40 protein-coding genes and 6 tRNA genes (1 of these 46 running past the window's edge) are annotated in these 57671 nt (G+C 46.3%); 33 read left to right on the forward strand and 13 right to left on the reverse strand.

Features of this window, described 5'->3' with window-relative positions:
- Positions 1–836: the 5' end (the start) of a pullulanase-type alpha-1,6-glucosidase gene (gene pulA, locus XPG1_RS10670; RefSeq protein WP_045959066.1), read on the reverse strand. Its footprint begins 1978 nt before the window's first position; the window shows 836 of its 2814 coding nt (coding positions 1–836); its start codon is at positions 834–836; the stop codon falls past the left edge of the window.
- A 429-nt stretch (positions 837–1265) separates the two neighbouring features.
- On the opposite strand from pulA, the gene XPG1_RS10675 reads away from it, so the two are divergent.
- The gene (locus XPG1_RS10675) at positions 1266–1694 is read left to right on the forward strand and encodes an EamA family transporter (RefSeq protein WP_045959067.1); all 429 of its coding nucleotides are present in this window, start codon (positions 1266–1268) and stop codon (positions 1692–1694) included.
- 119 nt (positions 1695–1813) lie between these two features.
- Here XPG1_RS10675 and pgm read toward each other — a convergent pair whose 3' ends face one another.
- Together pgm and seqA are read right to left on the reverse strand one after the other, a co-directional pair.
- Positions 1814–3454, reverse strand: coding sequence for a phosphoglucomutase (alpha-D-glucose-1,6-bisphosphate-dependent) (gene pgm, locus XPG1_RS10680; RefSeq protein WP_045959068.1), 1641 nt, complete (start codon positions 3452–3454; stop codon positions 1814–1816).
- Positions 3455–3568: 114 nt separating this feature from the next.
- Positions 3569–4102, reverse strand: a complete 534-nt coding sequence (gene seqA, locus XPG1_RS10685; RefSeq protein ID WP_045959069.1) for a replication initiation negative regulator SeqA — start codon at positions 4100–4102, stop codon at positions 3569–3571.
- Positions 4103–4372: 270 nt separating this feature from the next.
- Between seqA and ybfF the strand changes: the two genes are divergently transcribed.
- The 4 genes from ybfF (at position 4373) to XPG1_RS10705 (ending at position 7009) form a co-directional block, all read left to right on the forward strand.
- Positions 4373–5152: an esterase gene (gene ybfF / locus XPG1_RS10690; protein WP_045959070.1), complete on the forward strand. Its 780-nt coding sequence runs from the start codon at positions 4373–4375 to the stop codon at positions 5150–5152.
- A 191-nt stretch (positions 5153–5343) separates the two neighbouring features.
- On the forward strand, positions 5344–6081 hold the full coding sequence (locus XPG1_RS10695; protein WP_045959071.1) for a class I SAM-dependent methyltransferase: 738 nt from the start codon (positions 5344–5346) through the stop codon (positions 6079–6081).
- Positions 6082–6194: 113 nt separating this feature from the next.
- A complete protein-coding gene (locus XPG1_RS10700; protein WP_231852998.1) occupies positions 6195–6500 on the forward strand; it encodes a type II toxin-antitoxin system TacA family antitoxin in 306 nt (101 codons plus the stop codon).
- Complete coding sequence (locus tag XPG1_RS10705) at positions 6497–7009, forward strand: GNAT family N-acetyltransferase (RefSeq protein WP_045959072.1); 513 nt, start codon at positions 6497–6499, stop codon at positions 7007–7009. Before XPG1_RS10700 ends, XPG1_RS10705 begins: the two co-directional genes overlap by 4 nt.
- 68 nt (positions 7010–7077) lie before the next feature.
- Here the strand turns inward: XPG1_RS10705 and XPG1_RS10710 are convergent, their stop codons facing one another.
- The 4 genes from XPG1_RS10710 to rtxH all read right to left on the reverse strand — a co-directional run bounded on the left by XPG1_RS10710 (position 7078) and on the right by rtxH (position 22893).
- Entirely contained in the window at positions 7078–7905 is an 828-nt protein-coding gene (locus XPG1_RS10710; protein WP_045959073.1) for an inositol monophosphatase family protein, read from the reverse strand.
- Positions 7906–7991: 86 nt separating this feature from the next.
- Positions 7992–22004, reverse strand: a complete 14013-nt coding sequence (rtxA, locus tag XPG1_RS18975; protein ID WP_231852999.1) for an MARTX multifunctional-autoprocessing repeats-in-toxin holotoxin RtxA — start codon at positions 22002–22004, stop codon at positions 7992–7994.
- Positions 22005–22031: 27 nt separating this feature from the next.
- Entirely contained in the window at positions 22032–22493 is a 462-nt protein-coding gene (gene rtxC, locus XPG1_RS10725; RefSeq protein ID WP_045959074.1) for an RTX toxin-activating lysine-acyltransferase RtxC, read from the reverse strand.
- Positions 22494–22527: 34 nt separating this feature from the next.
- Positions 22528–22893 (reverse strand): protein RtxH, encoded by a 366-nt coding sequence (rtxH, locus tag XPG1_RS10730; RefSeq protein WP_045959075.1) that lies wholly within the window; start codon positions 22891–22893, stop codon positions 22528–22530.
- Positions 22894–23321: 428 nt separating this feature from the next.
- Here rtxH and XPG1_RS10735 point away from each other — a divergent pair, with 428 nt between their 5' ends.
- The 7 genes from XPG1_RS10735 to fur all read left to right on the forward strand — a co-directional run bounded on the left by XPG1_RS10735 (position 23322) and on the right by fur (position 31808).
- Complete coding sequence (locus XPG1_RS10735) at positions 23322–25397, forward strand: peptidase domain-containing ABC transporter (RefSeq protein WP_436286810.1); 2076 nt, start codon at positions 23322–23324, stop codon at positions 25395–25397.
- A complete protein-coding gene (locus tag XPG1_RS10740) occupies positions 25390–26745 on the forward strand; it encodes an HlyD family type I secretion periplasmic adaptor subunit (protein ID WP_045959077.1) in 1356 nt (451 codons plus the stop codon). The genes XPG1_RS10735 and XPG1_RS10740 overlap by 8 nt, the downstream gene beginning before the upstream one ends.
- Before the next feature lie 2 nt (positions 26746–26747).
- The gene (locus XPG1_RS10745; RefSeq protein ID WP_045959078.1) at positions 26748–28910 is read left to right on the forward strand and encodes a type I secretion system permease/ATPase; all 2163 of its coding nucleotides are present in this window, start codon (positions 26748–26750) and stop codon (positions 28908–28910) included.
- Positions 28911–29057: 147 nt separating this feature from the next.
- Positions 29058–30092 carry a GlxA family transcriptional regulator gene (locus tag XPG1_RS10750; RefSeq protein WP_045959079.1) on the forward strand — a complete coding sequence of 345 codons (1035 nt, stop codon included), beginning with the start codon at positions 29058–29060 and terminating at the stop codon, positions 30090–30092.
- A gap of 76 nt (positions 30093–30168) precedes the next feature.
- The gene (ybfE, locus tag XPG1_RS10755) at positions 30169–30459 is read left to right on the forward strand and encodes a LexA regulated protein (protein WP_045959080.1); all 291 of its coding nucleotides are present in this window, start codon (positions 30169–30171) and stop codon (positions 30457–30459) included.
- 175 nt (positions 30460–30634) lie between these two features.
- The gene (gene fldA / locus XPG1_RS10760) at positions 30635–31168 is read left to right on the forward strand and encodes a flavodoxin FldA (RefSeq protein ID WP_045959081.1); all 534 of its coding nucleotides are present in this window, start codon (positions 30635–30637) and stop codon (positions 31166–31168) included.
- A 187-nt stretch (positions 31169–31355) separates the two neighbouring features.
- Entirely contained in the window at positions 31356–31808 is a 453-nt protein-coding gene (gene fur, locus XPG1_RS10765) for a ferric iron uptake transcriptional regulator (protein WP_045959082.1), read from the forward strand.
- A gap of 181 nt (positions 31809–31989) precedes the next feature.
- Here fur and glnS read toward each other — a convergent pair whose 3' ends face one another.
- From glnS to XPG1_RS10785, 4 genes are all read right to left on the reverse strand, one after another.
- Positions 31990–33657, reverse strand: coding sequence for a glutamine--tRNA ligase (glnS, locus tag XPG1_RS10770; protein ID WP_045959083.1), 1668 nt, complete (start codon positions 33655–33657; stop codon positions 31990–31992).
- Between the two features lie 158 nt (positions 33658–33815).
- Positions 33816–34781, reverse strand: coding sequence for a pyridoxal-phosphate dependent enzyme (locus XPG1_RS10775; protein WP_366300557.1), 966 nt, complete (start codon positions 34779–34781; stop codon positions 33816–33818).
- A 27-nt stretch (positions 34782–34808) separates the two neighbouring features.
- The gene (locus tag XPG1_RS10780) at positions 34809–35534 is read right to left on the reverse strand and encodes a helix-turn-helix transcriptional regulator (protein ID WP_045959084.1); all 726 of its coding nucleotides are present in this window, start codon (positions 35532–35534) and stop codon (positions 34809–34811) included.
- A gap of 219 nt (positions 35535–35753) precedes the next feature.
- Positions 35754–36557 carry a helix-turn-helix transcriptional regulator gene (locus tag XPG1_RS10785; protein WP_231853000.1) on the reverse strand — a complete coding sequence of 268 codons (804 nt, stop codon included), beginning with the start codon at positions 36555–36557 and terminating at the stop codon, positions 35754–35756.
- 39 nt (positions 36558–36596) lie between these two features.
- Here XPG1_RS10785 and XPG1_RS10790 point away from each other — a divergent pair, with 39 nt between their 5' ends.
- Positions 36597–36989, forward strand: a complete 393-nt coding sequence (locus tag XPG1_RS10790; RefSeq protein WP_052708295.1) for a nuclear transport factor 2 family protein — start codon at positions 36597–36599, stop codon at positions 36987–36989.
- 347 nt (positions 36990–37336) lie between these two features.
- Here XPG1_RS10790 and XPG1_RS10795 read toward each other — a convergent pair whose 3' ends face one another.
- Positions 37337–38512 (reverse strand): RNA-guided endonuclease InsQ/TnpB family protein, encoded by a 1176-nt coding sequence (locus XPG1_RS10795; RefSeq protein WP_045959086.1) that lies wholly within the window; start codon positions 38510–38512, stop codon positions 37337–37339.
- 1011 nt (positions 38513–39523) lie between these two features.
- Here XPG1_RS10795 and XPG1_RS10800 point away from each other — a divergent pair.
- The 11 genes from XPG1_RS10800 to XPG1_RS10850 all read left to right on the forward strand — a co-directional run bounded on the left by XPG1_RS10800 (position 39524) and on the right by XPG1_RS10850 (position 46891).
- Positions 39524–40810: a glycosyltransferase gene (locus XPG1_RS10800; protein ID WP_045959087.1), complete on the forward strand. Its 1287-nt coding sequence runs from the start codon at positions 39524–39526 to the stop codon at positions 40808–40810.
- A gap of 199 nt (positions 40811–41009) precedes the next feature.
- Entirely contained in the window at positions 41010–42524 is a 1515-nt protein-coding gene (gene nagE, locus XPG1_RS10805) for an N-acetylglucosamine-specific PTS transporter subunit IIBC (RefSeq protein WP_045959088.1), read from the forward strand.
- Between the two features lie 315 nt (positions 42525–42839).
- Complete coding sequence (nagB, locus tag XPG1_RS10810) at positions 42840–43646, forward strand: glucosamine-6-phosphate deaminase (RefSeq protein WP_045959089.1); 807 nt, start codon at positions 42840–42842, stop codon at positions 43644–43646.
- A gap of 24 nt (positions 43647–43670) precedes the next feature.
- Positions 43671–44828, forward strand: a complete 1158-nt coding sequence (nagA, locus tag XPG1_RS10815) for an N-acetylglucosamine-6-phosphate deacetylase (RefSeq protein WP_045959090.1) — start codon at positions 43671–43673, stop codon at positions 44826–44828.
- Between the two features lie 12 nt (positions 44829–44840).
- Positions 44841–46064, forward strand: a complete 1224-nt coding sequence (gene nagC, locus XPG1_RS10820; RefSeq protein ID WP_045959091.1) for a DNA-binding transcriptional regulator NagC — start codon at positions 44841–44843, stop codon at positions 46062–46064.
- A 154-nt stretch (positions 46065–46218) separates the two neighbouring features.
- Positions 46219–46295, forward strand: a tRNA-Met gene (locus XPG1_RS10825).
- 5 nt (positions 46296–46300) lie between these two features.
- A tRNA-Leu gene (locus XPG1_RS10830) sits at positions 46301–46385 on the forward strand.
- 69 nt (positions 46386–46454) lie between these two features.
- Positions 46455–46529: transfer RNA gene (locus tag XPG1_RS10835), tRNA-Gln, on the forward strand.
- 81 nt (positions 46530–46610) lie between these two features.
- A tRNA-Gln gene (locus XPG1_RS10840) sits at positions 46611–46685 on the forward strand.
- A 40-nt stretch (positions 46686–46725) separates the two neighbouring features.
- Positions 46726–46802: transfer RNA gene (locus XPG1_RS10845), tRNA-Met, on the forward strand.
- A 14-nt stretch (positions 46803–46816) separates the two neighbouring features.
- Positions 46817–46891: transfer RNA gene (locus XPG1_RS10850), tRNA-Gln, on the forward strand.
- A 271-nt stretch (positions 46892–47162) separates the two neighbouring features.
- On the opposite strand, the gene ubiF is transcribed toward XPG1_RS10850, so the two are convergent.
- A complete protein-coding gene (ubiF, locus tag XPG1_RS10855) occupies positions 47163–48350 on the reverse strand; it encodes a 3-demethoxyubiquinol 3-hydroxylase (protein ID WP_045959092.1) in 1188 nt (395 codons plus the stop codon).
- 220 nt (positions 48351–48570) lie between these two features.
- Between ubiF and miaB the strand changes: the two genes are divergently transcribed.
- From miaB to XPG1_RS10900, 9 genes are all read left to right on the forward strand, one after another.
- Positions 48571–50001, forward strand: coding sequence for a tRNA (N6-isopentenyl adenosine(37)-C2)-methylthiotransferase MiaB (gene miaB, locus XPG1_RS10860; RefSeq protein WP_045959093.1), 1431 nt, complete (start codon positions 48571–48573; stop codon positions 49999–50001).
- Between the two features lie 93 nt (positions 50002–50094).
- A complete protein-coding gene (locus XPG1_RS10865) occupies positions 50095–51072 on the forward strand; it encodes a PhoH family protein (protein ID WP_231853089.1) in 978 nt (325 codons plus the stop codon).
- On the forward strand, positions 51069–51536 hold the full coding sequence (ybeY, locus tag XPG1_RS10870) for an rRNA maturation RNase YbeY (RefSeq protein ID WP_045959095.1): 468 nt from the start codon (positions 51069–51071) through the stop codon (positions 51534–51536). Before XPG1_RS10865 ends, ybeY begins: the two co-directional genes overlap by 4 nt.
- Positions 51537–51595: 59 nt before the next feature.
- Entirely contained in the window at positions 51596–52474 is an 879-nt protein-coding gene (corC, locus tag XPG1_RS10875) for a CNNM family magnesium/cobalt transport protein CorC (protein ID WP_045959096.1), read from the forward strand.
- A gap of 10 nt (positions 52475–52484) precedes the next feature.
- Positions 52485–54014 carry an apolipoprotein N-acyltransferase gene (gene lnt, locus XPG1_RS10880; protein ID WP_045959097.1) on the forward strand — a complete coding sequence of 510 codons (1530 nt, stop codon included), beginning with the start codon at positions 52485–52487 and terminating at the stop codon, positions 54012–54014.
- A 405-nt stretch (positions 54015–54419) separates the two neighbouring features.
- The gene (locus tag XPG1_RS10885) at positions 54420–55307 is read left to right on the forward strand and encodes a glutamate/aspartate ABC transporter substrate-binding protein (protein WP_157879479.1); all 888 of its coding nucleotides are present in this window, start codon (positions 54420–54422) and stop codon (positions 55305–55307) included.
- Positions 55308–55427: 120 nt separating this feature from the next.
- Positions 55428–56168, forward strand: coding sequence for an amino acid ABC transporter permease (locus XPG1_RS10890; RefSeq protein WP_045959099.1), 741 nt, complete (start codon positions 55428–55430; stop codon positions 56166–56168).
- A 2-nt stretch (positions 56169–56170) separates the two neighbouring features.
- Positions 56171–56845 (forward strand): glutamate/aspartate ABC transporter permease GltK, encoded by a 675-nt coding sequence (gene gltK / locus XPG1_RS10895; RefSeq protein ID WP_045959100.1) that lies wholly within the window; start codon positions 56171–56173, stop codon positions 56843–56845.
- Positions 56845–57570 (forward strand): amino acid ABC transporter ATP-binding protein, encoded by a 726-nt coding sequence (locus tag XPG1_RS10900; protein WP_045959101.1) that lies wholly within the window; start codon positions 56845–56847, stop codon positions 57568–57570. The genes gltK and XPG1_RS10900 overlap by 1 nt, the downstream gene beginning before the upstream one ends.
- Positions 57571–57671: the final 101 nt, after the last annotated feature.

Here is a 57671-nt window from a genome sequence, read left to right on the forward strand (position 1 = left end):
GTCATGCGCGCAATGTCCATCGGGGTATTTTGTGGATGTGGTGCCAACAGGTTATCCCAGTTATGTGGCTTTAATGCCTCATCATTCAGGTTAACGACCTGACTATATTCCGAATTCGTCGACAGGCTATGAGAGTAGGGATCGGTCACTTCGTAACGTTCTACCTGACGGGATTGAGGGTGGTAAACCTGTAAAGCATAGCGATAATAAGCACCGTTTAATTTCTTATCACCTTGCCATGACCAAGAGCCACTGGCTGCATCCCGTTGCATGGCGTGATTGGCGATAATCTGTTTATCCTGATCATAGATAACCAGACTCACCTTTTGGGCTGTCGGTGCCCACAACCTGAATATCACACCGGTACGATTTATCCGTGCGCCATATTCCCATTTCGCCGCCGCATCAGCGAAACGATCATCCAACACGCCTGCCGTTTGGACTTGCGTTGCCGCCAGAAATAAGCCGTGTTGATTAGTGGATACAACCACCAAATCGCCGGTCAGCAGTTGATCTATATCCACATTTTCTGGCAAACGGAAGGCTGGCCACGTTGCCAGATGAGGGAATTTTTTTGCGCTTTCCTGACTTAACGTCGTTGGCGTGAGTGTCAGATAGTTATCGGTAAGATGGCCACGGTTATTGATCTCTACCCTATTATTGGGGTTGTAATACAGCCGGACAATCGCTTTATTTTCACCACCTGACCATAATAACGTTTGGCTATCAACCCAATGTGCGGCGGCTTGAGAAATTTCGGGGACAGAATGAGCGGGATCAGTATGACAACGAGAGACCGGTTCACTGCCTGCTCGCTGCTTCAAACGTTGTGTCATCAGTTTCTCCTGCGTGTTGAACAAATAACACTGACTTTGTATAAGACTATTTGGTACAAAACGGCCTGTTGCACAGCTTGTCAGTAATAAAATCACTAGGCTATTGCATACAATAAGATAAAATTTTCGCCAAAAGACAGATTTCACAGTCAAACCTCTTCAATAGAAAGAGTACATTCACCATTTGCCGGGGATCTTTTTATTGAATTGATTAAACAGGGAATGAGATCTACTCACCTCCTCCTTGATTAATAAATATCAGGGGGGAGGGGAAAGGATGAGTGATTGCTGTAAGGGACGCATTTTTAGCGTTGAGATACGTCTCATAATAGACAGATAAAAAATATCCCGATAAAACATACTCAGATAACAAAATGAATTATGATTTACCACATTAGTCAAACACAGTAAAGATAGGGATAATTGAACATGAGTACCTGGCTGGTTTATGCCTTACTCTCTGCGCTGACAGCAGCGCTAGTGGCCATTTTTGGCAAAATTGGGTTGCAAAATCTGGATGCCAATACAGCCACGGCAATTCGGGCGGTCATCATGGCACTGTTTCTGGTAGGTGTTGTTGCTGTACAGGGAAAATTGAATCTGATCAGCGAAATTATGGCTAATCGCAAGGCGCTGTTATTTATCCTACTCAGTGGCATTGCCGGCGCCCTCTCCTGGTTATTCTATTTTCTGGCGATCAAACATGGCAATGTTTCCCAAGTGGCTCCGATCGATAAATTGAGTGTCGTCTTTGCGGTCATTCTGGCGGTCATTCTATTTGGTGAGAAAATTTCGCTACTGGCTTCCGCTGGCATTGTGCTCATTACCCTCGGCGCTTTGATGGTCGCTTTGGGATAACCCCATTTACCGTGATAAATCCCGCAACATCATCAATAGCGATCACCCACGTCACAAAAACCAAAAAGCCGTAACAATCGCTACGGCTTGTCTTTTTCTGGTCAGAAATGACGCATTCATCAACCTGCCGCGAAGACCTGATTGACGATCGCCTGAGCCTCTTGCTCAATTTTTTCTCGATGCTCTGCACCGAGGAAACTTTCACAATAGATTTTATAAGCCTCTTCCGTACCAGAAGGGCGGGCAGCAAACCAACCGTTATCACTCATCACTTTCAAGCCGCCAATGGACGCCCCGTTGCCCGATGCCGTTGTTAGACGAGCCGTTATCGGATCACCTGCCAATACATCGGCCTTCACCATTTCTGGCGACAACTTGGACAATAACGCTTTTTGCTGATGAGTCGCCGGCGCCTGAATACGACTGTAGCTCGGTGTACCAAATCTGGCAGCCAGTTTGTCGTAACGTTGCTGTGGGTTCTCTCCGGTGATAGCGGTCATTTCAGCCGCCAGCAAGCAAAGAATAATGCCATCTTTATCCGTTGACCACGGCGTGCCATCAAAACGCAGGAAAGAAGCCCCCGCACTTTCTTCTCCACCAAAACCCAGCTCACCTTGATATAACCCTTCCACAAACCATTTAAAACCGACGGGCACTTCCACCAATTGACGACCCAGATCGGCAACAACACGATCAATCATGGCGCTGGAAACCAGTGTTTTACCCACGGCTATTTTTTCCGACCATTGAGGACGATGACGGAACAGGTAATCCACTGCCGTGGCCAGATAGTGGTTAGGATTCATTAAACCCGTCGGGGTAATAATTCCGTGGCGGTCATAATCGGGATCATTGGCGAAAGCCAAATCAAATTTATCACGCAGCTCCAGTAACCCGGCCATAGCCCAACGAGATGAACAATCCATGCGGATCACTCCATCATGATCCAGCGTCATAAAACGGAATGTCTGATCGATTTTGTCATTCACCAATGTCAGATCAAGGTTGTAATATTCGCCAATCCGTTGCCAGTAAGCAATCCCGGAGCCACCGAGAGGATCGATGCCAATTTTTAAATTCGCTTTCTGGATAGCGGCCATATCGACGACTTCACCCAGCGTGGTGACATAAGGATCGACCAAATCCTGAGCATGCAGGTATTCACTTTTTAATGCCTGTTCATAAGGCTGTCGCTTGACCCCATTAAGATCATTCATCAGCAATTCATTGGCACGACGTTCAATAATGGCCGTCAAATCCGTATCGGCAGGCCCGCCATTGGGCGGATTATATTTAATTCCACCATCTTCGGGCGGATTATGCGAAGGGGTGATCACAATCCCATCTGCCCGGTTTTTTCCCTGACGGTTATGACATAAGATGGCATGAGAAATAACCGGAGTCGGTGTGAATCCGTTATTTTCCTGCACAATCACATCCACACCGTTCGCTGTCAACACTTCTAATACAGAGATGAATGCCGCTTCTGAAAGGGCATGGGTATCTTTACCCACATAGCATGGGCCAGTAATCCCGCTGTGCAAACGCACTTCTGCAATCGCCTGAGCAATCGCCAGAATATGTAATTCGTTAAAACTATTGCGTCCAGCACTGCCGCGATGGCCAGAGGTACCGAATTTGACCTGATGGGCCGGGTTTTCAGGATGGGGTTGTAAGGTGTAATACTGTGAGGTGAGTTGGGCAACATTAATTAAATCATGCTGTTGGGCGAGCTGCCCTGCTCTTGGATGAATTGCCACGTTATTTTTCTCCTGGGAGAGTGCGCTGGCGTATCACCAGCGCAGTATAAATAAGTCAAACGATTGGATATGTAGGGCCATCAGCTACAAGAAGATTCGCCAAATTAAGCCGGATTAAAGAGTACCACACACTTTCTCGATCAAATTTGCCGGGAATTTCATATCCTGCATCACTTGTTCAATCATGCTACGTTTACGGTCAGTATTGGTATTAGTAATCACCCAAAAAGGCGTGCCGGGGATATGACGTGGTTTAGTTTGCTTACCACTGGCTAATAACGTGTACTCATCGCCCGCAAAGTAGGTACGGGTACGGCCATGCATCGTTTCTGTTGTTTTGGAAAAACCTTCGCTATCCAAGCGATAGAGTGTAGACAGAATCAGTAGAAAACGCTCGATCGATTTTTTCTTCTCAGCGTACTTATCAGAAAGCAATAATTCACGAATAACACGGACAGCATCACGGGAGCGGGTAGCAGGAGTGCTAACAACAGGTAGCGGGGTGTTAGCAGGCTCTGTCATTTGTACTGGCTGCCCGACGTCCAATTTCAATATGCGCCGTAAAATATCAGATGCACTTTCACCGATATGCAGAGTTTGGCTTGCAATAAAGCGGTAAAGGTCTTCATCAACTTCTATCGTTTTCATTTCTATCCAGTACTGTTCTTAATGAAAAATTTATCTTGGGATTATAAGATATAATATCAAAAAACAAAACAATTAAACTTTCAATAACTTAAAGTGATTCTCAATGTTAAAAAGGATCATTGAAAAATTGACTTCCCGCTAAAATAAATCAATCAGTTACAACTATTTCTCATCACATTCATCCCATTGAGTTTGTCACTGTTCACATGTCATGATATTAAGTATCGCAATATTAAACATAACATAAATGGTATTAAATTTAGGCAAATCATGAAGTCAAATCGTCAATTAAATTATCATTTTCACACCCCGGAAAAGCCGCAAAGCTCAACGCCTATTGTCTTGATTCACGGGCTTTTTGGGGATTTAAACAATCTGGGAATATTGGGGCGTGATTTACAACAACATTATCCAGTGCTGCAAATCGATGTCCGTAACCACGGTATTTCACCGCGCCTGGAAAACATGGATTACCCGGATATGGCACAGGACATTTTGTCTCTCCTGGATGAATTAACGATATCCAAAGCGATCATTGTCGGGCATTCCATGGGTGGCAAAATCGCCATGACCATGACAGCCATTGCACCGGAACGCATTGAGAAAATCGTCGTGATTGATATGGCGCCAGTCGCTTACTCCGTCCACCGCCACGAACATATTTTTGCTGCATTGAACAAAGTCACGACTGCCGGTGTAGACACCCGACAAGCCGCAACGGAGATTATGCAGCAGGATATTCAGGAAGAAGGTGTTATTCCATTTTTACTGAAATCCTTTCGCCAAGGAGAATGGAAATTTAATCTGCCTGTTTTACAAAATGAGTATGAAAAGATTATGGGTTGGGAAACGCTTCCGGCGTGGCATAAACCGGCTTTGTTTATTCGTGGCGGAAATTCAGATTATATTACGGAGGAATATCGTGCAGCGATTATCAGTCAATTTCCACAAGCAACGGCCTGGGTTGTTGCGGGTTGCGGGCATTGGGCTCATGCAGAAAAACCGGACGCGGTTCTCCGGGCCATTTATCGTTTTTTAGCCACAGAATAACCTGGCTATCAACCCACTCATCGGTGGGTTGATGAAAAACAAGGCAGGATCAATATAAAAATAATGATATCTCATTCATTGCTGACCTCTTAATATATTCAAAAGATCAATAATCAGAAAATATTATACCAATACTAAATAATATCTTTCAGATAAATAAAACATCTTTACTTTAATTAAGGATAGAAATAATGAATGATCATATTTTATATAATCCGATTGCCCATCTTTATGCTCGTTTTTCAGATTCAACCCGACATACCGGCGTAGAAATTAGAACCTTCCTCAATCTCGCTGGCGATATTACCGGAAAATCCGTATTAGATTTAGCCTGTGGGTATGGTCTTTTTAGTCGGGAATTCAAAAATCGGGGGGCGGCAAACGTCATTGGTATCGATATATCAGATAACATGATAGCGATTGCCAGAAATAAGTCAGAACACGATAACGATGACATCGAATTTCATATAAGAAATGTTTGCACGATGGAATCGTTCGGCAAATTTGATCTTATCGTTGCCGCCTGGTTATTCTGCCATGCGGAATCTTTTGACGATCTGAAAGCGATGTTCCGTACCGTTGCCGATCACCTTAAACCTGACGGTAAAATGATCGCGTATACCTATGAACCTGATTTTCGATTAGACAAAGGGAACAATGAAAATTACGGTGTCAAGGTACTCAGTGAAGAGCCAGTGAAAGAGACAATCCGAGTCAGTGCGGAATTCCTGACAACGCCACCCAGTCCTTTTACCCTGTATCGTTGGAGCCGTGAGCAGTATGCGCAAGCAATCACTGAAGCAGGTCTTAAGCACTTCTCATGGCATAAGCCCATGTTGTTAGACAGTGATATTGAAAGCCGTCCTCCGGGTTTTTGGGATGATTATCAGCGCAACTGCATTGAGACTGCGCTTGTTTGTCAGCACTAATCAATGGGATTACCTGCGTGTTGGTGATCCTGTATGTCGCCCCCTTGCGTAATGACAACGACATTACAATCTGATATAATTAGCGAAGTCCGTTATCTATTCCGGAGTTCATTATGCCAAATCAAAGCAATCCCATGAAGAAACCAGAAACAACCGTTGCCCGTTCAACGCTGAACCTGCGAATTAAACCTGAAGATAAAATCCTGCTAGACCGTGCAGCGAACTCGGTCGGTAAAAACCGCACTGAGTTTATATTGGAAGCGGTTCGCCGTGCAGCAGAAGAAACACTGGCGGATCTGCGGGTAATCAAAGTAAGCCCAGAAGTGTATCAGGCGTTCGTGGCTCAACTAGATGCACCCCCGCGAAGCAACGAAGCGCTCAGGAAAACCATGATGTCTAAATCTCCTTGGGAAAAATGACAGTGAATCTGACTGAACCTGAACCACTTCAGCACAGCCACAGCATAGAAGCATTCTGCTCCGGCGAGGAATCGCTGGATCACTGGCTGAAAACTCGCGCTATGGCAAACCAGCGCTCCAGGGCATCCCGCACCTTTGTGACTTGTATTGATAACCAGGTAATGGGCTATTACGCATTATCGACCGGCGTCATAACCACATCTCAGGCCGTCGGGCGATTCAAGCGAAACATGCCCTCTGACATCCCCATCATCCTGCTCGGACGATTGGCCGTCGATGTGAAGGCCAAAGGGATGGGGATAGGGCGGGCTCTTGTCAAAGATGCCGCACTCCGTGTCTTACAAGCCTCCGGGCTGGTGGGTGTTCGGGGTATGGTTGTTCATGCCCTGTCCGAAGAGGCGAAACGCTTCTATGAGTATATCGGATTTGTTCCTTCTCCCATCGATCCCATGATGCTAATGATCACGTTAACAGACCTCCAACTCGCCATGGGTATCCACCCAAACTGAACATCAAGCCCGGCCTTTCGGGCTTTTTTTCGTCATCCGCCTGTCATCACGGATATAGGTCAAATTGTTCATCTGTGACTGGCGTTCACGTCATCCCGAGGCGAAGCATTCATGATTTCTACGACACGATCAAGTAATCTCGGTGTACATGCGGATATCAAGCTGCCACCCAAGATGACGTTTTCCCGCTCGCCACTCAAGGCACAGAAATCACCGCCAGCTTCTTTGATACAGGGTAAAATCGCCGCGCTATCCCACGGTTTCATCAGGGTATCAATAGCGCAATGCAGACGTCCGGCCGCGACCATTGCGTGCTGGTAAGCATCATTCACAAACGTAAAATCACGGGCTGATTTAACTAATCCATCCAAATGATAAGCGACAGTGCCTTCCGTAAAGTGATAACGTGTACTGTGTATGCCTGACGCGGCAATAACAGCCTGTTCCACGGTTTCCGGTGAGTTTTCTGCAATCTTGAGTTGGCGCAATGGCTTGCCTTCCACATGCATCCAGCAACCCTGACCTTTTGATGCATACACCACAGTCGAAATAGCCGGAAAACTCATCACGCCAATGACCGGCTCACCTTTTTCAACAAAAGCAATCAAAGTACTGAATAAAGGGACACCGTATATAAATGCTCTTGTGCCATCAATAGGATCAATGATCCAACCAGAATCAAATTCTGCGGCTCCACGCAACCCAAATTCTTCCCCCCAAACAGGGACACCCGGCGTGCGTTTAGCAAAGATATCCCGAAGCTCTGCTTCCAGGATGATATCCGTTTGCGTGACCACCGAACGATCAGGTTTGTAATCACACTGCCCCGCACCATCAAAAGCATCTTGCGTTTTTTTCCTTACCGCATTCACCGCATCAAGCGCAATCTTCAACATCGTTTCGTGACTCCGTTTAAAAAAATGGCCCACCGCAGTGAGCCATTTTCGTTAATGAGGATATCTCGTGAAAACCCTTCCGGTGATCACACCAGTTTGGATTTCCCGTTGATGGTATCTGACCAGGCAGTCACAATAGCGGATTTCGTTGAGTTATCAAGCGAATCAATAAAACCACTGTCGCCCATATTCGGTGCGAATCCACTCATGGCTTGTACCAGCGCGTCAACGCCATTGGTTGAGAGTGCGGTATATTCACGCTCACCTTGAGCGTCTTTATCGCCCATTTGGGTGATGATATCCGCTCGGTTGCCATTGAAGTAATTGTTGAAAGTCACTGATCCCATCGCTTCAAACTGCCCTTGTGCCGAAGGATCGGCGACATGACGATGCGTCAACAGTACCAGATCGTAACCACTGCGTTGGAACCACAGGTTTTGCCAGTTGATATCGTTGAAAATAATCTTGTCGCCTTGTTTGATATCTTCGACCACGTTATCAATGATATCCCCTCCGACTACAAAACGATTCACCCCGCTACCCCCGCTAAAGTGGTTTTGATATCCGCCCAGTACCAGCAGATCATCACCCTCACCCCCGTGGATTTGGCTGAATTTCGATACCACATCAGCAATCAGATGATCATGGCCTGATCCTCCCTTGATAGTGGTGTGGTAACCCATCAGTTTGATGGTGTTGTTACCCGTCTGGCCCTCGATCCAATTATCGTTGCCGAATACGGTGGCAAAATCGTTACCTTTGCCCAAATCAACCCGGTTGTTACTCCCGATGGTCACAACGTAATCTTGATCGTCTCCGGCATCAATGTGATTGAAGTTACCGGCAGCCACGATATAGTCACGCCCTTTACCCCCATCGATGATGCCATCTTCACCAAAAGCAAAGACCTGATCATCACCAGCGCCCATGTAGGCATAGTTCGTGCGTCCGGCCAAGACAGCAACGTCATTGCCAACACCGCCAAATATCATGTTTTCACGTCCCATCATCACACCCATATCCTGGCCTTCACCGCCGGTAAAGATATTGGACGTTCCTACCGAGTAGAAAACATCATCACCCCGGCCACCCCAGAAGTTGTTGTTGTCTCCCAGATAAGCGCCAAGATCTTTGCCGTCACCTCCCCAGTTGAAATTGTAGTTACCCAGGGAAACGTGGAAGTCACCATCACCCTGCAAGTGACCGCTGTTACGCAGAAAATCGAACGTTTCATTCTGCATGTTCAGCAAGTCAGCCGTCAGGTTCTGTTTCAGGTTGGTGACCAGCGATTGCATCTCAGCCTGTTTATCCCGATTGAACAGGGTGGCAAACAGGTTTGGCAAATTCAGGGACGTCAAGCCTACGTCACGAGGGGTCTGAGCATCGGGGATTTCCGCTACGAATTCGCCCTCTTTAGACACGGTGACCTGCCCTGCGGGTTTCCCATCCGGGGCTTTCGCTTTCAGGCCGTGGCTTTCAGCAAAAGAGGTCACACCATCAGCGCCCATACTTAAGCTGGCTTTCAGACTATCGAGCAATTTATCCGGATCTGTGAAGGCATTCAGTTGATTACCACTGAATTCCCCGATGATTTCCAGCATTTCACGCAAAATAGCAACACCATCAACCGGCTGACCTGAGCGAGAAACAATACCGCCTGTCGGGGTATACGCCACACCAAAGATATCTGCCAGCGTGGTATCCGCCTGAATACCGGCAAGGTTACCCAACAATTTATTCTTAATCTGGCGTGGTACATCCGTCGGGCTGAAGGTAAACGTCGTTTTCGCCATGCCCGTGGCGGTGTATTCCTGCGTCATCAAACCAAACAGTGATCCCAGGTTGGTATCCAGAATCGACGCGATATTGTCACCAAACATGAAGTTCCAGTTACCGGCCGTAACCTGAATATCCGCCCCCTGCCCACCAACGGCAAAGTTAAAGGCCCGTTTTTCATTCGCCTGACGGAATTTATCTGCCCGACTGATGTTACCCATTGCCGGGGTATTCCCCTTGCCACCCAACCATTGGTTGTATTTTTTGTTCAGCGTGCTTTCGAGATCACTTTTCAGGCCACGGCTGCTACGTGCATTTTGCGCGTCGAGATCAGTCAGCGTGTTATAAGCCACACTGCTGGTCAAATCGATACCGGACAGATCCCGGACATATTTCTTCGCACTTTCCAGTGTCCATTGCTGATCCTGTTGTGTCAGCCAATCCGCTGAATCATACGAGCCGGCAATATCCTGCAATACACTAGAAATACGGGCAGCACCACCAAATGGGTTCACCAGTGGGGGGGTTGGAATGGATTTATCTAACATCACGAGCAAATCGTTACTGCGCCCGGCGTTAAAGCTGATGTTCCGGTTACCCACGAACAATTGAGCTCCTTCCAGCGCCTGATAACCTGCAATATTCACACTGTGTTTACTATCACCGTTGCCAATGTGAACCATCACATTGTTATCACCAAAGGCCAGAGACTTAAAGCCGCCGGTGCCTACCTTGATACCGACGTTCGTGGTACCCCAGTTAATGGCGCTAAATTCCCCCTGACCAATCTGTAACTGAATGTTACCGGAATAGCTCAACTGATTGTCTTTTGATGTCGATGACACGACAGACTGATTGTCCTCGGATTTTGGCGCATGAAATATCTCTGTATTGCCTGCAATCGCGCCCTGCGCTTTCGCGTTCACGTCGGCCTGACCGATACGGGACACATTGACATCCTTTTCAGAGATACCACGACGGATTCGCTCCGAGTGACTTTCTACTTCACCTTGGTCATTCCAACCGAAGACGATCTTATTATCCGTCAGCTTGTTAACCCACTGCTGCCGCGCATTTTGCGTGTATTTGCGGCCAACACCATCCACCGCAACGTCACTGCTCCGTGCCGATACCGTGGTACGAATACCGTTATCATTCAGTGCCGAAATAAAGCGACGGGCAAAGCCATCACGTTTGTCATCGCTGATCAACGCGCAACCAACCAGACTGATATGGTCTGGTGTGCCGGCCAGTTGGAAATCGGTACTGAACTGTTTCAATCTAACGGCCAATTCATCCGCACTGTAACCACTCATGCGCGTATGGTTTTGGGTTGATTCTTCACGTCCATGTCCGACTATCTGCCAACGTAATTGACCGGTCAACTTGGTAGGATCGCCATAAACCAGTCGAGATTTGCCATCCACATCAAGCTGAACAATGATGCTGGAATCCGGGTGTTTGCTGGCCAGACTTGCCGCCGCCTGAGCCGCGACCGGATCATTTTCCGTCTGGATAATGATCTGACCGTTGAAGCGGCTATCGCTGTGTTCAGACAGTGGGTTGACCTCAGGGCTGCTCCAGGCATCAACGTCTTGATTATTCACACGAAGGTGACTTTCTGGCAAGTTGCTGTCCGCTGGCTCTCCTAAGGGTTTTTTCACCGCATGAGTCGCTTCAATCTCTGTCGGTTTTTTGATTGGGGTATCATCAAACACCGGTAATTCCAGCATGTCCCGCATCGTGGTTTTTTCCGCCCATCTTGGACGATAATTTGCCAAGGCGTTACCATCGATCACCACCACACGCTCGAAGGTACTTTCCCCTGCCGCGTTCTTCGGTAATTTGTAGCTTTGTGCCATATTCAGACCGGATTCACCAAAGAAACGCGTCATATAAGCATCAAATTTCTCCGCCGATGAGAATTCAACAATCCCCACGTTTGGATCATAGAAACCATAAACCCGGTTATCACCGCTGCCTTTCGCCCATGCTGCCATCGCATGATCAGAGCCATCCAGTTCAAGCAGTACCGGTTGACCTTCTGTATTACCGGCCGTGATTTTCTGAACCACACCCGCGACTGTCAGCGCTTTCGCATCCTCCAGTTTCTCCTTCCACACTTTAGTCAACGTGTCTGCCATCGGATTCTTGGCATGGAGTGCGGCCAAAGAAGCTAGCAATTTATTCGCGTTAGCACGTTCTGTTGCAGAGTACCGATCCGGATTATTGAGTACAGCAGCCGCCGAATACATTTTCTCCAGCAATTGACGACCAACCCCATCCTGACCCTCGTTTTCAAATTGTTTCGCAACCAGCACCAATTTTGACAATGGATCACAACGTCCGCCAAAACCATCGTTTGACAGGTTCAACAACAACAATTGTGGTGCCAGTTGTTCGCTTGCCTGAGAATCCGTCAGCCCGGTTGACGTGATATCACGGAACAGGCGGTTGAATTTCTCAGCTCTTGGCTGGAAGGTGATTTTCAACGCCCTGTTTTCAATTTCCCAGGCCAAAGCGCCTTTCTGTTCTGGACGCCAATGACCTTTAACCAAGAGATCCACCAGCTGCTTGAGGTTCATATCTGGACGGAACCCCTCCACAACTTGTTCGGCATAACCCTGCTGATAACCCGTCAGGAATTCCTCCGTTGTACGGATATCCTTGGGTCTACCGCCGGGGCTGGTGGGTTGTGGTTTCAGCGCTTCACCGTAACGTTTCAGTACACTTTCTATGCTTTTAAGTGCCACGGATTCATCAGAATTCAGCTGAGGTTTCACATGAGTCTCAGTCTGTTCTGAATGTGGGGTATTGGTCATCTCATCAGGTAAAGCCTTGAGGGTGAATGTACCATTTTCCGAATGCGCAATGACTTTATCGATATTCGATTTCACAAGGTTAGCGGCCTGCCTGAAGTTGTGACTTTCAACGTCAACCCGCACTTTCTCGCCTTTCTTCGTCGTCACTTCCAGCGTCACCACGTCATCGCTGTAATTAACGACCCGTCCTGTCACGTTTGAAGCCAGTTTAAAGATCTTACCCTGCTCTTTCAGCGCCCGCAGGACATACGGTTGCTCACCCGCACGTGCCTGTTGCCACACGCCGTCATAATGGCTAATGGTGCCATCTTCAAACGTATTGTAGTTCACATTGAAACTTTGATTTTTCGCCTTGCTGGCTTCATACGTATAACCCAACTTGGATTGATAGCCCGTGACTATGCCATTATGGAAGGAATCCATAAATTGTCTGAAATCTTTATAGTTATCAAATGATTTGATACCAAAGTTCGGATCGAAGAATGACCAGATGGTTTGATTTTCCCCTTTATGAGCAACAACGGCCATCGCGTGGTCTTCAGACATAAAAGAGAGATATGTCGTCTTATCCACATTATTCAGTTGATCCATCACGGACTCATAGCCAGCGACATCATTCCTTAACGCATAATCAATCCTCGGCCCGGTCAGTCCATTCGCCTTTAATTTTCCGCCATACGCTTCGTTCGCTGCTTTCCTAGTCCTGATCGAACGATCTTGTTCTTGGCTGTACTGCATTGATAGCAGATCTTGAATAATCGGGCCGATATTTTGGCGACGATACTGATTGAGCAACGAGGATTCAATCGAATGGATATCGTTCTGTTTATGGACTGTATTGTCATTGTAGGCTTTCACCGCATCTGTCAGCCATGACAAATACGCTTTCCCGCCACCCAGTCCATGTACCCGCTCTTCTATCAGGTAACGACCAGACAAAGCGAAACAAATACCCTCCAGAAACTCTTTTGATGCAACGTTATCCCCTTTCGTCAGGAGTACATTGCCAATTTCAGGGACCAGTTTCTCAAGATGAGAGAGTAGTGATTTTCCCTGAGTGAAATGAAGCGAATGTTGCGCCAGCTCTTTTCCACCCGATTTCATATCAAACAGGAAGTAAAGCGCTTTTTCCAGCAGGCTGGCTTTTACGCTGCTGTTGTCAGGCCGGGCTTCGGAAAGGGTTGACACAATCTGCTCAGCATATTGGTTCATCAACCGACCACTGGCTTCATGACCATAGAAGGTGTGTTCTCCCGAAACCTGATAACCCGCGACGACAAGTTTGGCACGCAGTTTTTCCCCTTCTGTCCCCAACCCTTCGTTATCGGTCAGCAACATGATTGGCGTTTGCTTCGAAAGCCCTTGCAGATTTTTCTCCACCGAGAACTGCCCATTGACAGCTTTCGCCAACGCGCCCGTGATCCCGGCAGGATTAGGCACTTCATGAGCCGTAATGGCTTTGGTCATGCTTGGCATTGGTCTGTCAAGCAACACACCAGAAACAGCCTGTCCATGACGTTCTGCATAACGGGCCAGATCCGCGGCGACCGCTCCGCCCATTGAGTAACCATGAAGGATGATATTTTCGGGCTTGATACCACGATCATTAACTAAATACTTAAACATGGTACGGGCATCCTGATACAACCCATTTTCGCTTGGAGACCCATCGCTGAAGCCATAGCCGCGCATGTTCACCGCCAGCATGTCAACGCCTTGTTTTTGGTAATGGCTTTGGATCAAACTGGCCTGTTCTTCCGCAGATGAGCCGGAACCATGAATGAAGAGCACCACTTTTTTCGCTGAATGGTGTTCATCCTGATCATTTTGATCACCACGATGGTAATAACCCGTCAAACGTCCAGCTTCCCCCTGTAACGTGATCTTATTCACTGTCCCGTTGGTCACTGCCGTGTCCAATATTTGCTGAGTCCTCGTATCTACATGACGGCGATCTTCTTTGGCACCATAAAGTTCATCGTTAAAGAAACGCGTGATTGGGTTAAATGGCGTCCTTTCACGCGGTGGTGTCGCGTCATGAGCGATGGCCACGTTCTCGCCATTTTTGACGAAAGAATCCGCAAATATCAGCGATTCGTCCAGACGAACATTGATTTGTGACAACAAGTCTTTCAGGGCCGGAACACGTTTTGAATCAGGATGCTTCTCCAGATAGCTTGCAACCTTGATCAGCAAGTCAGTCAATTTTTCCACTGACTCAAAGTCATAATCTTTGTTGTTTTGCAACGTATTTTCATAGCTGGCAAGCGCATCCAGGACATTCTGGTAACTGTCACCCAAGGTTTTGCCTTTAACGTAAGCGGCTTGCTTCAATTCCCCGGCTGACATCAAGTACGTTTTCGGTTGATAGTGCCAACGACCCTCCACTTTTTCAGCCAGAATACGGGTGCGGCCATGCTCAAAGGAAACCATGCGGTCTTCCAGCAGATGCAACGCATCCGGCAATTGCCCGTAATGGTCATAATTGGCCAGGATAAACCGCTCAATGGTTTTGATTTGTGCGGGATCGTCTGAATTTTTCACCATAATGGTTTTGAAACTGTCGCTGTCATGACCCGGCCACGGACGAACTTCAAAGCCCCCGTTTTCCGATTCACGTACCAGCAAATTGCGTTCTGTACGCAATCCATAGAATGGCAGCGCCTGATTCAGCAGGTTATCGATAGCACTGGTTTTGATATCCAGATTAACCAGTGTATCGGGCTGATAGTGATCCGGCGTCAATGCCTTCAGCCTGCTCTGCTCGGCAGGACTGAGTGAATCAAAGCGCGCTTTGACAGAAACCCCCGCCTCCGTCAATCGGCGGCCAATGGATTCAGGCGCAACACCCTGATATTCTTCCACCGCTTTATCCAGCAGACGGATTTCGCCGACCAAGCCCTCACGCTGTAATTGACGCAAGACCGGCAATTCAACATTCCAGAAATAGTTGCCGAGGCGCAATCCGCCTTCCGCTATCACATAAACATCATCGCGGGATCCGGTGGCATAGAGGGAACTCCAGAAACCGGTATTGCTGCGTGCGGAAGCGATAATAGCCGATTGCAAGGCCTTCTGTTCCACAATATTCGTATCGAGGGAACGGTAGCTCCAACGCATCAGCATTCTGTTCAGCGCAATCGCAAAATCGTTACCTTTGACATCAATATCATAAACAACTTTCTTACCATCAATCTGTACTGAATCAAGAATTTTACGGGATCGCTCAAGGCCTTTAGGACCTAGACCAGACCAAAATGAAACGATACTCTCATCACCATGTACAGGTTCGAAGCTATAACCATAGCTTTCCAGCTTTGTAACGAATTCGACGCGTTTGTCCCAGTCGTGATCAATGGTGGCATCAACAAAGAGCCTGACCAGTGCGGGGAACTCCTCTTGCGATATACTCGTCTTTTTGATCTTTTGAAATAACTTTTTCAGTGAAGCGATTTGCCTTGTTGACAGATTAGTCTCCCCGAGTTCGGGATTAACAATAGAGGCAACGATGTCTTGTCTGAGATCATCCGAAATATAGGCATCTACACGCGTAAATCCCGGCACAGGGATATATTTTTCAGTCGCCAGTGCGCTACCACTGTCCAACCAACGGTAAACATCCGCCACTTTTTGTGCCCGGGTTGCCGTCGCAGCCTCTTTTGACATATCAACCGGTTCTGGCTCGGCCAGCGCCTCGCCCAGCGCTTGCAAGCCACTGAGATCCAATCCTGGCATTTTCGGTGTCTGCCTGATCCATTCTGTCACAACATCAGTAGACGGGCTGGCAGGCGTTTCGGTATCCAGCGATGTCGGAACAGGGCGACCAGACTCGCGCGTATGTCGGGTGCGTATTCCCGCATTGATCTGCAAACGATCTAATGCACCTTTGGCGGTGCTCAGTTCGTTCAAGTCTTCGTTCAGGTATTGCAATTCTTCGCTGAACCCGCCATCAGCCTGAACGGTCGATTCAGGATTGATGCTACTCTTGGCATGTTCTGCTTTTTCAATATCTTCAGCGTAGTGGGAACCATAAGCGTTACCTGACAGACCACTGCCGGTTGCGCCTGTGCGCTGCGGCTTATCGCTGCCATCAAGTTTGGCACCCTTAGCGTCATTTTGTACTTGCGCGGTTTTGCTGTCTGCCGTGGAGATTTCATGTCGGCCACGCTGTTTCGCCTTCTGCACAGCGGACTGACCATCACGTTCTGCTTGCTCAGCCTGTTGCTGATAACGGGCGGCTTCTGCTTTCCTGTTTTCGGCCTGCGTTCGCGCCTCTTCAACATCCAACGCGGCATTTTGGCGGTTCTGTTCGGATTTGAGTACGCCCGCTTCTGATTTGGCAACCGCATCTTTGATATCATCCAGACGTCCGGCTGCCATGCTTTGTGCGTTATCCAATTGGCGGCGAACCGTCTGGTCTGCTTTGTCCAAATCAGTCTGAACATGCGCCAGCAAACCATCAGCAAACTGATCACGCCATGGCTGGCCGGATTCCCCCTGATAGGTGGCGTGGCTGTCCAGAGCGGCCAGACCTTTGGCTTTTGCCATCAGCTCAGCGGTGACTGACTGAGCTTCGTCCTTCATTGCATCGCGCTGTTCTTGCCCATTCGTATTCAGCGCCGCCAGATCCGTGGACTCCAGTTGATCTTGTGTGCCCGAAATAGCGTCCAGTTGTCTATTCTGTTCCTGTACCAGACGCAGGCGATCAGCTTCTGCCCTTTCCTTATCCTGCAAGGCGCTCTGCGCGGCTTGATCTTGCTGCACATGTTCAACAATGCCACTGTCCGATAACTCAGATTTTGCAACCACGTTATCCAGAACATAACCAAGGCCGTCACTCTCACCTGTGCCTTTGAACTCCAATCGGTTGCTGCCCGCCTGTGCCGTCAGCGTCAATGTCTGATTTTTCCATTCGGTTTTACCCGCAGAAACTGAGAACACGACCTGATTGTTCCACAATACTTGCATACCATTATCAGTGGAGCTATTGGGACGTCTGGCAAAGTCAAAGCTAAGATTGATGGATTCGCCCGCGTTGAGAGAGCGGATCTCCTGATAAATACAAGTATTGCCCTGAACATCAAGTTCACTGACATACTTGCCGTGACCACTATCACTAAGGCCATAAGCCTGAGCAGAGTACTGGGCTTCAATACCGTTTGTAGACTGCCATCCCTGGTTTCCCTGTTCAAAATCACCATTGATGATAAGATTACGCGCCTGATTAGGGTTTAACCGCTTCTCATCGCCCAGTGTATTTTGGATACGGTCAATATCTGGCGCATCCGTGCTCGTCACAGCACCTTTCAGGTTGTTTTGCAAATCAGAGGTCACTTCACCGATTTCGGTCAGCTTAAAGCCATTTAGGGAAGAGACTTCCGGCAAGTCGATGGCACCACGTCCCTTATGGGTGCCCGATGTATTGGCTTCATCGCCATTCACCAGATAATTGATGCCCTGGCTACCCGCACTGCCCAGCACGGTCTGTTTGACATTCTCAAACAGGGCTTTCAATTTGTCGCTATGGGTATTGCTGGCTGCCAGCGCAAGATTATAGAAATCGCCGTTACCTACCTGAATGACCACGTTATTGCGGGCATAAGAGGCGTTAACGTTCAAACCATCACCGACACGGATATTGGCATTGCCTTGACCTTTCATGACGGAAACATTCAGGCCGTCCCCCACGCGGGTATTAACGTTGAAGTTCCCCCAGGCCACATTGACGGAAACACCATCACCCACTTTGGTGTTGACATTCAGGTCGCCATGAGCAGCCGTCACACTAAGGCCATCACCCACGGTCGTCGTGATGTTGCCCTTACCTTTGGCGGCGGTGACTTGCATACCATCACCGACTTTGGTGACAACATTGCCCTGACTCCATAAGGCATTGAAGCTATCACCATCGCCGATTTGGGTCACCATATTCGCTTCACCTTTGGCGAGCACGACATGGCGGCCATCCCCCACTTTGGTGATGACGTTAGCCTTACCCCACGTGCCAGTGTAATCGTCACCATCACCGATATGGGTAATGATGTTGGCCTGCCCCTGAACAACCGTGACTTCCTGACCGTCACCGACTTTAGTGATGATATTCGCATCGCCTTTGGCAAAATTATAGCGATCACCGTCACCCACATGCGTGATGATATTGGCTCTGCCCCACGCGGCGTTGATGCCTGTCCCATTCCCCACTTTCGTGATGAGGTTGGCTTCGCCTTTGGCAAACCCGATTGTCGTCCCGTCACCCACATGGGTCATGATATTGCCGATTTTGGATACCAGCAGCCCCACCGTGGTGCCATTGCCCACTTTAGTCAGTAGGTTACCTTTACCCGCCAAGACCGCAGCGGTTGTGCTTGCCTTCTCATTGTCTTGCGTAACATGCGTCACCACATTGGCCTCAGATACGGCAATGACGCCCATAAAGCCATCACCCACTTTTGTCACGATATTGGCTTTGCCTAAGGCCAGCACACCGGTCAAACCGTCACCGACATGCGTCATGATATTGGCTTGGCCAAACATGGCGGCCAGTGTTGTACCATCCCCCACTTTTGTCATGACATTGGCGCTTCCGGCAAACAGACCGATGCTGGTACTGTCTTCCCCCTGGCGGGATACGTGGGTATAAATATTGGCCTTACCCACCATCAGTGCGGCGGTCAAGCCGGTGCCGACTTTGGTCAAAACATTCGCACCGCCGATCATGGCCGCAAAAGTTGAGCCGTGACCTATCTGCGTAAAGAGATTGCCTTGACCAATCATGGCGGAAAGTGCATTACCGTCACCGACTTTAGTGGCAATATTGCCTTTGGCGATCATCAAGGCCACACTCATGCCGTCGCCAACGTGCGTAAAGACATTTCCTAATGACAACATTAATGCCAGCGCATCGCCGTTCCCCACTTTCGTGAAAATATTTCCGCCGCCGCCCATCAATGCCCAGGCATTTTCCTCACCGACATGAGTAAAAATATTGCCTGCCCCCACCATCGCGGCAACGGTTGTGCCATCACCGACTTTGGTGAAGACGTTACCGGCAGCGGCCATCACCCCTACCGTCTGCCCATCACCCACATGAGTCAGCACGTTGCCGAGACCTAACATAACGCCCGTTGTATCACCATTGCCGACTTTAGTCAGGACATTCGCACCGCCCAGCATAATACCGGTGGTTTTTCCATCACCGACATGGGTCAGGACATTAGCGCCACCGCCCATCACCGACAGGAGATCGCCTTTGCCTTTTTTCGTCAGGACATTCGCGCCACCCAGTGCAATGGCTTTCGTATCGGAAGTCTCATGATCATTGCTGATATGGGTGATCACATTAGCGCCGCCCAACATCGCGGATTCGAGATCGCCTTCACCCATCTTGGTCAGGACGTTTGTGCCACCCACAAGAATTGAGGAAACGTTGCCATTGCCCTTTTGCGTCAGCACATTAGCCCCACCAACACCAAACCAGAAGGCTTCACCATCACCAATTTGGGTATGGGTATTGAAACCACCGCCCATGAAGATACGACTGTTGCCATTGCCTTTGTGAATGGAGATATTGCCCACTGCCAGCAGATGAGCAAGGTAGCGGCCATCACCCACGCGCACCAGCACGTTGGCACCACCACCTGCATTGACGTTCATATCACCCTGCTGCGCCTGATGAAGAATGACGTTGGCAATACCCGCGCCATTAAAGTAGACATTACCGCGTGTGACATTGGATTTAATGACGTTGCCGCCACCTGCACCGGTATAATGAATATCCCCTGAACTTTCACCGCTATCAGTGGCCGATTTGAATAGCTCAAGATCGTTATATTCATGCATATCCGACACACGGGCGGAAATTGTGCGTTCGGTATTCACACGGTAATGCAGGTCACTCAGCGAATAGCTGCCGGTTTTCATAGGGTTATAACCGTTGTCCGCAGAGAAAATTTCGTTGGCAAAATCCAGCGGAGTCTCACTGAACTTGTAGCAAGGACGTGCAAAGTATTGCAGCATCCCAGTTTCGGGGTCGTTTTTCAGTTCAACCACCACCACCTTTTTGTATCTGCCAAATGCCTTGGCATAAACATAGGTGTTTGGCATCCGGTTGGATTTCACCGCTGTGACATCAACCGTCGTTCCATCTCCGTAAACGGCATAACCGCCCATCCTGGCATCAGACAGCGTGATATCGGCGGCATTAATCAGGACACCACCGCCATAATTCACCCATTGGTTTTCCACCAGTTTTTGCTCAACAGCATCAATGGATACAGCTTTTCGCTGTTCAACCGTCAGGTTTGACAACGTATAAGCGCCATCTATGCCAACAGAATTAAAGCCCCCTTCAACGGAGATATCCTGTTTATCCAGCCCCTGGAGATGCTTCCCTGCTTTATACCAAGCCGTCGAGTAGTATCTCAAGTTGCCAGTTTCAGGATCATTGGAGAGCTTAACCTTGTTGATTTTCGTATAAGTGCCATCCTCAAAGGCAAACAGGTAAGTATTCGGCTCACGTGCCGATTTAAATCCCACGACCTGATGAGAGGCGCCAATCCATTCACCACTCATGGTGGCATTGGTCAGCACCACGTCTTCAGCTTTGGCATATTCTATCCCTTCACTGCCAAAGTCATTGCCTGCGCCCTTGCGGGTAATCTCGTTATAACCACCCGCCCCCGTGAAATGGATATTACCGTGTGCCACATCGGAGTAGAGGCTATTATATCCGCCAGCACCGTCAAACCGGATGTCCCCCCTGGTTTCAGAGTAACTGTCAGCGGCCTGACGGATACGCTCAACACGGTTATAAGCACCCGCGCCCTTCAGGGTAATGTCTCCAGCCTTACCTTTACGAGCAATATGGTTATAGGCACCGGCACCGGTAAAATGAATATTTCCCGTCTCGACTCTGGAACTGATGACGTTCGCTGCGCCAACTCCGTCAAAGGTCACATCCCCCTGGGAGCCTTGATATTTGTTAAACCAAGTACGGTCAATCTTATTGCCGGCACCTGCGCCAGCAAAAGAGAGATTGCCCTGATTGGTTTCATGCCAGAGTTCGTTGTAAGCGCCTGCCCCCTTGAAGCTAATATCACCCTGCAACCCTTTACGAGTGATGCTATTGTATCCAGACGCTCCTGCATAATGAATACCACCACTATCTCCGGTGTGATTGATCCTCAATCCTCCCGCCGCGCCGCTATAGTCTATCGTGCCACTTTGTGTTTTATTGATTGAAGTATAACCCGCCCCACCTTTTACGGTCAGGGAGCCACTGGTATCATGGATATCCAGATATCCGGCTCCCCCGACAATCGTATCGTGTCCCCATGTTGTATTGACTCTTACTGCCAAGGAGCCCACAACAATATGGTCATTCCCGCCATAAGCATTAATGACTCCGCCAAGGCCAATGGCATTGATACTATTTCCACCGTCATCATCTTCATATACACCGGTAAAGGCATACACTATGCTACGGCCGACTGATTTTCCCATAAATAATCCTGGTATTGGGCAGAAAAATTAAACAGTAAACCACTGTACCCGACGGATACAGTGGTCATTTTGAACATCCAAAGTTCCCCTGACAGTGCAGGCTTTTTGTCCTTTCCATGCGGCAAAGACCCGCCGGCGAAGATCGCAGGCAATGGCACGTGCATGTCCGAAAGGGGCAATCATCTCCGGGAAAAAAATATGCTGGCCAGAGCGCCAGTCTTCCCGCGAGATTTCCCGTTCACCGGCAAGGATCGCTTTCCGGCTACTGTCAGACAAAAAAGCCCAATTACAAAAAGCAACTGGGCGTTGGTGTTCATCTTGGTAATAGCAAAACTGATTGAGCTGGAATGAAGGCAAAATGCGCTGTTGCCATTCAGCAACCAAATAACGCCGATGCAGGGGGGAATGTTGACAAAGTAACATGACCCCACCCATCATTGCCTGTATTTCAGTCGTACTCAGTGCAGCTGATTGATGCGTGATCATCATAGACTAGCCACGACCTGATAAAATCTTGCTGATGTTATTTCGATGTTTCAGTATGACGTTTTGAATGTTTTGTTGATTCAGCCGTTGCCTGAGTATTTGCTTCCGCTTCAGCAGACGCTTCATTTTCATTGATCTCAGGCATAGGCAAAAAACCCGCCGCGATCAAGTTATTCATTTCAGCTTCCATTCTGGGATCTTCCAGCATACTTTTTACCATGGAAACCATATACATAAAGCCAGACGCGGGCATATGAATAACTTGTTTTAATTGTAATTCCTGATCATTTTCTGCCAGCATGCCATTTGCCATTCTATTCGGCTCTTGCCCCACAAAATAAAGAGAGAATACGCCTTTGTTATAATTAACACTTGAGATGGTTTGCACAAATTTTTCAGACATAGCATTATCCATTAATTAGATATTAATTTAATGTTAAATTCGTATTAAATTAATATGATTAAATCATAAATAAAGCCAAATTCATGACGGTTTAACGACATTCCATGGCAGTTTATCTACGATGATTGCGGTATTACCTGTTATACTCGAATTATTGGCTATTTTGTACAAAAAATATATCTATTTATTGGGTAAAATCAATCTATAAATAGAAAAATGTCTGTTTAACCGCTATATTTTGTCCGAATTACCAACCCGCATGCGCGTTGAGAATCGCTAATATCTTTTAATAAATTTATTAAAATGACTTAATAGATAACTGTTTCCGGTTATTTCCTCAATCAAGAGATTAATGTCTTATTTAACGTAGATTCAATTTAATGAATGAAATAGAAAAAAAAACAATATCATTAATTAATTTAATTATCATGATATCTAATAGGAATCATACAACCACAGCGAATAAAAACGTAAACGATGGTGATGATTATATTTCTGTTATAAATAAGTTACAAAAAGAATACCATATAAAAATCAAAAATAAATACTCGATAAATAAGCAGTTAGCTGCCATTTCCCTGCCCGCCATTTTGTTCAGCCAGGAGGGTCAACCCTTCATTCTGGCAAAATATGATGAACAACGGGTCTTAATTCAAAAGCCTCATCAAGACACACCTGAGATATTGGATAAAGAAGAATTTATCAGTTTATGGAATGGCCGGTGGATAAAAATACACCAAAAAAGTAGCCAATTTAATCTTCGCTGGTTTATTCCTGAGTTTGTCAGACAAAAGAAGAACCTGACAGAAATCATGTTGTTTTCTTTCGTGTTACAGATTCTGGCGCTGATCTCGCCTTTAGTCGTCCAGGTTGTGATGGACAAGGTGCTTGTTCACCAGGCACTTTCTACACTGGATGTGCTGATTTTCGGGTTGGTGGCGGCCGGATTGGTTGAAGTCATTCTGCGGGGACTACGAGAGTATCAGTATGCCCACACCGCCAACCGAATTGACATAAAACTCGGTTTGAAGCTGGTTAGCCACCTGTTTGGCCTGCCCTTGCTGTTTTTTAAATCCCGCCAAGTCGGTGCGATTGTGACACGAGTGAGGGAGCTGGAAACGGTTCGTGAATTTTTAACCGGCACCATGTTCACACTGTGTATCGATGTTTTGTTCATGTTCATCTTTATTTACGTCATGAGTCTGCTGTCTGGGATGCTGACGCTGATCTTCCTGCTGACCATACCGTGTTATGCCCTGCTGGCCTGGTGGGTCACGCCCAAAATTGAACAAGCGGTGGAAAAACAATTTACCCATGCCGCAATCAATACCGCTTTCCTGACCGAAACCGTAGCAGGTGCCGAAACACTCAAAAGTCTGGCCGTTGAACCTCGTTTTGTTCGTCGCTGGGACAGCCAGACTGAAAAGATGGTCAGTACCAGTTATGACGTCCAGCAATGGGATAACAGTTCCGGCCATCTGGTAATGATGTTACAAAAAGTCACCAGTGCAATCATTATCTGGTTAGGCGCATCAGAAGTGCTCTCCCTGCACATGACCATTGGTCAATTGATCGCCTTCAATATGATGGTCAGTCATACCCAACAACCGCTGGCTAAGTTGGTGCAACTCTGGGGGCAATTTATCCGCTCCCGCATTGCCATTGAGAAATTAGGCGATATGCTGAATCTGCCCACCGAGCAACAATCAGGTTCCGATCAAGCACACCCTGCGCTACACGGTGCGATCTCATTCTCCGACGTTGTTTTTCGCTATCAACCCGATCTGCCGCCAACCATTAACCGCTTCACGCTGGATATCCGGGCAGGGGAGACGGTGGGTGTTGTCGGTACTTCCGGGTCGGGAAAAAGTACCCTTGCCCGTTTGCTTTTACGCCTTTATACCCCGGAAAGTGGTGCGATTACGCTGGATGGTATTCCTCTGCCACATTTCGATGTTGAATCCCTCAGGCAACAAGTTGGGATCGTTTTGCAGGAAAACGTCTTATTTCATAAAACCGTGTATGAGAACTTGTCGCAATCCTGCCCCGATGCCCCGTTATCCGCCGTCATTGCAGCGGCAAAACGGGCAGGAGCCCACGATTTTATTCTCAAGTTGCCAATGGGGTATGACACCGTGATTGCCGAAGGAGGACAATCGCTATCAGGTGGCCAGCGGCAACGGCTGGCGATTGCCAGAACCCTGTTGTCAGAACCCAAAATCCTGATCCTTGATGAAGCCACCAGCGCACTGGATGATGAATCACAAGCCATTATTCAATCCAATATGGCGACCATCGCCCAAGGCAGAACCGTGATCACTATCGCACACCGGCTCTCTACTGTTCGCCAATGCGACCGGATTATTGTGTTACATCAGGGGCAAATCATTGAACAAGGCAGCCATGAACAGCTTTTGCAATACGGCAAACACTACCGGAAGCTTTGGCAGTTACAACAAGAGTTAAAACAAGAAACACAACAGGAGGAGCCAACACGTGCTTAAGGCTATCTTACGCAAAGGGATCAAACGGTTACGTACTGCTCCCCACTATTATGATTTTTTGCCTACACACCTGGCATTGTCACAACGTCCGCCTTCTCCGTTTGCCCGTTATACGGCAATCACCCTGAGTATGGGGGTTTTGGTTGCTTTACTATGGGCTTATCTGGGGCAACTGGATGTACAGGCAACCGCAACCGGACGTTTGATCGCATCGGGTCGTTCTCAAATCATTCAGGCTTACGAACAAAGCCGCCTGATGGCCATTCATGTCACAAACGGCCAGCACGTTGAGAAAGGGGCGTCACTACTGACGCTCAATACGCTCGGGGTCAATCAAGATATCGCCCGTTTGCTTGAGCAACGAGACTATTTGATGGAAGAGACAATCCGCTATCAGGCTCTGCTTGAGCAACAAGCGCCGAAATCCCTGCCACTTTTCCAACAGCAATCCACCGAAAAACAGGCAAAAATTTTGGCTCACTACTTTCACGAAAAGCAGGAATTCGACGCCACTATCACCAATATCCATGCGGAAATGGCCGTGAACCTGACGTCTCAACAGGCACGAAACAGTGATATCCATTCATTGAGCCATCTGCGGGAAAATATCAGCCAGCGTTTACAGGCGCGCAAGACATTGAGCCAAAAACAAGTCATCAGCAAGGTGGAGTATCTGGAGCAGGAAAAAGAGTTTCTGGAAACAGAAAGGCTGATCGCTCAACAGAAATCGGAATTCGGTATTCTGATGACGCAATATAAGAGTCTGGAGGAACGGCTAAACAGCCTCAAAGCACAAAAAGAGCGTGAATGGTTTGAGAAAAGAAAACAGGCAGAGATGCAATTGGCCGCCATAAAGCAGGAAATTTCCAAGATGCAGGAACGGGAAGATCTTGAGGTGGTACGCGCTCCCGTGGCGGGAACCGTTCAACAATTAAGTGTGCATACTCTCGGTGCGGTTCTGCAACCGGCTCAAAATCTGATGGTGATTGTGCCTGACGAACAGGTACAACTGGCTGAAGTCCAGATCCTGAATAAAGATGTCGGTTTTGTCTACCCGGGTCAGCACGTTACCGTTAAGGTCGATGCTTTCCCTTATACTCGCTATGGCACCATTGAAGGGGAGTTACTCAGCATTTCGCGGGATTCCACCAACGATGAACGGCTGGGGCTGGTTTTCCCGGCACAAATCAGTCTCAAACAGAACAATATTATGGTGGATGGAAAACCGGTTGAAATCACGGCGGGAATGTCTATTGTCGCGGAGATCAAAACCGATAAACGAAGAGTGATTGATTACCTGCTCAGCCCAATTCAGGAATATCAATCTGAAGCGTTGAGGGAGAAATAATCATGGCTGATACGTTCTCCTTCACCCACCATGCGGGCAAATCTGACGGCCAAGAAGCAAACAATTACGCGTTGGATTGTATCGCCCATTTAGGGAAACAGTTTCATAAGATCGCTTCGGTCGAACAATTGCACCATAGTCTGGGTGTGGATTCTCTGGCACTGACAAATTCACAACTGCGTGAAGCAGCAGATGCGATCGGGCTGCACAGTCAGTTTGAGCGTCTGACCGTCGGGACGGCGGCCACACTGCCTTTGCCCGCATTGATTCAATTAGATCAGCGTTGGTGGGTACTGTCAGACATCTGTGCTGACACCTTAACGGTGTTTGATCCTGCCACCGGCAAATCCACTGTACATCCGTTGGCTCATGTCATACCAGGTGAGCACGATCACGATGAATATCGGGTACTACTACTGGCTGACAAAACACTGACTAAGCAAGACGTTAAATTTGGTCTGAGCTGGTTTTATCCCGCTATTTTCAGGCAAAAAAACCAGTTACGGGACATTTTTCTGTTCGCTATCGTGTTGCAACTTTTTGCGCTGGCATCCCCTTTATTATTTGAGAATATCATCGATAAAGTGCTGGTCGGGCGGAGTGTTTCCAGCCTGCACGTTCTCGGTATCGCCATGCTGGCACTGGCATTAGCGGAGCCTTTGTATGGTTTTATGCGTAATACGGTGTTCGGGCATATGGCGAGCCAAATCAATTCTGAGCTTTCCGGCCGCCTGTATCGCCATCTTGTGGGATTACCCCTGCCCTATTTCAAACAACGACAAACAGGGCAGATTATTGCCAGAGTCAGGGAAATGGCGCATATCCGCCAATTTTTGACCGGCTCTACCCTCATGCTGCTGCTTGATCTGATTTTTATCCTGCTGTTTTTGGGGGTGATGTTTCATTATTCCACCCTGCTAACAGGGATCGTGATCAGTTCACTGGTGCTCTATTTTTTACTCTGGCTGACTGTCGGGCCGATGATTCGAAGCAAAGTAGAAAAAGAGTATGAAGCTGATGCCAATGCCACCAGTTTCCTGACCGAAGCGGTTACCGGGATTGAAACCATCAAGACCACTGCAACTGAAAAACGTTTTTTGCATCAATGGCAGAAGGTATTGAGTCAACAGTTAATCCGACGTTTTACCGCCCAAAAAAGCGGGCTGGCGGCTGGGCAAGGGATTGAGCTGATCCAAAAAATGGTGGCCGCGCTGCTACTGTGGTGGGGCGTCCGGGCAGTGCTGAAAGGCGATTTATCCCCCGGTGAACTCATTGCGTTTAATATGCTGGCCGGACACGTGACTCAACCGATCCTGCGGTTGGCGCAAGTCTGGCAAGATTTCCAGCATACCCTGATCGCCCTGCGCCGGGTGGGAGATATCCTTGATGAGCCGATGGAAAACAGTCAACAGGGGCTGGTCTCCTCACCGGAACTGGCTGGCCAAATTGAATTCAGAAATATTCGCTTTCGCTATCATGCTGATACCCCCGAAGTCCTGGCGAACCTGTCACTGGAGATTAAGGCCGGTGAATTTATTGGTATTACGGGGCCATCGGGTTCTGGCAAAAGCACATTGACACGCTTGTTGCAACGCCTCTATGTCCCGCAACACGGTCAGGTATTGGTGGATGGCATGGATCTGGCGATCGCTGATCCCGTATCACTGCGCCGCCATATGAGTGTCGTCTTACAAGAAAGTATTCTGTTCTCCGGCAGTATTGCGGACAATATCCGCCTGTGTAAGCCTAATGCCAGTGATGAGGAAATCCATAAGGCCGCGACCCTGGCCGGGGCGATGGATTTTATCCAGGCATTTCCTCATCAATTTGCGCATCAGGTGGGTGAAAAAGGCGGTAATCTTTCTGGCGGGCAGCGACAGCGGATTGCATTGGCAAGGGCATTGCTCAGTGATCCCAAGATTCTGATCCTGGATGAAGCCACCTCTGCACTGGATTATGAATCTGAGGCCGCCATCATGAGCAATATGGATGAAATATGTCGTCATCGAACGGTCATCTGTATCGCTCACCGGCTGAATACCCTCCGCCATGCCGATAAGATTTTTGTGTTAGATCTGGGGAAAATCGCTGAATCCGGCTCACACGATGCCCTGATACAACAAAAAGGGTTATATGCACAACTTTGGCATCAACAAACGACCTAAGGTTACTCTATTGATTATCACTTGGTGATTATTATTGCTATAAAAAAGTCATCCATTAAAGACAAGAGGCGGGTTTCATCTTAAAATTAATTTCATCATTCAAGTCATACCGCATGACAAGGTGTTCTTAAGGAAGAGAATATAACCATGAAACAAGTCTCTGTTATCGCGTTAGTTTTTTCGCATACCTCGGTCACGTCGGTTGCCATGCCGATCGAAATTCTCACTATCGCCGCTAATACTATTGGCGGCGCTGCCCCCCATGTCAGCATTATCTCTCCACCCCATCAGGAAAACAGAAATCATACGAATAACCTGTTGATGGGCTCTACACGCTTCCCCCATAGCACCCTCGCTGCTTCCCTGGATTGCGGACAACAACCCGATATGATTCTGGTCGGTTCACTGGGCTTTCCGGAATGGGAAACGCGACATTGCACGCCAGAAATCATTGCATGGATTCAGGCGATGGATGAAAAACGCATTCCGATCGTTTCAATATGCTCAGGCACGTTTATCCTTGCCCAAGCAGGATTATTAAACAACGGCGCCACCATTCACCCTCATTTTTTCCCCGAATTCAAAAAACGCTTCCCCCATATTCCTCTCTATACCGACAAAAAAATTATCAGCGATAACCACCGATTCTGTATCTCCAGTGCTTATGGCTGCGGAAGCTGTATGTTAAATATCATTGAGTTGGTATACGGACAATATGCCAGAGAACAATGTACAAAATTTTTGTTAGATGAAAATGACAGCACAGCCCTGTTTGATTCCGCCGGCTTCACCCCTTATCGCCAGCACGCCGATGCGCTGATCCACAAACTGCAAGATTGGATGCATACGTTTCCCTCTGAAATTTTATCTGTCGCTGATTTAGCCAATAAAATTCATCTTTGCGAACGCCAGATGAAACGCCGTTTTAAGATCGCTACAGGCAAAACCCCGATCCAATATATCCAGCAAATCCGCCTGTCACAGGCAAAACACTGGCTGGAAAAATCCCAAAAATCCATTGAAGAGATCAGCCATGAAGTCGGTTATGAAGATACCCGCTATTTCAGGGAGTTGTTCAAACGCTGTCATGGATTAACACCAAAAGAGTATCGTCAAAAATATCATCACTCTTCCCTTTTTCTGCCCAATGCCATTGGCTATCCCTCGGAAAAACCAGACTAGCCAGTAGCGGCACGCGTCCAGCTAAGGTATTATTGCCGGCTATATTGTTGGTACACGCCCATTATCAATTGAATTTATGGCAAAAGAACAAACTGATCGCACCACACTGGATTTGTTCGCAGATGAACGCAGGCCAGGGCGACCGAAAACAAATCCGCTGTCCAGGGATGAGCAGCTTAGAATCAATAAACGCAACCAGTTGCGGCGAGATAAGGTAAAAGGACTGCGTCGAGTGGAACTTAAACTGAATGAAGAGGCCGTCGACATACTTAATCATCTGGCAAAACAGCGTAATATCAGCCGCAGTGAATTGATTGAGCAAATGCTGGTAGCCCAACTGGCAGAAAAAAATCATCCTGCCAATTAACGGCATTTATTCAACGGCAATAAAGCGATGTCACCACACAAATTTGACAGATTTGTCATTGATGTTTGGTCAGAATAACGCTTTTCATGTGACTAAAACTGACATTTTTCTAGCTGATTTCAGCGTGATGTGTATGGATTTAATACACGAATAAAACAAGAGGTTAACCCATTTTATGGCAATAATAGGTATATTCTTCGGCAGCGATACCGGCAACACAGAGAACATCGCCAAAATGATCCAAGAAAAATTGGGTGGTGCTGATGTTGCTGAAGTCCACGATATTGCCAAAAGCAGCAAAGAAGACATTGACGCTTTCGATATCCTGCTGCTTGGCATCCCAACCTGGTATTACGGCGAAGCCCAATGTGACTGGGATGATTTTTTCCCAACACTGGGAGAGATTGATTTCGACGGAAAACTGGTTGCTTTGTTCGGCTGTGGTGATCAGGAAGATTATGCAGAATACTTCTGTGATGCCATGGGCACTATCCGCGATATTATTGAGCCTAATGGCGCAATTATTGTAGGGCACTGGCCAACCGAAGGATATCACTTTGAAGCCTCGAAGGGCATGGCCGATGACACCCACTTTATTGGTCTGGCTATTGATGAAGATCGCCAACCAGAATTGACAGATGAACGCGTTGAAGCCTGGGTACAACAAATTAAGGCTGAAATGAGTCTGTCAGCCATCCTGGATGCATAATAAAGAGAATAATACCCTTTCAAGCGGGATTATTCTTGCATAATGTGTCATGATTCCGGAATAGGTATGGTTTTCATTTTGACTATCCATGCCTATAATCAACTGCGTGAAAACAGAATCATGATTCCCTCACGATACCCCCAAGTATCATAAGTTCACTTAACCCTAGTTACAGGACTGAATCCGCATGACCGACAACAATAAAGCATTGAAAAATGCTGGACTTAAAGTCACACTTCCACGTTTGAAAATTCTGGAAGTGCTACAGGACCCAGAATGCCATCATGTCAGTGCGGAGGATCTCTACAAAAAACTGATTGATATCGGTGAAGAGATTGGCCTCGCCACTGTCTATCGCGTGTTGAACCAGTTCGATGATGCCGGCATTGTCACACGCCACAATTTTGAAGGCGGTAAATCGGTTTTTGAACTCACTCAGCAACATCACCATGACCACCTGATTTGTCTCGATTGCGGGAAGGTCATTGAATTTAATGACGAGTTTATTGAAGAACGCCAGAGAAACATCGCTGAGCGTTATGGCATTAAACTTTCAAACCACAGTCTTTATTTATATGGTCACTGCGCCGCTGGTGATTGCCGCAAAGATAGCGCATTTCATGATGAAAAAGCAGGATAATTCTACTCAGGTGTTTAATTTCATCTGAATAAGCTTCTGCCGATTAGCTTAAGCTAGTCGGCAAGTCGCTTTAAGCACGATTAGATTAGCCAACGATGAGATAGCCACACCGCACTACTGATAAAAAAAGCGTGAAAATAATCACGCTTTTTGGTGTACAGGTTAAGTAAACAGCGTCACATTATCCTTGTGAGATTTTTGCCCAGGTATCACGCAGACCAACGGTGCGGTTAAAGACCAAACGATCAGCACTTGAGAGGCGACTGTCAGCGCAGAAATAACCTTCACGTTCAAACTGGTAAGTTTTTTCTGGTAACGCATTGACCAGACCCGGTTCGACAAATCCCTTACGGATCATCAGCGACGCTGGATTAATCGTGGATAAGAAATCATCCTCCGCTCCCGGATTTGCTACGCTGAACAGGCGGTCATACAGGTAGAATTCTGCCGGAACACCGTAGGCAGCGCTGACCCAGTGAATCACCCCTTTCACCTTGCGGCCATCAGCGGGATCTTTGTTCAGCGTCTGTTCGTCATACTGGCAATAAATTGTTGTGATATTGCCTTGCGCATCTTTTTCAACACGCTCAGCTTTAATCACATAAGCATTGCGCAGACGTACCTCTTTGCCCAGCACCAGACGCTTGTATTGACGATTCGCTTCTTCACGGAAATCCGCGCGATCAATATACAGTTCACGACTGAACGGCACTTCACGGCTGCCCATTTCCGGTTTATTCGGATGGTTAGGCATCGTCAGGATCACTTCACCTTCCGGCATATTCTCGATCACCAGTTTCACCGGATCAAGAACCGCCATAGCACGGGGCGCATTTTCATTCAGGTCATCGCGAATGCAGGATTCCAGCGCGGCCATTTCAACATTGTTGTCCTGTTTCGTCACTCCAATGCGGCGACAAAATTCACGGATAGATGCCGCTGTATAACCACGACGACGCAATCCAGAAATAGTTGGCATACGTGGGTCATCCCAGCCATCAACGATATTCTCGGTCACCAGCTGGTTAAGTTTACGCTTTGACATCACCGTATATTCCAGATTCAGGCGAGAAAACTCGTACTGACGTGGGTGGCAATCAATCGTAATGTTATCCAATACCCAATCGTACAAACGACGGTTATCCTGAAATTCCAGTGTACAGATGGAATGGGTGATCCCTTCCAGTGCATCGGAAATACAGTGGGTGAAATCGTACATCGGATAGATACACCACTTATGACCTGATTGGTGATGCTCTGCAAATTTGATGCGGTAAATAACCGGATCACGCATGACGATGAACGGTGAGGACATATCAATTTTGGCCCGCAGACACGCTTTACCTTCAGCAAACTCACCGGCTCGCATTTTTTCAAATAAAGCCAGGTTTTCTTCTACGCTGCGATCCCGATATGGGCTGTTTTTACCTGGCTCTTTCAATGTACCGCGATATGCACGGATCTCGTCAGGACACAGCTCATCGACATACGCTAATCCTTTATTGATTAACTCAATCGCGTATTGATACAGGGTATCGAAATAATCAGAAGAGTAGCGAATATTCCCACTCCACTGGAAACCCAACCACTGGACGTCAGTTTTAATCGATTCAACGTATTCGATATCTTCTTTTACCGGGTTTGTATCATCAAAACGTAGGTTGCATTGTCCCTGATAGTCTTGAGCGATGCCGAAATTCAAGCAGATCGACTTGGCATGGCCGATATGCAGATAACCGTTAGGTTCAGGTGGAAAGCGGGTATGTACGGATGTATGTTTACCCGTTGCCAGATCTTCGTCAATAATCTGACGAATAAAGTTTGTCGGGCGGGCATCAGCCTCACTCATCATTTTTTCCTCAATGCAAAAATCGCTTTAACATAACCTTCTATAATCTAATAAGCTGAACCGAGAAACAATACTTTGTTAGTGGGATTCAGGGGAAATGTGGGGAAGCGATAGCGGAATGGCTGAAAATACCCCACAACATTTAAGCTGGTAGCGATTCATACCATTAATTTCAGTGCGTCAACGGTGGCCGTTGAACCGCCGCAGACAATAACCAACACATTGTTATAACCGCTGATCGGGATTTTTTTGCCGTACAGGACAGCAAGTGAAGCACCACAGGCAGGTTCGACCAGCGTGCGGTGATCGTCCAGAAATGACAAGCTGGCGTCCACAGCCTCGCGATCAGTCACGCGCACCGGCACAACCGGTCTTTCTTGTGCCACTTCAAAGGCTCGCTGACAGACCTGACTCGCCCCTAGCGTGGTCGCCACCCCCGTCAGAACCGGCACTTCCGTTAACCGACCCGCATCCAGGGAGGCGAAATAAGAGGCCATGCCCTCCGTCTCAACCGCATAAACAGGCACATCCTTAAGACCATGACGACGTAATCCTTCATCAACCCCGGCCAGCAACCCGCCGCCACCCACGGAGAGGATAACGGCATCCGGCCGTACGCCTTCGGCCACCACTTCATCAATCATAGCGGCATGGCCGTACCAGAGAAGGGGATCGTCGAAAGGATGCAAGAAAGCGTCCTCCTCCGTCAGCAGGGACAGCGCCAGTTCATTGGCTTCCGACCACATTTTCCCGTGCACAATGACCTCTGCCCCTTCCTGTTTCAGTAAATGCCTGACACGTTCAGCCGTGGTTTCTGGCACCACGACAATCACCGGGACACCGAGCTGACGTCCTGCATAGGCGACAGCCAGACCGGCATTCCCCCCGGAAGAGGAGATGAAGCGACGCGCTCCATTTGCCTTATGGCGCTCGCAGGCATGACCAATCCCGCGAATTTTAAAAGAGCCAGAGGGTTGTAAGGCTTCCATTTTCAGCCAAACACGCGTGCCGTTCAGTTGACCCAATGGCAGGGACTCTAGTAATGGGGTACGGATACTCAGGAAGCCGTTAGCCGTCACTGCCCGCGCAAACGGGTATGGCATTGAGTTGGTATCTCTTTTCATGGGATCTCCGGGTTGAGGCAGCAACAATTAGCGGCCAGCGTTCTTCAATTCATCGAGGTAGTTGTAAATTGTATAGCGAGTCACTCCGAGAGCCGTCGCCGCTTTTTCAACACCGCCTTTCATAAGGAAAATGCCTTTCTCCTGCATCTGTTGCACGGCATGTAGTTTGGCCTGTTTACTGTCAATTCGACGACTTCCCGGACCGCGTTCTGTGGCGCTAGTGATAATATCTCGCATCAGGTCTTCGATATTGTCATGTGACGTCTCAGACTGGCTCGCTTCCTGGGATGGCGTATCCACCAGTAGCGGGGGTAACGCGGTAAGGCTCTGAAGTATATTCAAGGCATGTTTGATGCCCTCGTTATCCACATTAATGCACAACGCGGCAAAGGGACGCGTGTTTCTGCCCCGGTAGATAGCGGTGCTGCTACGTAGCGGTGTACCGGTGCCAGTGAAGGTTTCATAGTCTAGTAGCAGGGTGACGGGTTCCCGGCTTTCTTCCATCGCGATAATAAACGCTTTGTCTGTGCGCACACCCGCCAGCAAGGAATCCCCTTTCCGCCGCCCGGTCACATGCGCATTCACGATTTCAATGATGGAAAATGCTGGCTTTCTCAGATCATGGAGCACAACCTCTGCATTTGACGCGATCACGCTGCCTATCACACGAACCGCAGCAGACAGCATCTGCAACATCTCTTCTTCGTATCGTTCGTCAGCACTATTGCCAACCATTAACCCCATGTTAGCCATTAATCCGAACCTTTATTAAACACAATGTTGAATAATGTAAGTGTATGACATCATAAAATCAACACTTTGTTGATATTTTGGCGTCATATATCCTATCGTTTTTCGATTCAATCTTTTTATTCGGGTGTGAGGCGTTACGTCGTTTCTTTCTAAAGCGGACTCTGCCGTTATTCATTTTGTAGGAGCAACACGCAGGCGGGGCTGTTCCATCGCAACTTTTCACTTCGGACTTGATGTTGTGATCCTTCTGTTTATTTGAAATTGTCCCGGTGTTTGACCAAAGCGTTTTTTGAAGGCTTCTATGTAGGCACTGACGTTACGGTAACCACTGCGCTCAGCAATTTCACTGATTAACTGTCCTGCTAAAACCCATGGCAAAGATGCAATGATTTTCGCTTGCTGCCTCCACTGGCTGAAGGAAAGCCCGGTTTGCTGACGGAATAATCGACTTAGGTGACGTGAACTCAATCCCCACTTTAGCGCGAGTTGTTCTTGATCCCATGAACACTCAGGATTTTTAAGCAAAGCATCAGCCACGTTCCGAGCGCGCCTGTCATCGGGTAATGGAAGGTTAAGCGCTAATTTAGGCGAGCGCATGATCTCACGACCTAATAATGTCATCAGGCTGCTTTTATATTCCTTTGAGTCATCTGGGTCATGGCGTCGTGCGGTGCGATCCAAGAGATTCAACACAAACGGATCAGCACCATAAATGCCCTCGCTGGAAGGGAATAGGTTGCAATCATCAAGATCCAGATAAAAGCTTATTCCTTCTACAGCGCCTATAGCCACCGCTCTATGCCGATTTCCCGGGGGGAACCAACCCAATGTCCCTGCTGTAACCGACCACTGGGCTTTCTCTGTTTCTACCGCAATAACACCACGCTTAATCTGGTACAGCTGGCCAGCGGTATGTTGGTGCCAGGGAGTTGTATATTGACTGAAGTAATCGAATTTCTTTATCAGTATCATTTGGCGGAATAACCGTATTTGTTGTCCTGATACGGATAATAAGTCAGACATCTTGTCATGTACACTTTGCGCATCACAAAGGAGATAGACATGAATAACCCATCTAAAATCGTCATTGATGCATTGGAAGAAATGATAAGTACGCGATCTCACGATGAGAGCAAAATCGCGTTGTACTTCGACCAAAGTTATGAGCAAGTAGTCAATGGAGAGTGCCTGGATTATAGAAGCTTCATTCAGCACATTGCCGTTCTGAAAGAACACATTTCACGTATTGAACTGTCAATCCTGAAGATAGTTTCAGAAGGTGATACTGTTTTTACTCATCATACTGCAAACGTAGTGAAACCCGATGGAACTGAAAGTCAATTTGAGGTTTTTGCCAGATTCACGCTTTGCGCAGGAAAGATTGTTCGTTGTGAAGAATTAACACGGATGATTAGCGGCGCGAGTAGTGATCGTGATTTAGGCAGTCGATACTAAGTGTGACAGTATTTACCGACGATTGCTTTTAGTGGTCGTCTACCCCCGGTGGATCTATTTCTGCTTACAGGGGCAACACGCAGCCTAGAATATTCCTCTAAACATCCCGGACGACCTATCTCTGCTTACAGGGGCAACACCCCTGTGCGTGTCCAGGCCGTAAAAACAAAATCGACCTATCTCTGCTTACAGGGGCAACACCCTAACTATTTTTGATAGATAATTCATGAAGTTAAATCCACACAAAAAATATACCAAAATTTTACAGCGATTTCCCTTTTCAACCACCGCTTTTCGCGATGTCCCAGGGCGTTAATTCGGTACGGTCTGTACCTATTGAAAAATCACTAAACAGCCATCGCAGCAATATTAATTGCCGCATTCACATCCCGGTGATGCTCTGCGCCACATGCACCACATTTCCATTGCCGTATAGATAGTGTTAATTCATTATTCACATGACCACAGCGGCAACACGTTTTACTGGACGGTGCCCATCTGTCAATTTTCAAAAACACCACACCGCGCCACAACGATTTGTACTCCAGTTGGCGGAAAAACTCGCCTAAACTGACACTGGACAGAGAGCGATTTAATCCCGATTTCCGACTCGCCCCATTGGCTATGTAATTCCCGTTCTCGTCCTGCTTCGGTTTCGGTCTGGCCATCATGCCCTTCACATTTAGATCTTCTACCGCCACGGCTTGGTTTTCGCGTGTAAGGCGGTGTGTGAATTTATGCAGAAAATCGCGGCGGACGGCAGCGACACGTTCATACAGCCGGGCAATCCAATACTTTTGTTTCAGGCGGTTGGCACTCCCCTTCTGTTTCCGTGCCAGTTTACGCTGTGCTCTACGCAAACATTTTTGAATTTGTTTGTACGCTGCCGGGCTGTGAACAATCTCCCCCGTAGATAGGGCCGCGAACTGGTGAAAATCGCCCTCGGTTTTGCAACCAACATCAATTCCCATAGGTCGCAAATCAATGGTCGGTTGTGCCGGAAAATCGCGGCCATCATCAATCAGCACAGTCGCATAATATTTGCCAGTTGGCGTCTGACGAACGGTAGCGCGTTTAATTTTTCCCTCGAACGGGCGAAAACCACGGCAGCAAACCCAACCCGCTTTGGGTAATTTTAATGCCCGATCGGTTAATTGGATGCTAGCTGCAGCTGTCGCCGTATATGTCGCATCACCACGGTGTTTCGATTTGAATCTTGGGAATCCGGGGGTTTCACCATGTTTAACACGACGGAAAAAATTTTTGTACGCGGTGTCCACACAGGTGCATGCATATTTTAGCGCCTGGCTGTCCGCATCCACCAACCACAGGTATTCATTTTTCAACAATGTCATACGTTTCATTAAATCGTATGCCGATGAGCGTTTTTCACCTGCCTCATATTGTTGTTGGCAGAACGCCAACGCGTTATTGAAAACCCAACGGCAGCACCCGAAGGTTTTCGCGAAAAATTCGCGTTGTTCTGCATTTGGATATAAACGAACTCGTATTGCATATAACATTAAAATTCCCCCTAAAATACCGGCCTATCCCCGCTCGCATGGGCAACACACCAATCAAACCTTTATTTATCAATCGATTTTCGGCCTATCCCCGCTCGCATGGGCAACACACAAATCAACAACTCGTACATTAGAACTAGTGCGGCCTATCCCCGCTCGCATGGGCAACACAGCAGCATTATGGCTAAAATCTCAATCAAAAACGGCCTATCCCCGCTCGCATGGGCAACACACTAACGAATTTTAGTAGATAAATCATATTGTTAAATACACCTAAAAAATCCACCAAAGTTTTGCAGCAATTTCCCTTTTCAACCACCGCCTTTCGCGATGTCCCAGGGCGTTAATTCGGGTCGGCCTAACCCTATTTATAGACAGGATATTAAGTAATAACTCTCTATTTCAGATAGAAAAAAGTCTTCATTTATGATCTGATAATTGTGACTAATAACAGATTAAAATCACCGAATAAAGCCGGTGATGATTATCACTATAAAACACCCGATGGTGCAATTATTTAGTGGCTATTATTTGGAATCTATTGACTCTCAGCATCCATTGATTAAATACGTGAGAGATATTAAGAAAATACACCACATCCTCATTGAAAATTTGCTAAACATTACGATTTGGATATAACTCTGAATTATGTAGACCATACAATCTGATATAAACCAAGCAGGCCAAATTTCTATTTTATTTTCATACCAATCTTATGATCTGAAAGAGTCAATAACTTATAAAAAATAACATACACATTATATATAATGTTATTTAATTTCACTAATCAAATCAGTATATATAAAAAACCAGCTCCCAAAACACATAATAGACAGTACGGTAAGATGATTGAGGAAAAAGATGATTATCTCGTTTAACCTCATTCAAAAATAAGTGAATCGTCACTTATTTTTATCCCTTTCAGCATATCCGCGTAACTGGAAATTTTGCCCTTGCTATTATTACCACCTTAAAACCCAAAGATATCATACATATCAACAGAGAATAAAAATGAAAACTCTATCATTAAGCAATAAAAACATGATTATAGCAATCGTCATTAACGAAAAATATCTATCAAATCACCATATAGATGGATTTAAGGTAGGCGCAACTTCATTCACATTAAAAATAACTGACTACTTTATCAGTCATCAAATCTTTGCTGGTTTTATCCTGTATAAAAGAGATGAATCACTATTGGTTCCTAAGATTGAAAAATCAGAAACTAATGGAATAAAATATATAAAAATTCGCTTTAATTTTTCGATGCGTTCAGAAGATATCAAAGAAGCTTTAAATAAAGCCTTATCATTTCTTTCGAAAAAAAATAATAAAAAGTTCAATATCTTCGCTTATTATCAGACAGATACACTTCTCTCCTATCATCCCTCACACATTCCTTGTGGTGTAACACATCATGGACCCTTTGTTGACGATTTTCAGAGACATTATTCACAAAAAGAAGCTTTCCAGGCATTTGAAAATAAAAATAAAACGCTGCATCTTTATAAGCAACAATCCATAGGGATTAATACATTAATTGATAAAGGGTATTTTGTTATACAACATTCTAAATTACAAGGTGACTACCTGTTAAGTAAAGGTGTTAAAAAAGGAAAAATAAAACAGATTAATCCGCCCATGTTTTCTTACGAAAATCACGAATACCGTTTATTAAATCACAACATCAGCCATTTTCTGAAAACAAATAAAAGTGAAGTTTTGTTATTCACCGCTGTTGCTAGATTAGATTATTTTAAAAATATCGATTTTTTAATTAATGCCTCTATTCATTTATTAAAAAAAGGAATTCCAACAAAAACATTAATTTTAGGTGATGAAGAAAAACACCCCGCCAGAAGGGAGATGCTATGTTCTATGATCCCTCTAGAATATAGAAAATCTTTTCTAATCTCACACAAGTTATCACATACAGAATTATTAAATATTTTCAATGAATTGAAGAGGAAAGCGATTTTTGTATGTACATCACGTTATGAAACGCTGGGGATTACACCTTTGGAAGCCGCACTCAATGGGATCTATACCATTGTTCCAGATTTGAGCTCCGTAGAAACTTCAACTTATTTTTCATCAAAAGATAAGTTTCAATACGACATCATATCACTGACGAGAAAAATCATTTCTATCGTTGATAAAAAGTTATTCGAGTCTGATATACAACAACAAAACCTCAGAGCTTTACTCTCGAAAAACACCTTCGAAGAAAGCATGACTAGAATTTATAATGAAATTTCAATTAATTATATGAAATCACATCCAATCACTATTTAAACATTGCTGATAATAACCTATATAAATAATTTCAAATAAATGCGCACATGACCGTGCGCATTTTAGTTTCTATCAATATCGTTACAACGATCACAATTACTTATTTATGTGTAGCTTTTTCTTATTTTTCAATTAAAAATAAGTACGGTTATCAGCGAAAAGTCTCCAATAATATTGACTACAAAAATAGGTGAGCAGCATGAGTATATTTAGTTACCTACAGCGTTTGGGGAAAGCACTGATGCTCCCGATCGCGTCGCTTCCCGTCGCCGCGTTATTACTGCGGCTCGGTCAACCCGATGTATTTAATATCGCTTTTATTGCCAGTGCCGGTGGCGGCATTTTTGAAAATTTACCGCTATTATTTGCACTAGGCATTTCTGTCGGTCTGGCGAAAGATAATGGTGGAGCCGCCGCTCTCGCCGGTGTCGTCGGGTTTTTTATTCTGACAAAAGCCACTGCGGTAATCGACCCTGAAATCAATATGTCATTTTTTGCCGGTATCATTGCAGGAATTGTTGCTGGCCACTGTTATAACCGCTTTTCTGAAACCCAATTGCCCGAATTTCTGGCTTTTTTCGCCGGTAAACGTTTAGTTCCAATTATCACCGGAATTATTTGCCTTTTTCTGGCATGGATTTGTGGGCATGTTTGGCCATATGTACAACATGGTATTGATAGTTTTAGTCTTTTAGTGTCAAAAAGTGGGATGGCGGGATGGTTTGCTTATGGTGTTCTTAACCGTGCACTGATTCCATTTGGCCTACACTATATCCTGCATTCCGTTTTCTGGTTCAGCTTAGGTGATTGTTTAAAAATTACTTACGATCTCGCAGGATCAATCCATAATATCTGCTTGGCACCTGATGTCGCCAGCTCTCTCACCCTTGGTGCAGCGATACCCGGAATAGAAGGTTCGCAGATTACTCAAATAGCCAGTGATCTCGCTCGTGGCGATCTCAATCGGTTCTTCGCTGGTGATCCCACCGCAGGTGTTTATATGGCATGGGCCTATCCAATCTTTATGGGGGGCTTGCCAGGCGCGGCTTTAGCCATGTATTTAGCTGCACCAAAATCACGTCGCCCGCAAATTGGAGGGATGTTATTTTCCGTCGCCTTAACCTCATTTCTGACCGGTATCACCGAACCCATTGAATTTTCATTCTTATTTTTAGCGCCCGTATTATACGTTTTACATGCAATTCTGGCGGGCGTCAGCATGGTCATTACAAATGCTTTAGGTGTCTTGCACGGTTTTGGCTTCTCTGCTGGCCTGATTGATTTAGGGTTAAGTTGGGGATTGGCAACAAAGCCCTGGCTATTGATCCCGCTTATTATCTTGTTCTTTGTTATCTACTTTGTTCTCTTTACGTTAATGATCCGCATCTTCAATCTGAATACGATAGGAAGAGAAGAAACAAGTACTGACAACGCCATTTCTGCATCCCAAGATAAAGAAGCGATTACCCATTATATCAGTGCCCTCGGAGGCACGAACAATATTCGTACCGTTGATGCGTGTATCACTCGGCTCCGTTTAACCGTGGAGGATAATACCCGATTAGATGAGGCGCAATTGAAGACGTTGGGTGCTAAGGGCATCATAAAAATAGGTAAGCAGAATATTCAGGTTGTCCTCGGGCCACAAGCCGAAGGCATCGCTGAACAAATAAAAGCACAGTTAAAATTCAGCGACGCAGACAAAACTGAATAACCGATGCTTATCAGAATAAAAAGGAACCTATTTGTGTTCCTTTTTTATTCACAAAAAGACTTATTTAATGAAACAAAAAAAGATCCTCGCACATCGACTAATACCAGCATAAAAAACATGATAGTCGCTAAAAAACTAGCCATATGACTCATCTTATTTTAAGATTGAAAATATGTTATGTCTGGATGGAACAAAACCCCATACAGACAAGTAAAATATGCAATTTCACCCCTATTACTATTATTACTATCACACACGATTATTGAGATCTCATGTCGTGTATCACTCTCATAACTTGACATTGAAGAGGTAATCATGAGGCTGATCCCCCTTACTACAATCGCTGATGTTGGCCGATGGTCTGCTCACTATATTGCAAGTAAGATCAATGCGTTAAACCCAACTTCTGCGCACCCTTTCGTGCTTGGGCTTCCCACCGGCAGCACACCACTCGCCACCTACAAGGAATTGATTGCCCTCTATCAAGCAGGAAAAGTGAGCTTCCAGCATGTTGTGACATTTAATATGGATGAATACGTCGGTCTACCAGAAGATCACCCTCAAAGTTACCATTCATTTATGTACCAGAATTTCTTTGATCACATTGATATTCCAAAAGAAAATATCAATTTATTAAATGGAAACGCGGAAAATATTGAGGTTGAGTGTCAACGTTATGAAAACAAGATCAAAGCTTATGGCAAAATCCATTTATTTATGGGCGGAGTTGGTAATGACGGACATATTGCCTTTAATGAACCCGCATCTTCGCTTGCTTCACGAACACGAATCAAAACACTGACCATTGAAACGCGAACTGCCAACTCTCGTTTTTTCAATAATGACGTGGAACAAGTCCCCAAATATGCGCTAACTGTTGGTGTCGGTACACTAATGGATGCCGAAGAAATTATGATCCTGGCGACGGGTATGAACAAAGCACACGCTCTGCAAGCTGCGGTGGAAGGAAGTATCAACCATATGTGGACAGTCAGTTGCCTCCAGATGCATCCAAAATCGCTGATTGTCTGTGATGAAACTGCCACCATGGAATTGAAGGTAAAAACGGTGAAGTATTTCCACCAGTTAGAAGCCGATATCATCAGTGAATTCGCTAGCTAAACTGATTCAGGAGTTAAGATAGTCATGTATGCATTAACCAATGGTATTATTTATACCGGCTATGACAGGCTCGATAACCATGCGGTCATTATTGCCGATGGTTTGATTAAACAAGTCTGTCCGATAAGCGAGTTGCCCCCAGAGATTGAAAAACACGATTTACATGGCACAAACCTGGTGCCAGGCTTTATTGATCTACAAGTGAATGGTTGTGGTGGCGTCCAGTTCAATGAACGGTTAGACGATATTTCAGAAGAAACGCTGCATTCCATGCAGAAAACCAATCAGCGATACGGTTGTACCAGTTTCCTGCCGACCCTCATCACCAGCCCCGATGAATTAATGATAAAAGCCATTGAAGTGATGCACGCTTATCTGAAAAAGCATCCTAATCAGGCATTAGGGCTGCATCTGGAAGGGCCTTATATCAACCCAATCAAGAAAGGAACCCATAATACCGCCTATATCCGTAAGCCTACCCAAGAAATGGTTAATTACCTATGCCTGAATGCCGATGTGATTACCAAAATCACGCTTGCACCTGAAATGGTAGAAAGCAAGTATATTCAGCAACTGACTGAAGCGGGTATCACTCTTTCAGCAGGGCATTCCAATGCGACTTATGAAGAAGCACGTCGTGGATTCCGGGATGGTATTACCTTCTCGACTCATTTATATAATGCCATGCCGCCCATTTCTGGCCGCCAACCGGGATTGGTTGGTGCGATTTATGATGACTCAGAAATTTATGCCGGCATTATTTGTGATGGAATACATGTTTCATGGCCAAATATCCGTCATTCCAAAAGATTAAAAAAAGAAAAACTGATTTTGGTAACGGATGCGATTGTTCCGGCCGGACTTGCTCATGATGCGATGTCACAATTTACCTTTGCTAATAAAACGATATATTATCGGAATGGCTTATGTGTTGATGAACATGGAACAATAAGCGGCTCATCAATCACCATGATTGATTGTGTCAAAAATAGTGTAGAACAGGTTGGTATTGCTTTGGATGAAACGTTGCGGATGGCGACACTTTACCCAGCACGGGCAATCGGTGTTGATAAACATCTCGGCACGATTACACCCGGTAAGGTAGCGAATCTGACCGCATTTACTCACGATTTCAAAATCTGCAAAACCATTGTTAACGGAAATCAAGTCAAGCTATCGTGAGTATAACGACTGATGAGTAATGAAAACGCGCAGAAACAAATCGGTAATGTCGATCTAGTCAAACAATTAAACAGTGCTGTGGTCTACCGGCTCATTGATCAATATGGGCCAATATCACGCATTCAGATTGCAGAAGAGAGCCAGCTTGCTCCTGCCAGTGTCACCAAAATTACTCGTCAATTGTTGGAACGTGGCCTGATAAAAGAAGTTGAACATCAGGCATCTACCGGAGGAAGGCGCGCTATCTCCATTATGACCGAGACCCGGCATTTCCATACGATTGGGATCCGGCTTGGTCGCCATGATGCCACTGTCGCTCTGTTCGATATGAATGGTAAGACGTTAGTGGAAGCCCAATATCCTGTGCCAGAAAATACTCAACAGGCTGTCGAGAGACGGATTATTCACGCCATTGAAAGTTTTATCGACAACAACCAGCGCCGTATCCGTGAATTGATTGCCATTTCCATCATTCTGCCCGGCCTGGTTGATCCTGACCAGGGTATCATCCGCTATATGCCACATATTGAGGTGAATAACTGGCCGCTGGTTAAGCAGATCAAAACCCATTTCAATACGGTCTGTTTTATCGGGCATGATATTCGCAGCCTTGCATTGGCAGAAAATTATTTCGGGGCAACACGCGATTGTGAAGATTCTATTCTGGTCCGTATTCATCGCGGCACGGGAGCCGGCGTTATTATTAACAATAATATCCTGCTCAACAAACGGGGTAACCTGGGTGAAATAGGCCATATCCAGCTCGATCCCCTGGGAGAACGCTGCCATTGCGGTAATTTTGGTTGCCTGGAAACCATCGCTTCCAATTCTGCAATAGAAGCCAGAGTTCAACATCAATTACGGCAAGGCTATCCAAGTCAACTGACTTTAAATAACAGCAATATCCATGCTATTTGCCTTGCCGCCAAGGCCGGTGACCCTCTCGCCACAGAAGTTATCAAGCAAGTAGGCCACTATCTTGGCAAGGCCATTTCAATCGCAGTTAACCTCTTTAATCCTCAGAAAGTAGTCATTGCAGGAGAAATCACTGAAGCGGAGCAAGTGTTGCTACCTACCATTAAAAACAGCATGAACACTCAAGTCTTAAAAGCATTCCGCGAAGACCTGCCTGTGGTCGTTTCTGAACTAAATCACTGTTCAGCGATTGGTGCATTCGCACTAACGAAACGGGCGATGCTGAATGGTGTCTTATTGCAACATCTTCTGGGAGGATAATTTCAATAATTTTTGCTGTGTTTGTCGACAAAGTGATTACAGGACAAACAAATAAACGATTTTATGTCGATTTATTTAAAAAAGCAGTTGACGCAATGGTTTGATATACGCATAATGCGCCCCGCAACGCCGATGAAGGCAAAGCGAGAAAGATGGCTACGTAGCTCAGCTGGTTAGAGCACAGCACTCATAATGCTGGGGTCACAGGTTCGATTCCCGTCGTAGCCACCATCTTTGCGGGAGTGGCGAAATTGGTAGACGCACCAGATTTAGGTTCTGGCGCCGCAAGGTGTGCGAGTTCAAGTCTCGCCTCCCGCACCATTTTCTTCATTGGTTTGTACTTAAAATGTCTTTGAGTCACAATTTTAAGTTTTAGTGTGTTGTTTCAGGTGGGGTATCGCCAAGCGGTAAGGCACCAGGTTTTGATCCTGGCATGCCCTGGTTCGAATCCAGGTACCCCAGCCATTTAACTGAGGCAACAAGTTAAAACGGTACAAATTTAACTCAACATGTTAGGGGCAAAAAGTTGCACTGGTAACACTCAGATGGGGTATCGCCAAGCGGTAAGGCACCAGGTTTTGATCCTGGCATGCCCTGGTTCGAATCCAGGTACCCCAGCCATATCACTGAGGCTGTCACCATTCTTGCTAATATCGTAAATGGCTACGTAGCTCAGCTGGTTAGAGCACAGCACTCATAATGCTGGGGTCACAGGTTCGATTCCCGTCGTAGCCACCATTTACAAATCCAGTTGGGGTATCGCCAAGCGGTAAGGCACCGGATTCTGATTCCGGCATTCCCAGGTTCGAATCCTGGTACCCCAGCCATATTTTTCGATATGTTGCGTAAAGTGACGATGATTGAAAAATCATGGAGAAAGGATAGAAAAAGAATATACAGTAAGCATATTCTTTGATGTCTTAGCCACCTTTGCGGTGGTTTTTTTGTTTCCTGCCATAAACCCCAAAATCAAATGATACCCTTCAGGCTGTCAACATTAGCCATTTTCGTCAGTATGGCGTACTTCACGTATTTTCGATAAGGCAGAAGCTAGGTTTGTTTTCATACCGCTCACGCTTAAGCAAGCGGTATGACTTATCACAATCCCAACGCATATTTCAGCGCAAGATTTTTCATCACACCTGAATGTTGCGCGGCCATCAGTGCCAAGTTTCGTACTGTTTTCAAGCCCGGAAAATCATGACTAAATGCGGTATGGAAAAGATCCATTCCCGCTTGCATGACCAAATTATCCGGCATCCTACGACGCTGATAACGCAGCAAGACAGCCAAAGAATCCCACTCTTCCAGCAATTCTTTGGCATCAGTCAGGATCTTGAGTAACGCATCAACATCCCGATACCCTAAATTCACCCCCTGCCCCGCCAGAGGATTGATGGTATGCGCGGCATCGCCCAATAATACTAACCCTTCCTGCACATAACGGTTAGCATGATGACGAGCCAGTGGAAATGCACCCACAGCAATCGGCGTCACTTTCCCTAAGCGAGTGGGAAATGCCTGAAAAATTTCCCGCTCCAGTTGTGGCATCGTCATGGATTGCAATTGGCGAATACGGGCAGGAGAATCGTACCAAACTAATGAAGCCCATTGCTCAAATAACGGCAGGAACGCCCTTGGACCCGAAGGGAAAAACTGTTGCCATGTTATATCTTGTTGCGGCCGATCGGTTTTGACGGTTATCAGCATACATGATTGTTTGTATTGCCATCCCTTACTGCCAATCCCTGACAAATGGCGAACTTGAGAATGAGCACCATCAGCGCCAACAATCAACCGAGTATCGATTTCAGTGCCTTCTGCCAGTACCACCCGCCACGTTTTATGCTCATGCTGACGCTGCATAGATTTCAAGGCGGTGGGACAAAATAATGTCAGGTTCGGATAACGTTCAAATTCTTGCCACAAGGCCAATTGCAAAATACGATTTTCAACCATGTAGCCTAGTTCTGGCAGCCCTAAACTTTCAGCGTCGAAAACAACGTTAGAATCATTTTGCTCCCACGTTTCCAACCGTCGATAGGGAGCACTACGCATTTGCAGTACATTGTCCCATGCGCCTATTTGCTTCAATAAATCCACCGACGCACAGCTAATCGCGGATATCCGAACATCAGGCTCACTCTCCGCATGATAGGGCGCTGGAGGTTGATGCTCTAATAGCGCAACTTGCCAACCTTCCTGCGCCAGACCCAATGCAATTGCAGCGCCAACCATACCCGCGCCCACGACAACGATATCGAATTTTTGTTGTGGATTATTCATACTCATCACATCATTAACGTATTGATTAAAATAGTTTACCGGAATTTTCCCTTTCCGGCTGTGAATATCCGGTGCTACAGTCTGGTCACTGGTGCCTCAAATGACTACAATAGCCAACAATATTATGCTAAATACACGACGCGCAACATTGTGCAAGATTGCAATATATTGCGCTTTTCAGTGTTGAAGCATCATTCCACTGGAAACACCGGAACACAAAATGTCGACGATAAAAAAACTGTATATCAAAACCTGGGGCTGTCAGATGAACGAGTACGATTCATCTAAAATGGCCGACTTGCTGGAAACCACTCACGGTTATCAGTTAACCGATGTCGCCGAAGACGCAGATATCTTACTCCTGAATACCTGTTCAATCCGTGAAAAGGCGCAAGAAAAAGTCTTTCATCAATTGGGGCGTTGGAAAGGTCTGAAAGATAAAAATCCTGAGATTATTATTGGCGTAGGCGGTTGTGTTGCCTCTCAGGAAGGGGACTTCATTCGCCAGCGCGCACCTAGCGTCGATATTATTTTCGGGCCACAAACCTTGCACCGGCTGCCGGAAATGATTAACCATGTCAAAGGCACCCGCAGCCCTGTCGTTGATATCAGTTTCCCTGAGATTGAAAAATTCGACCGCCTGCCAGAACCGCGTGCTGAAGGCCCGACCGCCTTCGTTTCTATCATGGAAGGCTGCAATAAATACTGCACATTCTGCGTTGTACCTTATACCCGCGGGGAAGAAGTCAGCCGCCCTTGTGATGATATTTTATTAGAAATCGCTCAGCTTGCAGCACAAGGTGTACGTGAAGTTAATCTGCTCGGACAAAACGTGAATGCTTATCGTGGTGCGACGTTTGATGGGGAGATCTGTACATTTGCAGAATTATTGCGTCTGGTTGCAGCGATTGACGGCATCGACCGAATCCGCTTCACGACCAGCCATCCCATTGAATTTACCGACGACATTATCGCAGTCTACGAAGATACGCCTGAATTGGTCAGCTTCCTGCATCTGCCAGTCCAAAGTGGCTCTGATCGCATTCTGACCCTTATGAAACGCGCCCATACCGCACTGGAATACAAAGGAATTATTCGCCGTTTGCGGAAAGCGCGCCCTGATATTCTGATCAGCTCTGACTTCATCGTGGGTTTCCCGGGTGAAACACAAGATGACTTTGAAAAAACCATGAAACTTATTGCTGATGTTAACTTCGACATGAGTTTTAGCTTTATCTATTCCGCACGCCCAGGAACACCCGCAGCCGATTTGCCAGATGATGTCAGCGAAGAAGAGAAAAAACAGCGACTGTATCTACTCCAGCAACGTATTAACCAACAGGCCATGAGTTTTAGCCGCGCAATGCTTGGCACAACACAACGCATTCTGGTTGAAGGCCCTTCACGCAAAAATATCATGGAACTCTCTGGTCGTACTGAAAATAACCGCGTGGTTAATTTTGCGGGAACGCCTGACATGATCGGAAAATTTGTTGATGTCGAAATCGTTGATGTCTACGCCAACTCACTGCGTGGTAAAGTCATTCGTACTGAAGATGAGATGGATCTGCGTATCCATGAATCCCCTGCATCAGTCATTGCCCGTACTCGTAAGGAAGATGAAATCGGCGTTGGCGTTTACCAGCCTTAATCGGCCCTAACATAGAGATAATCAGTGACACACATCAATCCACAAGTCGCAACACAAGAAATCTTTCTGGAACCCGCAGATAATCAACGTTTGATGAGCCTGTGTGGACCACTTGATGATAACCTGAAACAACTTGAGCGTCGTTTGGGCATTGAAATCAACCGCCGCGAGAACCGTTTCAAACTGGTCGGTAAACCACTGTGTGTTAGTGCTGCCGCAGGCATTCTACGTCACCTTTATGTCGATACGGCTCCGGTGCGTGGTGTCATACCCCATCTTGAACCTGAACAGGTTCATCTCGCCATCACCGAAAGTCGGGTATTGGAACAAGCCGCAGAAAGCGTGCCTGCATACGGTAAGGCCGTGAATATCAAAACCAAGCGGGGTGTTGTCAAACCCCGCACACCGAATCAGGCGCAGTATATTGCCAATATTCTCGATCACGACATTACGTTCGGGGTCGGGCCGGCGGGAACAGGAAAAACGTATTTGGCCGTTGCCGCAGCAGTCGACGCACTGGAGCGCCAGACGATCCGCCGCATTCTGTTGACTCGCCCTGCGGTTGAAGCAGGCGAAAAACTGGGTTTTCTGCCCGGCGATCTCAGCCAGAAAGTCGATCCTTATCTGCGGCCACTTTATGATGCCCTGTTTGAGATGATGGGATTTGAAAAAGTTGAGAAGCTGATCGAAAGAAACGTTATTGAAGTCGCACCACTGGCTTATATGCGTGGACGTACTCTCAATGATGCCTTTATTATTCTCGATGAAAGCCAGAATACCACCATCGAACAGATGAAAATGTTCCTGACTCGCATTGGTTTTAATTCCAAAGCGGTCATTACAGGTGACGTAACTCAGATTGACCTGCCAAGAGGCCAAAAATCAGGTTTGAGCCATGCAATCGAGGTTTTATCTGGTGTTGATGATCTGAGTTTTAATTTCTTACATAGTGAAGATGTTGTCCGTCATCCGGTGGTTGCAAAGGTTGTTATTGCTTATGAAGCCTGGGAAGCCGCAGAACAAGAACGTAAAAAAATGCTCAATGAGAAACGCAAACAGGAAGTAAAATGAGTTCGGTTATATTAGACTTGCAGATTGCATGTGAAAACACCACGGGGCTTCCCGAAGAAGCGCTTTTCCAGCGCTGGCTGGAAGGGGTTTTGCCGCAGTTTCAAGCAGAAAGTGAAGTGACCATTCGCTTGGTTGATGAAACAGAAAGTCACGATTTAAACCTCACTTATCGTGGGAAAGATAAACCAACTAATGTGCTATCTTTTCCCTTTGAAGCACCACCTGAAATTGAATTACCCTTACTGGGGGATTTAATCATCTGTCGTCAGGTTGTTGAAAAAGAGGCAGAAGAGCAACAAAAAACTGTCGAAGAACACTGGGCTCATATGGTTGTTCACGGCAGCCTTCATCTTCTGGGATATGATCATATTGAAGACGATGAAGCGGAAGAAATGGAATCTCTGGAAACCGAGATACTAAAAAAAATGGGTTATTCTGATCCTTATCTTTCGGAAAAAGAATAACTATGACTGACATTGTTATGTTGAACATAATATTAATGGGGAATTTTCATTAAAACGCCATGAGCGACGACCACTCTTCTAGTAACGATAACCCTGGTCCTAAGAAAGGCTTCTTTGCACTTCTTAATCAGCTTTTTCACGGTGAGCCGAAAAATCGAGATGATTTGGTTGAACTGATCCGTGATTCTGAACAAAATGACCTGATCGATCCCGACACCCGAGAAATGCTCGAAGGTGTCATGGATATTGCTGATCAACGCGTGCGGGACATTATGATTCCCCGCTCACAGATCGTTACCTTAAAACGCAACCAATCTCTGGACGAATGTCTGGATGTTATTATTGTCTCCGCGCACTCACGTTTTCCCGTGATCAGTGAAGACAAAGATCACATCGAAGGCATATTAATGGCGAAAGATCTGCTACCCTTCATGCGTACAAATGCAGAGCCTTTCAGCATTGATAAAGTCCTCCGTCAAGCTATTGTTGTGCCGGAAAGTAAACGTGTTGACCGTCTGCTGAAAGAGTTTCGTTCCCAGCGCTATCATATGGCGATTGTGATCGACGAATTTGGCGGTGTTTCAGGATTAGTCACGATTGAAGATATTCTTGAACTGATCGTGGGTGAAATAGAGGATGAATACGATGATGATGAAGATAACGATATTCGTGCTTTAAGCCGTCACTCCTATTCAGTGCGGGCATTGACTCAAATTGAGGATTTCAACGACACTTTTGGCACCCGTTTCAGCGATGAAGAGGTTGATACCATTGGTGGGTTAGTCATGCAGGCATTTGGGCATCTGCCTTCCCGTGGGGAATCCATTGCCATTGATGGCTACCTGTTCAAAGTGGCAATGTCTGATAGCCGTAAAATAATTCAGGTACATGTAAAAATACCTGATGATGCTGACATCCCTAACCTTGATAAAAAATAATAGGATCAGGATGAACAAAGCCTCATTCATGAGTTGCCAGCGACTACGTGCGTTGCTGGCACTTTTCTTCGGAGCCAGTGGAACGCTGGCTTTTTCACCTTTTGATTTCTGGCCTGCTGCACTGGTTGCTCTTTTCGGTCTGCAACTCCTTTCCTTAAACAGAACAACCCGCCAAGCTTGCTTTATTGGTTTATGTTGGGGGCTTGGCTTATTTGGCAGCGGCGTAAACTGGGTTTACGTCAGTATCGCTGATTTTGGCGGTATGCCGACTGCCATTAATATCTTCTTGGTGATTTTGCTCTCTGCCTACCTTGCACTTTATCCCGCATTATTTAGTGGTTTATTGAACCGTTTCTTTCCAGCTTCCAATACGATCAGGCTGGTTATCGCCAGCCCGGCATTGTGGCAATTGACTGAATACTTGCGTGGCTGGGTATTAACCGGGTTTCCGTGGTTACAATTTGGTTACAGCCAAATTGATGGACCAATGAAAGCCGTTGCCCCTATTTTCGGTGTGGAAGGCATTACTTTCTTACTTATGATGATCAGCGGGTTGCTGGTGCTTGCGGTCACGCAAAAAAAAATTTCCGCCGCTCTTTTTGCCATCATTCTGTTATTGTCACCCTGGCCAATGAGACATTACGCGTGGTATACCCTCCAGCCGGAAAAAGCCACTGATGTTGCGTTGGTACAAGGGAATATTCCTCAAGTGATAAAATGGGATCCCAATGCCCTCGACAAAACGCTGGATATCTATTTAAATAATAGCCATCCCTTCATGGGTAAAGTCCCTATTATCATCTGGCCGGAATCTGCCATTCCTGCTTATGAATATGATCAACGCGTTTTTCTGACTAAATTGGATGCCCTGTTGAGGCAGCATAATACCAGCCTGATCACCGGTATTGTTGATGCCCGCCCGCAACAGGAAGGTTATAAATTCTATAACAGTATTATCGTATTAGGGGATAAGATACCTTATCAATATCCGACACCTACCCGGTATGACAAAAATCATCTGGTTCCGTTTGGTGAGTTTGTGCCCCTGGAATCAATATTGCGTCCATTAGCTCCTTTATTCAATTTACCTATGTCGTCCTTTAGCCGAGGCAGTTATATTCAGCCTCAACTTTCTGTTGCGGGTTATCATATTACCGCGGCTATCTGCTATGAAATTATCTTGGGTGAACAGGTACGTGCGAATTTCAAGCCTGATACAGCGTTCCTGCTGACCGTTTCTAATGATGCTTGGTTTGGGCGTTCTATTGGCCCGTGGCAGCATTTCCAAATGGCTCGTATGCGTTCCCTGGAACTGGGTCGCCCGCTGCTAAGAGGCACAAATAATGGCATTACTGCGGTAATCAATCCAGACGGTTCTATTCAAGCCGCGATCCCATCGTTTACCCAACAGGTCTTAGCAGCCAAAGTCACTCCGGCCACCGGAATAACACCTTATGTTCGCTTCGGAAACTGGCCAATATGGGGGCTCAGTGCGCTGTTTTTCCTCTTTGCTTTTATGAAAAAACGTCAAAAAAATTAATTTATCATCAATGGTGATGGCTATTTATTAATAATCAGGGCATATTTTATGCCCTGACTTTCTTCCGTTTTTTTCACGCCACAGACAACTTCAACAACCCGTCTTAATCCTCACCTAAATCACCAACATAAAGTAAACTTACAACATACCAAACCGAACTTACCCGACAAAAACAGCGTATTATTCCAAATAACTCAAAGTGTGAACAACATTCAACATTATTGCCTACCTAATCACACATCAATGAAATTGTTTATTTATAGTGCGAGGTGGGTCGCGAAATAGAAACATTATTGTTTCAAAAAAGTAACATTATGAATTATTTTTTCACAGCATATAAACAAAATGATTCATAAAATCATAGAAAATCATTTCTATAAATAACCAGATGAAGGGGCTATATATATGCGTAAGTTGATGTTAACCATGATGTTGCTTAGCGCGGTTGGTGCTGCTCATGCTGAGGAATTAACCGGGACACTGAAAAAAATCAAGGATAATGGCATTATCGTTGTTGGACACCGAGAATCTTCTGTCCCATTCTCTTACTACGATAATCAGCAAAATGTCGTTGGTTATTCTCAAGATTATTCCAATTTGATTGTCAATGCGGTTAAGAAAAAACTGGATATGCCTAACCTACAGGTTAAGCTGATCCCGATTACCTCCCAGAACCGCATTCCCCTGTTACAAAACGGTATATTCGATTTTGAATGTGGGTCTACAACCAACAATGATGAGCGCCAGAAACAGGCCGCATTCTCCAACACTATCTTTGTTGTTGGTACTCGTCTGCTGGTTAAAAAAGATTCTGGCATCAAAGGATTTGATGATCTGGCCGGAAAAAATGTCGTCGTAACGTCTGGCACAACCTCTGAAATTTTGTTGAATAAGCTCAATGATGAGAAGCAAATGCACATGCGCATTATTAGTGCCAAAGACCATGGCGATTCATTCCGTACTCTGGAATCAGGCCGTGCTGTTGCCTTTATGATGGACGATGCTCTGCTCGCAGGGGAACGGGCAAAAGCGAAGAAACCAGATCAATGGATCATTGTTGGTAAAGCGCAATCAGAAGAAGCTTATGGCTGTATGCTGCGCAAAGACGATCCTCAATTCAAGAAATTGATTGATGACGTCATTGTGAAAGTACAGACCTCCGGTAAAGCAGAAAAAATGTTTGACCGCTGGTTCAAAGAACCTATTCCACCTAAAAAACTGAACATGAATTTCTCTATGTCCGATGAAATGAGAGCCTTGTTTAAGTCACCAAATGATAATGCGCTGAATTAACCAAGGAACTAAGGATATCTTGATTTTATTGGCACAACGGATTTGAGGTAGCCGTTCCCTACCTCATTTTTTAGATCGTTTTTCAGTGTCGCTGCCAACCCCATTTCAGGGAGTGTGATTATGTCTATTAATTGGAATTGGGGCGTCTTTTTACAGGCTGCCCCTTTTGGTAATACCACCTATCTGGGGTGGCTGATTTCTGGCTTTCAGGTAACGATTGCCCTGTCCCTCTGTGCGTGGATCATTGCACTCGTTGTCGGCTCATTGTTCGGCATTCTCCGTACCGTCCCGAATAAATTGCTTTCTGGGCTTGGCGCCTGTTATGTTGAGTTATTTCGCAATGTCCCTCTGATTGTCCAATTTTTTACCTGGTATCTGGTCGCGCCCGAATTTCTGCCTAAGAATCTGGGCGATTGGTTTAAGATGGATCTGAACCCCAATATCCAATTTTTTATTTCTTCCGTCATTTGCTTAGGGCTATTTACCGCTGCCCGCGTATGCGAGCAAGTCCGGTCGGCCATCCAGTCACTCCCAAGAGGGCAAAAAGCGGCAGGGCTGGCAATGGGTTTGACCTTGCCACAAACCTACCGCTACGTATTGTTGCCAAATGCCTACCGGGTGATCATTCCGCCTATGACGTCAGAAATGCTCAATTTAGTGAAAAACTCTGCCATTGCCTCTACCATTGGGCTGGTTGATATGGCTGCTCAGGCGGGTAAATTGCTGGATTATTCTGCCCATGCTTATGAATCATTCACCGCAATCACTTTGGCTTATATGGGCATTAACTTTGTGATCATGCTTGCCATGAGCATACTGGAGAAAAAAGTACGCTTACCGGGCAATCTGGGAGGGCGCTAAATATGTATCAGTTTGATTGGAGTTCGATTATTCCAAGTTTGCCCTTTCTTCTGAATGGGTTAATGATAACCGCCCAAATTACTGTAACAGCGATTATCATCGGCATTGTCTGGGGAACTCTCCTGGCCATGATGCGTCTCTCATCCCTTAAGGTATTGCGTTGGTTTGCGACGCTGTATGTTAACCTTTTTCGCTCAGTCCCATTAGTGATGGTCTTGCTGTGGTTTTATCTGATTGTGCCTAACTTATTACAAAATGTTCTAGGTATATCACCAAAAACCGATATCCGTTTGATTTCTGCAATGGTAGCTTTTTCGCTTTTCGAAGCAGCTTACTATTCTGAAATAATTCGGGCGGGTATCCAGAGCATTTCCCGTGGTCAATCCTCTGCGGCGCTGGCATTGGGGATGACTCAGATGCAAAGTATGCGATTGGTCATCCTACCGCAAGCATTTCGAGCCATGATCCCATTGCTGCTGACACAAGGCATTGTCTTATTTCAGGATACATCTCTGGTATATGTACTGAGTCTGGCGGATTTTTTCCGTACCGCGACAAATATTGGTGAGCGCGACGGAACTCAGGTTGAAATGGTTCTGTTTGCTGGCTTTGTTTATTTTGTGATGAGTTTTGCTGCTTCTATGCTTGTTAACTATTTGAAGAAAAGGACTGTTTGATGATTTCCCTGAAAAATGTATCCAAGTGGTATGGCCAATTTCAGGTTCTTACTGATTGCTCGACTGAAGTCAAAAAAGGCGAGGTCGTCGTGGTCTGTGGGCCTTCAGGCTCCGGCAAATCCACACTGATAAAAACGGTCAATGGCCTGGAGCCAGTCCAGCAAGGTGACATTCGAGTCAACGACATAAAAGTCAATGACAAAGGCACCAATCTGGCTCAATTGCGTTCTAAAGTAGGCATGGTATTTCAACACTTTGAGCTTTTTCCGCACTTATCTATCATTGAAAACCTGACGCTGGCCCAAGTGAAGGTGTTGAAACGCGGCAAACAAGAAGCGATTGAAAAAGGGTTAACGCTTCTGAAACGGGTTGGGTTATCCAGTCATGCGAATAAATTTCCTTCACAACTGTCTGGCGGTCAACAACAACGTGTCGCCATCGCCCGCGCACTCTGTATGGACCCTATCGCAATGCTGTTTGATGAACCGACTTCCGCACTCGACCCCGAAATGATTAATGAAGTGCTGGATGTCATGGTTGAACTGGCGAAAGAAGGCATGACCATGATGGTGGTCACCCATGAAATGGGATTTGCCAGAAAGGTGGCACACCGTGTCATTTTCATGGATGAAGGTAAAATTGTCGAAGACAGTCAAAAAGAGGATTTCTTTGCCAACCCTAAATCAGAACGCGCCCGCGATTTCCTGGCGAAAATTCTGCACTGATTTTTATTTGTCGGCGGAAAGTAAAACTGCCGCCGACTTTAAATGCCGCGCAAAAAGTCAGTAATTTTCCCATTCCCCCTTAACAAGAGTTGTTGCCCCTA

Source organism: Xenorhabdus poinarii G6 (assembly GCF_000968175.1).
In the GTDB taxonomy this organism is placed as follows: Bacteria; Pseudomonadota; Gammaproteobacteria; order Enterobacterales; family Enterobacteriaceae; genus Xenorhabdus; species Xenorhabdus poinarii.

What these genes read in the sequence shown, in the direction of transcription:
- XPG1_RS10695 (WP_045959071.1), top strand. Translation starts at nt 5,344, where the DNA reads ATGAATGATCATATTTTATATAATCCGATTGCCCATCTTTATGCTCGT.
- corC (WP_045959096.1), top strand. Translation starts at nt 51,596, where the DNA reads ATGAGCGACGACCACTCTTCTAGTAACGATAACCCTGGTCCTAAGAAA.
- miaB (WP_045959093.1), top strand. Translation starts at nt 48,571, where the DNA reads ATGTCGACGATAAAAAAACTGTATATCAAAACCTGGGGCTGTCAGATG.
- nagB (WP_045959089.1), top strand. Translation starts at nt 42,840, where the DNA reads ATGAGGCTGATCCCCCTTACTACAATCGCTGATGTTGGCCGATGGTCT.
- nagE (WP_045959088.1), top strand. Translation starts at nt 41,010, where the DNA reads ATGAGTATATTTAGTTACCTACAGCGTTTGGGGAAAGCACTGATGCTC.
- fur (WP_045959082.1), top strand. Translation starts at nt 31,356, where the DNA reads ATGACCGACAACAATAAAGCATTGAAAAATGCTGGACTTAAAGTCACA.
- rtxC (WP_045959074.1), bottom strand. Translation starts at nt 22,493, where the DNA reads ATGATGATCACGCATCAATCAGCTGCACTGAGTACGACTGAAATACAG.
- XPG1_RS10700 (WP_231852998.1), top strand. Translation starts at nt 6,195, where the DNA reads ATGCCAAATCAAAGCAATCCCATGAAGAAACCAGAAACAACCGTTGCC.
- gltK (WP_045959100.1), top strand. Translation starts at nt 56,171, where the DNA reads ATGTATCAGTTTGATTGGAGTTCGATTATTCCAAGTTTGCCCTTTCTT.
- XPG1_RS10710 (WP_045959073.1), bottom strand. Translation starts at nt 7,905, where the DNA reads ATGTTGAAGATTGCGCTTGATGCGGTGAATGCGGTAAGGAAAAAAACG.
- ybeY (WP_045959095.1), top strand. Translation starts at nt 51,069, where the DNA reads ATGAGTTCGGTTATATTAGACTTGCAGATTGCATGTGAAAACACCACG.
- XPG1_RS10775 (WP_366300557.1), bottom strand. Translation starts at nt 34,781, where the DNA reads ATGAAAAGAGATACCAACTCAATGCCATACCCGTTTGCGCGGGCAGTG.
- XPG1_RS10745 (WP_045959078.1), top strand. Translation starts at nt 26,748, where the DNA reads ATGGCTGATACGTTCTCCTTCACCCACCATGCGGGCAAATCTGACGGC.
- ybfF (WP_045959070.1), top strand. Translation starts at nt 4,373, where the DNA reads ATGAAGTCAAATCGTCAATTAAATTATCATTTTCACACCCCGGAAAAG.
- XPG1_RS10790 (WP_052708295.1), top strand. Translation starts at nt 36,597, where the DNA reads ATGAATAACCCATCTAAAATCGTCATTGATGCATTGGAAGAAATGATA.
- nagA (WP_045959090.1), top strand. Translation starts at nt 43,671, where the DNA reads ATGTATGCATTAACCAATGGTATTATTTATACCGGCTATGACAGGCTC.
- XPG1_RS10890 (WP_045959099.1), top strand. Translation starts at nt 55,428, where the DNA reads ATGTCTATTAATTGGAATTGGGGCGTCTTTTTACAGGCTGCCCCTTTT.
- XPG1_RS10785 (WP_231853000.1), bottom strand. Translation starts at nt 36,557, where the DNA reads ATGTCTGACTTATTATCCGTATCAGGACAACAAATACGGTTATTCCGC.
- XPG1_RS10780 (WP_045959084.1), bottom strand. Translation starts at nt 35,534, where the DNA reads ATGGCTAACATGGGGTTAATGGTTGGCAATAGTGCTGACGAACGATAC.
- ubiF (WP_045959092.1), bottom strand. Translation starts at nt 48,350, where the DNA reads ATGAATAATCCACAACAAAAATTCGATATCGTTGTCGTGGGCGCGGGT.
- ybfE (WP_045959080.1), top strand. Translation starts at nt 30,169, where the DNA reads ATGGCAAAAGAACAAACTGATCGCACCACACTGGATTTGTTCGCAGAT.
- seqA (WP_045959069.1), bottom strand. Translation starts at nt 4,102, where the DNA reads ATGAAAACGATAGAAGTTGATGAAGACCTTTACCGCTTTATTGCAAGC.
- lnt (WP_045959097.1), top strand. Translation starts at nt 52,485, where the DNA reads ATGAACAAAGCCTCATTCATGAGTTGCCAGCGACTACGTGCGTTGCTG.
- XPG1_RS10735 (WP_436286810.1), top strand. Translation starts at nt 23,322, where the DNA reads ATGATATCTAATAGGAATCATACAACCACAGCGAATAAAAACGTAAAC.
- XPG1_RS10900 (WP_045959101.1), top strand. Translation starts at nt 56,845, where the DNA reads ATGATTTCCCTGAAAAATGTATCCAAGTGGTATGGCCAATTTCAGGTT.
- fldA (WP_045959081.1), top strand. Translation starts at nt 30,635, where the DNA reads ATGGCAATAATAGGTATATTCTTCGGCAGCGATACCGGCAACACAGAG.
- rtxA (WP_231852999.1), bottom strand. Translation starts at nt 22,004, where the DNA reads ATGGGAAAATCAGTCGGCCGTAGCATAGTGTATGCCTTTACCGGTGTA.
- rtxH (WP_045959075.1), bottom strand. Translation starts at nt 22,893, where the DNA reads ATGTCTGAAAAATTTGTGCAAACCATCTCAAGTGTTAATTATAACAAA.
- nagC (WP_045959091.1), top strand. Translation starts at nt 44,841, where the DNA reads ATGAGTAATGAAAACGCGCAGAAACAAATCGGTAATGTCGATCTAGTC.
- XPG1_RS10885 (WP_157879479.1), top strand. Translation starts at nt 54,420, where the DNA reads ATGCGTAAGTTGATGTTAACCATGATGTTGCTTAGCGCGGTTGGTGCT.
- XPG1_RS10675 (WP_045959067.1), top strand. Translation starts at nt 1,266, where the DNA reads ATGAGTACCTGGCTGGTTTATGCCTTACTCTCTGCGCTGACAGCAGCG.
- XPG1_RS10750 (WP_045959079.1), top strand. Translation starts at nt 29,058, where the DNA reads ATGAAACAAGTCTCTGTTATCGCGTTAGTTTTTTCGCATACCTCGGTC.
- XPG1_RS10800 (WP_045959087.1), top strand. Translation starts at nt 39,524, where the DNA reads ATGAAAACTCTATCATTAAGCAATAAAAACATGATTATAGCAATCGTC.
- XPG1_RS10795 (WP_045959086.1), bottom strand. Translation starts at nt 38,512, where the DNA reads ATGTTATATGCAATACGAGTTCGTTTATATCCAAATGCAGAACAACGC.
- glnS (WP_045959083.1), bottom strand. Translation starts at nt 33,657, where the DNA reads ATGAGTGAGGCTGATGCCCGCCCGACAAACTTTATTCGTCAGATTATT.
- XPG1_RS10705 (WP_045959072.1), top strand. Translation starts at nt 6,497, where the DNA reads ATGACAGTGAATCTGACTGAACCTGAACCACTTCAGCACAGCCACAGC.
- XPG1_RS10865 (WP_231853089.1), top strand. Translation starts at nt 50,095, where the DNA reads ATGAGCCTGTGTGGACCACTTGATGATAACCTGAAACAACTTGAGCGT.